This window comes from Streptomyces nogalater (assembly GCF_039532885.1).
GTDB lineage: Bacteria > Actinomycetota > Actinomycetes > Streptomycetales > Streptomycetaceae > Streptomyces > Streptomyces nogalater.
The window spans coordinates 420,432-477,267 of the sequence record NZ_BAAASM010000002.1 but is presented as its reverse complement, the minus strand read 5'-3'; the positions used below and the strand labels follow the sequence as shown (position 1 = coordinate 477,267).

49 protein-coding genes (1 of these 49 running past the window's edge) are annotated in these 56,836 nt (G+C 73.2%); 30 read left to right on the top strand and 19 right to left on the bottom strand.

Translation table 11 applies throughout. From position 1 onward, the window contains the following. Positions 1–371, top strand: partial view of a ScbA/BarX family gamma-butyrolactone biosynthesis protein gene (locus ABD350_RS04065; protein WP_344346284.1) — the 3' end only. The gene continues 643 nt to the left of window position 1, outside the view; the window shows 371 of its 1,014 coding nt (coding positions 644–1,014); the start codon falls outside the window, past its left edge; it ends in the stop codon at positions 369–371. Beyond that, complete coding sequence (locus tag ABD350_RS04060; protein ID WP_344346283.1) at positions 368–1,327, top strand: NAD-dependent epimerase/dehydratase family protein; 960 nt, start codon at positions 368–370, stop codon at positions 1,325–1,327. The genes ABD350_RS04065 and ABD350_RS04060 overlap by 4 nt, the downstream gene beginning before the upstream one ends. Positions 1,328–1,512: 185 nt before the next feature. On the opposite strand, the gene ABD350_RS04055 is transcribed toward ABD350_RS04060, so the two are convergent. Further along, positions 1,513–2,241: an aminoacyl-tRNA hydrolase gene (locus tag ABD350_RS04055; protein ID WP_344346282.1), complete on the bottom strand. Its 729-nt coding sequence runs from the start codon at positions 2,239–2,241 to the stop codon at positions 1,513–1,515. 400 nt (positions 2,242–2,641) lie between these two features. Here ABD350_RS04055 and ABD350_RS04050 point away from each other — a divergent pair, with 400 nt between their 5' ends. Continuing rightward, positions 2,642–2,842 (top strand): hypothetical protein, encoded by a 201-nt coding sequence (locus tag ABD350_RS04050; protein WP_344346281.1) that lies wholly within the window; start codon positions 2,642–2,644, stop codon positions 2,840–2,842. Here the strand turns inward: ABD350_RS04050 and ABD350_RS04045 are convergent. The 7 genes from ABD350_RS04045 to zapE all read right to left on the bottom strand — a co-directional run bounded on the left by ABD350_RS04045 (position 2,834) and on the right by zapE (position 10,464). Beyond that, positions 2,834–3,016 carry a hypothetical protein gene (locus ABD350_RS04045; RefSeq protein WP_344346280.1) on the bottom strand — a complete coding sequence of 61 codons (183 nt, stop codon included), beginning with the start codon at positions 3,014–3,016 and terminating at the stop codon, positions 2,834–2,836. The two genes, ABD350_RS04050 and ABD350_RS04045, sit on opposite strands and share 9 nt — an antisense overlap. Positions 3,017–3,051: 35 nt before the next feature. After that, positions 3,052–3,894: a polysaccharide deacetylase family protein gene (locus ABD350_RS04040; RefSeq protein ID WP_344346279.1), complete on the bottom strand. Its 843-nt coding sequence runs from the start codon at positions 3,892–3,894 to the stop codon at positions 3,052–3,054. Between the two features lie 91 nt (positions 3,895–3,985). Continuing rightward, a complete protein-coding gene (locus tag ABD350_RS04035; RefSeq protein ID WP_344346278.1) occupies positions 3,986–5,509 on the bottom strand; it encodes an FAD-dependent oxidoreductase in 1,524 nt (507 codons plus the stop codon). Between the two features lie 70 nt (positions 5,510–5,579). After that, positions 5,580–6,506 carry a slipin family protein gene (locus ABD350_RS04030; RefSeq protein WP_344346277.1) on the bottom strand — a complete coding sequence of 309 codons (927 nt, stop codon included), beginning with the start codon at positions 6,504–6,506 and terminating at the stop codon, positions 5,580–5,582. Positions 6,507–6,611: 105 nt separating this feature from the next. Then, positions 6,612–8,093 (bottom strand): SulP family inorganic anion transporter, encoded by a 1,482-nt coding sequence (locus ABD350_RS04025; RefSeq protein WP_344346276.1) that lies wholly within the window; start codon positions 8,091–8,093, stop codon positions 6,612–6,614. Between the two features lie 8 nt (positions 8,094–8,101). Then, the gene (locus ABD350_RS04020) at positions 8,102–8,680 is read right to left on the bottom strand and encodes a carbonic anhydrase (RefSeq protein ID WP_344346275.1); all 579 of its coding nucleotides are present in this window, start codon (positions 8,678–8,680) and stop codon (positions 8,102–8,104) included. Between the two features lie 680 nt (positions 8,681–9,360). Further along, positions 9,361–10,464: a cell division protein ZapE gene (gene zapE, locus ABD350_RS04015; protein WP_344346274.1), complete on the bottom strand. Its 1,104-nt coding sequence runs from the start codon at positions 10,462–10,464 to the stop codon at positions 9,361–9,363. Positions 10,465–10,500: 36 nt separating this feature from the next. Between zapE and ABD350_RS04010 the strand changes: the two genes are divergently transcribed. The 8 genes from ABD350_RS04010 (at position 10,501) to ABD350_RS03975 (ending at position 17,829) form a co-directional block, all read left to right on the top strand. Next, complete coding sequence (locus ABD350_RS04010; protein ID WP_344346273.1) at positions 10,501–11,334, top strand: pyrimidine reductase family protein; 834 nt, start codon at positions 10,501–10,503, stop codon at positions 11,332–11,334. Positions 11,335–11,463: 129 nt separating this feature from the next. Continuing rightward, positions 11,464–11,937: an indole-3-glycerol phosphate synthase gene (locus ABD350_RS04005; protein ID WP_344346272.1), complete on the top strand. Its 474-nt coding sequence runs from the start codon at positions 11,464–11,466 to the stop codon at positions 11,935–11,937. 282 nt (positions 11,938–12,219) lie between these two features. Continuing rightward, the gene (gene murC / locus ABD350_RS04000) at positions 12,220–13,611 is read left to right on the top strand and encodes a UDP-N-acetylmuramate--L-alanine ligase (protein ID WP_344346271.1); all 1,392 of its coding nucleotides are present in this window, start codon (positions 12,220–12,222) and stop codon (positions 13,609–13,611) included. Positions 13,612–13,627: 16 nt separating this feature from the next. After that, positions 13,628–14,035, top strand: coding sequence for a peptide-methionine (R)-S-oxide reductase MsrB (msrB, locus tag ABD350_RS03995; RefSeq protein ID WP_344346270.1), 408 nt, complete (start codon positions 13,628–13,630; stop codon positions 14,033–14,035). A 287-nt stretch (positions 14,036–14,322) separates the two neighbouring features. Further along, on the top strand, positions 14,323–15,456 hold the full coding sequence (locus ABD350_RS03990; protein ID WP_344346269.1) for an ABC transporter ATP-binding protein: 1,134 nt from the start codon (positions 14,323–14,325) through the stop codon (positions 15,454–15,456). Then, complete coding sequence (locus tag ABD350_RS03985; RefSeq protein WP_344346268.1) at positions 15,453–16,106, top strand: ABC transporter permease; 654 nt, start codon at positions 15,453–15,455, stop codon at positions 16,104–16,106. Before ABD350_RS03990 ends, ABD350_RS03985 begins: the two co-directional genes overlap by 4 nt. Beyond that, entirely contained in the window at positions 16,103–16,777 is a 675-nt protein-coding gene (locus ABD350_RS03980; protein ID WP_344346267.1) for an ABC transporter permease, read from the top strand. Before ABD350_RS03985 ends, ABD350_RS03980 begins: the two co-directional genes overlap by 4 nt. A gap of 98 nt (positions 16,778–16,875) precedes the next feature. After that, positions 16,876–17,829: an ABC transporter substrate-binding protein gene (locus ABD350_RS03975; RefSeq protein WP_344346266.1), complete on the top strand. Its 954-nt coding sequence runs from the start codon at positions 16,876–16,878 to the stop codon at positions 17,827–17,829. Positions 17,830–17,910: 81 nt separating this feature from the next. Here ABD350_RS03975 and ABD350_RS03970 read toward each other — a convergent pair whose 3' ends face one another. Continuing rightward, positions 17,911–18,366, bottom strand: coding sequence for a tellurite resistance TerB family protein (locus ABD350_RS03970; protein WP_344346265.1), 456 nt, complete (start codon positions 18,364–18,366; stop codon positions 17,911–17,913). Positions 18,367–18,495: 129 nt separating this feature from the next. Further along, a complete protein-coding gene (locus ABD350_RS03965; protein WP_344346264.1) occupies positions 18,496–19,470 on the bottom strand; it encodes a sporulation protein in 975 nt (324 codons plus the stop codon). A 509-nt stretch (positions 19,471–19,979) separates the two neighbouring features. Here ABD350_RS03965 and ABD350_RS03960 point away from each other — a divergent pair. Further along, complete coding sequence (locus ABD350_RS03960; protein ID WP_344346263.1) at positions 19,980–20,627, top strand: ScbR family autoregulator-binding transcription factor; 648 nt, start codon at positions 19,980–19,982, stop codon at positions 20,625–20,627. A 52-nt stretch (positions 20,628–20,679) separates the two neighbouring features. Here the strand turns inward: ABD350_RS03960 and ABD350_RS03955 are convergent, their stop codons facing one another. Together ABD350_RS03955 and ABD350_RS03950 are read right to left on the bottom strand one after the other, a co-directional pair. Continuing rightward, positions 20,680–21,945: a cytochrome P450 gene (locus ABD350_RS03955; RefSeq protein WP_344346262.1), complete on the bottom strand. Its 1,266-nt coding sequence runs from the start codon at positions 21,943–21,945 to the stop codon at positions 20,680–20,682. Continuing rightward, positions 21,942–22,751 carry an alpha/beta fold hydrolase gene (locus tag ABD350_RS03950; protein WP_344346261.1) on the bottom strand — a complete coding sequence of 270 codons (810 nt, stop codon included), beginning with the start codon at positions 22,749–22,751 and terminating at the stop codon, positions 21,942–21,944. Before ABD350_RS03950 ends, ABD350_RS03955 begins: the two co-directional genes overlap by 4 nt. 153 nt (positions 22,752–22,904) lie before the next feature. On the opposite strand from ABD350_RS03950, the gene cyc2 reads away from it, so the two are divergent. Then, positions 22,905–25,067 (top strand): germacradienol/geosmin synthase Cyc2, encoded by a 2,163-nt coding sequence (gene cyc2 / locus ABD350_RS03945; RefSeq protein ID WP_344346260.1) that lies wholly within the window; start codon positions 22,905–22,907, stop codon positions 25,065–25,067. 122 nt (positions 25,068–25,189) lie between these two features. Then, entirely contained in the window at positions 25,190–27,046 is a 1,857-nt protein-coding gene (phsA, locus tag ABD350_RS03940) for an O-aminophenol oxidase PhsA (protein ID WP_344346419.1), read from the top strand. A gap of 57 nt (positions 27,047–27,103) precedes the next feature. Here phsA and ABD350_RS03935 read toward each other — a convergent pair whose 3' ends face one another. Further along, a complete protein-coding gene (locus ABD350_RS03935) occupies positions 27,104–27,826 on the bottom strand; it encodes a CTP synthase C-terminal region-related (seleno)protein (protein ID WP_344346259.1) in 723 nt (240 codons plus the stop codon). 87 nt (positions 27,827–27,913) lie between these two features. Between ABD350_RS03935 and ABD350_RS03930 the strand changes: the two genes are divergently transcribed. The 4 genes from ABD350_RS03930 (at position 27,914) to ABD350_RS03915 (ending at position 31,756) form a co-directional block, all read left to right on the top strand. Then, complete coding sequence (locus tag ABD350_RS03930) at positions 27,914–28,780, top strand: LysR family transcriptional regulator (RefSeq protein ID WP_344346258.1); 867 nt, start codon at positions 27,914–27,916, stop codon at positions 28,778–28,780. Positions 28,781–28,873: 93 nt separating this feature from the next. Next, positions 28,874–29,425 (top strand): PDZ domain-containing protein, encoded by a 552-nt coding sequence (locus ABD350_RS03925; RefSeq protein ID WP_344346256.1) that lies wholly within the window; start codon positions 28,874–28,876, stop codon positions 29,423–29,425. A gap of 214 nt (positions 29,426–29,639) precedes the next feature. Next, positions 29,640–30,767 carry an aminopeptidase P family protein gene (locus ABD350_RS03920; protein ID WP_344346255.1) on the top strand — a complete coding sequence of 376 codons (1,128 nt, stop codon included), beginning with the start codon at positions 29,640–29,642 and terminating at the stop codon, positions 30,765–30,767. Positions 30,768–30,820: 53 nt separating this feature from the next. Further along, on the top strand, positions 30,821–31,756 hold the full coding sequence (locus ABD350_RS03915; protein ID WP_344346253.1) for an aminoglycoside phosphotransferase family protein: 936 nt from the start codon (positions 30,821–30,823) through the stop codon (positions 31,754–31,756). A 127-nt stretch (positions 31,757–31,883) separates the two neighbouring features. Here the strand turns inward: ABD350_RS03915 and treZ are convergent, their stop codons facing one another. Further along, complete coding sequence (treZ, locus tag ABD350_RS03910; RefSeq protein ID WP_344346252.1) at positions 31,884–33,629, bottom strand: malto-oligosyltrehalose trehalohydrolase; 1,746 nt, start codon at positions 33,627–33,629, stop codon at positions 31,884–31,886. Positions 33,630–33,939: 310 nt separating this feature from the next. On the opposite strand from treZ, the gene ABD350_RS03905 reads away from it, so the two are divergent. Beyond that, a complete protein-coding gene (locus tag ABD350_RS03905; protein ID WP_344346251.1) occupies positions 33,940–34,353 on the top strand; it encodes an SSI family serine proteinase inhibitor in 414 nt (137 codons plus the stop codon). An 88-nt stretch (positions 34,354–34,441) separates the two neighbouring features. Here the strand turns inward: ABD350_RS03905 and ABD350_RS03900 are convergent, their stop codons facing one another. Both ABD350_RS03900 and treY read right to left on the bottom strand, forming a co-directional pair. After that, a complete protein-coding gene (locus ABD350_RS03900) occupies positions 34,442–35,692 on the bottom strand; it encodes a M14 family zinc carboxypeptidase (RefSeq protein WP_344346250.1) in 1,251 nt (416 codons plus the stop codon). Between the two features lie 235 nt (positions 35,693–35,927). Then, entirely contained in the window at positions 35,928–38,297 is a 2,370-nt protein-coding gene (gene treY, locus ABD350_RS03895) for a malto-oligosyltrehalose synthase (RefSeq protein WP_344346248.1), read from the bottom strand. 80 nt (positions 38,298–38,377) lie between these two features. Between treY and ABD350_RS03890 the strand changes: the two genes are divergently transcribed. Further along, positions 38,378–39,706, top strand: a complete 1,329-nt coding sequence (locus tag ABD350_RS03890) for an MFS transporter (protein ID WP_344346247.1) — start codon at positions 38,378–38,380, stop codon at positions 39,704–39,706. A 56-nt stretch (positions 39,707–39,762) separates the two neighbouring features. On the opposite strand, the gene glgX is transcribed toward ABD350_RS03890, so the two are convergent. Continuing rightward, the gene (gene glgX / locus ABD350_RS03885) at positions 39,763–41,874 is read right to left on the bottom strand and encodes a glycogen debranching protein GlgX (RefSeq protein ID WP_344346246.1); all 2,112 of its coding nucleotides are present in this window, start codon (positions 41,872–41,874) and stop codon (positions 39,763–39,765) included. Between the two features lie 200 nt (positions 41,875–42,074). Here glgX and ABD350_RS03880 point away from each other — a divergent pair, with 200 nt between their 5' ends. From ABD350_RS03880 to ABD350_RS03865, 4 genes are all read left to right on the top strand, one after another. Next, a complete protein-coding gene (locus ABD350_RS03880) occupies positions 42,075–42,896 on the top strand; it encodes a Tat pathway signal sequence domain protein (RefSeq protein ID WP_344346245.1) in 822 nt (273 codons plus the stop codon). A gap of 52 nt (positions 42,897–42,948) precedes the next feature. Next, on the top strand, positions 42,949–44,355 hold the full coding sequence (locus tag ABD350_RS03875; protein ID WP_344346244.1) for a copper amine oxidase: 1,407 nt from the start codon (positions 42,949–42,951) through the stop codon (positions 44,353–44,355). Positions 44,356–44,468: 113 nt separating this feature from the next. Next, positions 44,469–45,707: an SAV2148 family HEPN domain-containing protein gene (locus ABD350_RS03870; RefSeq protein ID WP_344346243.1), complete on the top strand. Its 1,239-nt coding sequence runs from the start codon at positions 44,469–44,471 to the stop codon at positions 45,705–45,707. 101 nt (positions 45,708–45,808) lie between these two features. Beyond that, positions 45,809–46,531, top strand: coding sequence for a 3'-5' exonuclease (locus tag ABD350_RS03865; protein WP_344346242.1), 723 nt, complete (start codon positions 45,809–45,811; stop codon positions 46,529–46,531). Positions 46,532–46,619: 88 nt separating this feature from the next. Here ABD350_RS03865 and ABD350_RS03860 read toward each other — a convergent pair whose 3' ends face one another. Beyond that, positions 46,620–47,483, bottom strand: coding sequence for a phosphotransferase enzyme family protein (locus ABD350_RS03860; protein ID WP_344346241.1), 864 nt, complete (start codon positions 47,481–47,483; stop codon positions 46,620–46,622). A 166-nt stretch (positions 47,484–47,649) separates the two neighbouring features. Here ABD350_RS03860 and ABD350_RS03855 point away from each other — a divergent pair, with 166 nt between their 5' ends. From ABD350_RS03855 to ABD350_RS03835, 5 genes are all read left to right on the top strand, one after another. After that, on the top strand, positions 47,650–48,573 hold the full coding sequence (locus ABD350_RS03855) for a carbohydrate ABC transporter permease (RefSeq protein ID WP_382466770.1): 924 nt from the start codon (positions 47,650–47,652) through the stop codon (positions 48,571–48,573). Continuing rightward, positions 48,570–49,421 (top strand): carbohydrate ABC transporter permease, encoded by an 852-nt coding sequence (locus tag ABD350_RS03850; RefSeq protein WP_344346240.1) that lies wholly within the window; start codon positions 48,570–48,572, stop codon positions 49,419–49,421. Before ABD350_RS03855 ends, ABD350_RS03850 begins: the two co-directional genes overlap by 4 nt. Continuing rightward, positions 49,421–50,701 (top strand): ABC transporter substrate-binding protein, encoded by a 1,281-nt coding sequence (locus ABD350_RS03845; protein WP_344346238.1) that lies wholly within the window; start codon positions 49,421–49,423, stop codon positions 50,699–50,701. Before ABD350_RS03850 ends, ABD350_RS03845 begins: the two co-directional genes overlap by 1 nt. 84 nt (positions 50,702–50,785) lie before the next feature. Beyond that, entirely contained in the window at positions 50,786–52,033 is a 1,248-nt protein-coding gene (locus ABD350_RS03840) for a glycosyltransferase (protein WP_382466767.1), read from the top strand. 818 nt (positions 52,034–52,851) lie between these two features. Further along, a complete protein-coding gene (locus ABD350_RS03835) occupies positions 52,852–53,154 on the top strand; it encodes a hypothetical protein (RefSeq protein WP_249456872.1) in 303 nt (100 codons plus the stop codon). Positions 53,155–53,278: 124 nt separating this feature from the next. On the opposite strand, the gene ABD350_RS03830 is transcribed toward ABD350_RS03835, so the two are convergent. After that, the gene (locus ABD350_RS03830; protein WP_344346236.1) at positions 53,279–55,684 is read right to left on the bottom strand and encodes a M4 family metallopeptidase; all 2,406 of its coding nucleotides are present in this window, start codon (positions 55,682–55,684) and stop codon (positions 53,279–53,281) included. Positions 55,685–55,842: 158 nt separating this feature from the next. On the opposite strand from ABD350_RS03830, the gene ABD350_RS03825 reads away from it, so the two are divergent. Beyond that, the gene (locus ABD350_RS03825; RefSeq protein WP_344346235.1) at positions 55,843–56,802 is read left to right on the top strand and encodes a LysR family transcriptional regulator; all 960 of its coding nucleotides are present in this window, start codon (positions 55,843–55,845) and stop codon (positions 56,800–56,802) included. Positions 56,803–56,836 lie beyond the last annotated feature (34 nt).

The window sequence follows — 56,836 nt, the reverse complement described above, 5'->3', positions numbered from 1 at the left end:
ACGACGTCGTCCTCGCCGCGGCCGGCCGCCCGGGCCGCTGGCAACTGCGCGCGGACACCACACACCCGATCCTCTTCGACCATCCCGTGGACCACGTCCCCGGCATGGTCCTCCTGGAGGCCGCACGACAGGCCGCCCAGGCCCTGTGCTGCGCTTCCCACCGGCAGACCCCGATCGCGATGGACAGCGTCTTCACCAGATACGTCGAATTCGGCTCGCCCTGCTACATCGAGGCGGAACACATCCACTCCGCCGGGTCCGGTCCGCGCGTCCGCGTGCGGGGTGTCCAGGACGGTGACGAGACCTTCTCCGCGACGCTCACCCTCCGGTCCCCCGTCCGCACCCAGGACCGGCGCGGGGGCCTCTTATGACCACCATCCTGATCACCGGGGCGAGCGGCTTCATCGGCAGCCGGGTGACCCGCTGGGCCGCACGCGCCCACCCCGACGCGCGACTGCGCCTGCTGCGCCACCACAGCGTTCCGGCACCCGCCCCGGCGCATGCCACTGTCGTCACGGGCGATGTGACCGACCCGGCCACCCTCACCGGTGTCTGCGCGGACGTGGACGTCCTCGTGCACTGCTCCTCCTGCGTCGCGGGCCCGCCCGAGTCGTGTGCGGCCGTCAACGCCGCCGGGACCAAGGCCCTGGTCCGGGAAGCCGCCCGCGCGGGCGTGCGCCGCATCGTCTACGTCAGCACCGCCGCGGTCTACGGCCGCGGTCCGTTCCGCGACGCGACCGTGGAGGAGCTGCGCCGCGCCCCCGTCTCCGCCGCCTCCCGTAGCCGCGCCGAGGCGGAGGACGCCGTACTCGCCGCCGAGGGCACCGTGCTGCGCCCGCACCTGGTGCACGGGGCGGGCGACCGATGGGTCGGCCCGGGCATCACCCGGCTGGCCCGCGCACTGCCGTTCACCGTCGACGACTGGCGCAGCCTGCACTCCGTCATCACCGTCGACGACCTCGCACGCCTCACCGTGGCCGCGGCCACGGCTCCGTCACAGGCCCTGCGCGCTCGCGTCTACCACGCCAACCACCCGGTCCCCGTCTCCGCCCGCACCCTCCTGCGGCACTTCGCCCGCGAGGCCGGGCTGTCCCTGCCCCACCGGAACGTCGGCCTGGAGCAGGCCAGGACCCACCTGCGCGCACACGGGCACGGCACCCACGACCTCGACCTCCTGGCGACCGACCACTGGTTCCACAGCACGGGCATCTGGCAGGACACCGGCTGCACTCCCCACCCCGACCCGGCACTGTCCCCCGACGGCCCCGGCCGGGACGCCCACCACCGATGTCGGCGGGGACGGCGACTGCACGAGCAGGGGATCTGAAACGAGCCGGACGGAGCGCCCACACCCCTGAGGCCCGGTGCCGGCCCGCCGACGGGCGCGCGCCGTGGCAGTCCGGCCCCATCGTGGCAGTCCGGCCCCACCGTGGCAGTCCGGCCCCACCGTGGCCGCCCGGATTCGGCGTGGCCGAGCGTCGGCGTCCCGTCGGGCGCGCGGGCGACGATCACCTACGAAGCCGGCCGCCGCAGTGCCGGGTGGTCCGCCACCACCGTGCAGGAGCCCGGTGCGATCTCCGTGAAGCCGGCGTCGCGGACCAAGGGGAGTCCGGCGGTGGTCAGCCGGGCCCAGTCGGCGGGGTCGGCGGTGCGGACGGCCAGGGGGAAGCCCGCGTCCCGCCACACGGCGCGCTCCGCGTCGGACAGCGCCCACCAGGCCAGCTGGGCGCCGTGCCCGGCCTGGGCCATCGCCTTGCCCGCGGACATCTCCAGGTCCGGGTTGAGCCAGAGCACCGGCTGCGCCGGATCGGCGGCGACGGGCGGCTCCGGGTCGTCCAGCTCGGTGCCCGACACCTGGAGCTTCGCCAGGTCCTTGGGCCAGCCGTCCAGCGGGATCGGCGGGAATACCCGGACCTCCGCCGACTTGCCGGTCAGCGTGATCCCGGGCAGCGCCTCGGCACGCCGCCACTCGGCGCCCCGGGCCCGCCGGACCACCTTGCGGATCCGCGCGTCCTCCCAGTTCCGCACCGCCTCGGCCCACTCCCCGTCGCCGTGCGCCCGCTCGTCACCGAGCAGGACGAGCACGGCCCGGGCGGCCGTCTGGAGCGCGTCGGTGCGGGCGGGCGGGGCGCTCCGCTCGATGCGTACGACGAGCGGCAGCACGTACTGCGGCGTCTCGTCACGGGGATCGGACCCGGAGCTCGGAGGGCGGGCACTGGCGGGGGCGGGATCGTGGCTCACGGGAGCCCAGCCTACGAACCCGCCGACGCGCCGATCAACGCGCGGTCCCCGCCAAGGCGCGGGGGGGGGGCTTGCCCGAAGAGCCGAGACCGGAGCCGGGCGCGCCGCGCCGGACCGGTGAGCCGTCTGCGGCCCGGGCCCGCGTCGCCGCCGCGCGCGGTTTTGCCCGGCTGCGTCTCGCCTGCCTGCCGACCGCGCCGCTCACGGCCGTGCTGCCGGGCGTGACCGTCCTCGTGGCGGTGACCCTGATCAGCGATCCGGCGAGCACCGGTCACCGGGTGCGCGTGCCGTCGGCGCAGGCGCCACCGCCGGGCTGTCGGCCGCGCTCGTCCGCGCCCTGCTCGGCACGGCCGTCGGCGCGCCCACCGGCACGCCGGTGGTGCGCTGCACCGGGCGCGCGGTGCCCGCGAGGCTGCTCGGCGGGCTGCTCGCGGTGGTGGCGTCCGGCTCCCCGGCGCAGGCCGCCGTCAGCGGCCTGGTGGCCGGCTCGCACAGCGGGCGGGCGCCGGTGCCGCTGCCGCCGCCGGCGGGCGCGGCCCTGCCCACGGCCGGCCGCCCGCGCCGCCGCGGTCCGGCTCACCGGCAGTGCCGGTCACCCTGAGCAGGCGGTGCGCTGGGCCTCCTGCCACTCGCACACCGGGCACAGCGTGATGCCCTTGTACGACTCCGGGTACTCGGTCGGCTCCCGGCACAGCACACAGTCCGCGTACGGCGGGCCGTCCGCCTTGGGGGGCCGGGCCGCCTCGGCGATGCTGCAGTAGTCCTCGTCGCTCATGTCTTCAGCGTAGGACGGCGGCTGTCGAGCGTGGGTCAGCGGCCGGGGCCGGCCTCGCCGATCAGCTCGGAGACCTTCACGAAGCGGTAGCCGCGCTCGCGCAGCTCCGGTACGACCGTGCGCACCACCCGCTCGGTGGTCGGGGCGGCGCTGCGGGTGCAGTGCAGTACGACCACCGAGCCCGGCTTCACCCCGTCGAGCACCTGCCGGGCCACCGCGTCGGCGTCCGTGGCGAACGCGTCGCCGCCGACCACGTCCCACTGCACGGCGGTCACCCCGAGCCCGCTGAGCTCGCGCAGTGCCCGCTGGTCGTAACAGCCGCCGGGGAAACGGAAGTACGGCATCGGGTGCGGGACACCGGCCGCGCGCAGGGAGGCGTACGCCCGCTGGACGTCCGCCCGCATCCGGCCGGCGTCCACGGTCGGCAGGCCGTAGCAGTCGGCGGTGAACGCGTAGTGGCTCCAGGAGTGGTTGGCCACCTCGAAGCCCGGGTCGCGGCCGAGATCGCGGGCCTCGGCCGGGTACTGGTCGGCCCAGCTGCCGGTCATGAAGACCGTCGCCGGCACCTTCAGTTCGCGCAGCGCCCGGATCAGTCCCGGGTTGTCGAAGCGCTCACCCGAGGCCGCGCGGGGTCCCTGGTCGGCGGTCATGTCGGCGTCGAAGGTGAGCGCGACCGTCCTGCCCCGGCTGCGCGGGCCGTGTTCGAAGACCGGGGTCAGCCCGCCCGGGCCCGGCGCGAGCACCGGCGCCCGGGAGGGGGAGGGTGAGGGGGAGCGGGAGGCGGGGGAGGCGGGGCGCTCCTGTGGCGCGGTGCCGCAGGCGGTGAGCGCCGCGCCCAGGAGGCAGAGGGCCAGGAGACGACGTGCTGGTGGAATCACCCTACGAAAATAGGGCTGAATATCAGTTTATATGTCTATATGTGTCCGGTGTTGCGGTGTCCTCACCCGCCCGGAGGGTGGTTACCCGCCGTCATTCCACTTCGCGCCGCTCCAGCGGCTTGGTTGCCGGGCCCTGGAGCACCGAGCCGTCCACCGCGAACCGCGAGCCGTGGCAGGGGCACTCCCAGGCGCGCTCGGCGCGGTTGAACGAGACCAGACAGCCGAGGTGGGTGCAGCGCGCGGACACCGCGTGCAGGGCGCCCTCCTCGTCGCGGTGCACGGCGAGCCGCTCGCCGCCGGAGCGGACCAGCGTGCCGTCGCCGGGCGCCAGGTCCGCCACCGAGCCCGGCTGCTTCAGCCGGTCGCCGACGAAGTGCCGGGCCACCTCCGCCTGGGTCTTCAGCAGCGACGGCGCCTCGCGGACCACCGACTTCAGCCGGCGCGGGTCGTACAGCTCCCGCCAGAGACAGTCCCGGCCGGTGATCAGCGCGGTGAGCAGCAGCCCGGCCATGATCCCGTTGCTCAGGCCCCAGCCGCCGAAGCCGGTGGCGACATAGGTGTGCCGGGCGGCCGGATGGAAGGGGCCGACCAGCGGGACGGTGTCGGTGGACTCGTTGTCCTGGGTGGCCCAGGCGTGGTCCAGGGTCACCCCGGGGAAGTGCGTCTCCGCCCAGGCGGCCAGCCGGTCGAACCCGGCCCCCGGGTCGCCGGTGCCGGGGGTGAAGTGCTCCCCGGTGACCACCAGCAGCCGCCGCCCGTCCGGACCGTAGGGGGCGGTGCGCACCGAGCGGGTGTTCTCGTCCGGGGTGATGTACATGCCGTCCGGATCCGGGCCGTCGCCCAGCGGCCCGGCCACGACCAGTTCCCGGCGCGGGGAGAGCCGGGTGAACAGCAGCGCCCGGTCGAACACCGGATAGTGGGTGGCGATCACCACGTCCCGGGCGGTCACCACGGGGCCCGCCTCGGTCGTCAGCCGGCACCGCTCGTCCTCCGTCAGCCCGGTCACCCGCGTGTGCTCGTACACCCGGCCGCCGAGCCGCAGCAGGTCCTCGGTGACCGCCCGCAGGTACTTGACCGGGTGGAACTGCGCCTGCCCGGTCACCCGGACCGCGCCCGCCACCGGGAACGGCAGCCCGGTTTCCGTGGTGAACGACGCCGGCAGCCCCGCCTCCCGGGCGGCGTCCGCCTCCGCTTGGACCTCCGCCACCCGCGACCGGTTGCGGACATAGGTGTAGGCGTCCCGGGTCTCCCACTCGCAGTCGATGTCCAGCTCCGCCACCAGCTCCGCCGCGTGCTCGATCGCCTCCGACTGCGAACGGGCGTACAGCCGGGCGCCGTCCGGGCCCCGGGTGCGCCGCAGCCGGTCGTAGACCAGGGTGTGCTGGGCGGTCAGCTTGGCGGTGGTGTAGCCGGTGACCCCGGCCGCCGCCCGGCCGGCCTCCAGCACCGCCACCCGCCGCCCGGCCCGGGCCAGCGCGTGGGCGGTGCTCAGCCCGGCGATGCCCGCCCCGACGACGGCCACGTCCACGTCGAGATCCGCGTCCAGGGCGGGGTGGTCCGGCCCGGGAGCGGTGTGCAACCAGTACGAATCGGTGACCTTCCGCTGCTCACGCATGCCCGCCGGGTACCCAGGCCGCCCCGGCTCACAGCCGCGGCGCGTCGGGAACGCGTGGGCCGGGTGCCGGTCACGGCGCCTGGGGGGCGCCGCCGACGCCGGTCACCGGGAGCTGCGGTGTGCCGCCGGTGCGCCGCGGATCGCTGTCGGCGGGCAGCGGGCCGCTGTCGGTGTGCCGCTGGGGTCCGTCGCCGGTGTGCCGCGGTGCGGGGCCCTGGTCCTGGTCCGGGCCGGACGGCCGGGCGCCGCGCTCCAGGAAGTGCAGCAGTTCCACCGGGATCGGCAGCACCAGCGTGGAGTTCTTCTCGGCCGCCACCGCCATCACCGTCTGCAGCAGCCGCAGCTGGAGCGCGGTCGGCGTCTCGGACATCTGCTGGGCGGCCTCGGCGAGCTTCTTCGACGCCTGGAGCTCGGCGTCCGCGTTGATGATCCTGGCCCGGCGCTCCCGGTCCGCCTCGGCCTGGCGGGCCATCGACCGCTTCATGGTGTCCGGCAGGGACACGTCCTTGATCTCCACCCGGTCGACCTGGATGCCCCAGCCCACCGCCGGGCTGTCGATCATCAGCTCCAGCCCCTGGTTGAGCTTCTCGCGGTCGGAGAGCAGATCGTCCAGGTCGCTCTTGCCGATGATCGAACGCAGCGACGTCTGCGCCATCTGCGACACCGCGAACTTGTAGTCCTCGACCTTCACCAGGGCGCTCGCCGCGTCGACCACCCGGAAGTAGACCACCGCGTCCACCCGGACGGTGACGTTGTCCCGGGTGATGCCCTCCTGGGCCGGGACCGGCAGCGTCACGATCTGCATGTTGACCTTCTGCAGCCGGTCCACGAAGGGAATGATCAGGTTCAGGCCCGGCGGCCGTACGTCCCCGCTGACCCGGCCGAGCCGGAAGAGCACCCCGCGTTCGTACTGCTTGATCACCCGAACCGCCGACGCCAGATACACGACACCGGCGGAGCCCGCCGCCGCAATGGCCACCAGAAGGTCCTCGACCATGGTGACCTCCTCGCCCAGAGGTCGGTTTTGTCTGCTGTTGCCACGATAGGCCCGTGGGGCCGGGAAGCCGAGAGGTTCCGGCGTCCCGGCCCCACGGGAGGGCTCTCAGGCGGCTGTGACCAGCTTCACCGGATCGGTCCCGGCCGCGCTGTGCCGTTCGGCCCAGTTGTCCAGGGCCAGCCGGCAGGCGTGGTCCAGATGGTGCAGCCCGGACAGGTCGAGCCGGACCGGACGGTCCTGCGGCAGCGACTCCAGGCTGTCCAGGATCTTCGGCAGCCGCAGGAAGGTGGCGTTGCCCGTCAGACGCGCCTCGATCGGGCCCGCCCCCTCGTCCACCACGACGTCCAGCCTGACCTGCGAGGCCTCCCAGGCGGACTTCACCACCGCCAGCGCCAGACCGATGAGCACGCCCTCGAACATGCTGACCGCGACGATGGAGACGGCGGTGACGGCGAGGACCACCGCTTCCCCCCGGTGCTCGCGCCACAGCGAGCCCAGCGAGCGCACGGGGATCAGCTTGGCGCCCGCGTGGATCAGGATGCCCGCGAGGGCCGGGATCGGGATGTAGGCGAGCACGTCGGGCAGCAGCGCCGCGAACAGCAGCAGCCACGCGCCGTGCAGGACCCGGGACGCCTTCGTACGGGCGCCGGCCTGGACGTTGGCCGCGCTGCGCACGATCACCGCCGTCATCGGCAGCGCGCCGAGCGCCCCGCACACCATGTTGCCGGTGCCCTGGGCGATGAGCTCCTTGTTGTACTCGGTGCGCGGCCCGTTGTGCAGCCGGTCCACGGCCGCCGCGCTGAACAGGGACTCGGCGGACGCGATCAGGGTGAACGCGACGACCGTGCCCAGCAGCCCGATGCCGGCCAGTTCGCCGAAGGCGCTCAGCGGCGGCGGCTGGATGGAGCCGAGCAGGCCCTTGACCTCGACCGTGGCCACGGGCAGGTCCAGCGCGAACACGGCCAGCGTGGCGAGCCCCACCGCGGCGAGCGGGCCGGGCACCGTGCGCACCTTCTCCGGGGCGTGCTTCCACAACAGCAGCACCGCGATGGTGCCCGCGGCCACCGCCAGCGAGGACAGGGCGCCGGAGTCGCCGAAGGCGTCCACGAACGTGCCGGGCAGGTCGGCGATCTTGTCCAGACCGGAGTCGGGGGCCTTCGCGGCCATCGCCGGGTAGAGCTGCCCGGCGATGATCACCAGGCCGATGCCGGCCAGCATCCCCTCCACGACGGAGACGGAGATGGCACGGAAGTAACGGCCCAGCCGCAGCAGGCCCATGGCGACCTGGATGACACCGGAGGCGAGCACGATCACGCCGAGCACCGGCAGGCCGAACTCCTGCACCGCCTCGTAGACGAGCACGGTCATGCCGGCGGCCGGTCCCGACACCTGGAGGCTGCTGCCGCGCATCAGTCCGGTGACGAGGCCGCCCACGATGCCGGTCACCAGGCCGAGTTCGGCCGGTGCCCCGGAGGCGACGGACACGCCCACGCACAGCGGGACGGCGACCAGGAAGACGACGAGCGAGGCGGCGAAGTCCTCCTTCAGGTGCGGGAAACGGGATATCAGAGTGCGGTTGTCGGTCATCGGCGGACTCACAGGACCTCGAAACCGTCGGTCTGCGGGCGGTGCGTCCGTACCGTGCCGGTGTGCACTTCGTAGTACCAGGCGTGCAGGCTCAGTTCGCCCCCGGCCAGCTTCCGCTCGACGCAGGGGTACGAGCGCAGCCGCAGCAGCTGGGTGAGGACATGGCTCTGCACGCCCTCGGCGACCTCCGGGTCCTCGGGCTTGCCGGACGGACGCGGGGTGGCGGAGGCCAGCCAGTCGCGCACGGCCGGGACGGCGGTGAGGTCGTCGCCGCGCACCAGGGCGCCGACGGCGCCGCAGTGGGAGTGGCCGCAGACCACGATGTCGCGGACGCCGAGCACCTCCACGGCGTACTCGATGGTGGCCGCCTCGCTGGTGGGGTGCTCGGAGGCGTAGGGCGGGACGATGTTGCCCGCGGTGCGCAGCTCGAACAGCTCGCCGGGCCGGGCGCCTGTGATCAGGGCGGGGACGACCCGGGAGTCGGAGCAGGTGATGAACAGGACCTGCGGGGACTGGCCTTCGGCGAGCTTGGCGAACTCCTCAGGGCGTTGTCCGAAGGTACGGGCGTTGTCGATGAGGGGCTGCATGTGTGTGGGTTCCTCCTGGCGCGCCTTCCTGGCGCGTCGGACTCGAACGATGGTCGTGGGGGGCGGGTACGAGCGGCCCGGCCTCAGCAGCGGAAGACCTGAAGCGCTGCCGGGGTATGGGCTCTCAAAGCTCTGGTGGAGGGGCGATGCGGACCGTCGGGCGGTTCCGCCGGGCCCACTCCGGCCGCCCGGCCGGATACCGGGGCGTCTTCTTGGGACCCCCCGGCCCCCGGGCCGCGATGCCGGTCGCGCAGATGCGGCACGCCCATGGGGACGTCCGTGCGTCCCGGGGCCCGGACCGCGTCCGCCCCGGCGCGCGCCGAGCGCACGGAGGGAACAATTCCGGTCTCCGCTTTGGTCAGCGTCTGACCGAACGTATGCGCGGATGCGAAGGCTCCCGTGCTCGCGCGGAGCTGGAGTGCGAGCAATACCGCGGCGAGGGCGGCGAGCAGCCCGCGTACGGCTGTGCTGCGGAACATGAGCCCCCCCTCCGCCATGTTCATGTTTCTAGTCTAGACCAAGGCTTGGTCAATGGATGGTCAAGAAACACCTTAGCCGTGTAAAGACCTTTGCTGGGTTAACTGGAGGTTAACGGGCTGAGAGAGCGTAAAAAATGCGGGTCAAGTGGCCTGAACTGGCCCTTGACCCGCAGTAGTTGATTCGGTATTGGATGACGTCGGCTACGCGCCGATCAGACCCTTCGCGTCCCGGGCCAGCGCGGTGAGCCGGGATATGGCGCGGAAGTACTTCTTGCGGTAACCGCCGTTCAGCATCTCCTCGCTGAACAGCCGGTCGAACGGCAGCCCCGAGGCCAGCACCGGCACCTCGCGGTCGTAGAGCCTGTCGGCGAGGACCACCAGCCGCAGCGCCGTCGACTGGTCCGGCACGGGCCGCACACCGGTCAGGCACACCGCCCGCACCCCGTCGGTCAGCGCGCCGTACCGGCTCGGGTGCACCTTGGCCAGGTGCTCCAGCAGGCTCGGGAAGTCGTCCAGCGAGGCGCCCTCGGTGGCGAACGCCGTCTTCATGACCTCCTCGTCGGAGAAGGGCGCCGGTGCCTCGGGCAGGCCGCGGTGGCGGTAGTCCTCGCCGTCGATGCGCAGGGTGCGGAAGTGGGCCGACAGCCCCTGGATCTCGCGCAGGAAGTCGGCGGCGGCGAAGCGCCCCTCGCCCAGCTTGCCGGGCAGCGTGTTGGAGGTGGCGGCGAGCGCCACGCCCGCCTCGACCAGCTTGCCGAGCAGCGTCGACACCAGGACTGTGTCGCCGGGGTCGTCCAGCTCGAACTCGTCGATGCACAGCAGGCTGTGCCCGGACAGCGTGCGCACCGTCTGCTGGAAGCCGAGCGCGCCGACCAGGTTGGTCAGCTCCACGAAGGTGCCGAACGCCTTGCGGGACGGCTCCGCCGGGGCGGCGTGCCACAGGGAGGCCAGCAGATGGGTCTTGCCGACGCCGTAGCCGCCGTCCAGGTACACCCCGCGCGGGCCGGCCGGGGTCTTGGGCGCCTTCGCCCTGCCGAACCCGAACAGGCCGCGCCGGCCGGTGCCGGACGCCCGCGGCCCGCCCAGACCGGCGGCGAAGCCCTCCAGGACCTGGACGGCCTCCGTCTGGCTGGGCTGCTTGGGGTCCGGGATGTACGTGGCGAAGCGGACCGAGTCGAAGCGCGGCGGTGGCACCATCTCGGCGACCAGCCGGTCCGCGGGCACGTGCGGCTCGCGGGCGCACAGGGAGAGGGGGCCCGCGTCGGTCAGGGGGCCGGAACCGGGGGCGGTGCTGGAGGAGGACACGGTTATCCATGCTAAGCGCCGTGTCACACTGCACGAATGCGACGCCTCTTCCCTGTGACCGAAGAAACAGCAGCCCAGGCCCGCGCCGAGGGGGGAGCACCGGCCGCCGGGGGACCGGTCGTACCCGCCGCGGCCGTGGACCGGGAGTGGGACCTCGCCGAGCTGGCCGCCGCCTACGCCTACCCGGACCCCGCGCCGGGCGCCCCGCGGCCGTGGCTGCGGGCCAACATGGTCTCCTCCCTCGACGGCGCCGCCCACCACGACGGCCACTCCAAGCCCCTCTCCAGCGCCGCCGACATGCGGATCTTCGGCACGCTGCGGGCGCTCGCGGACGTCGTGCTCGTCGGTGCGGAAACGGTACGGCAGGAGGGCTACCGCCCCGCCCGGGTGCGCGCCGAGTTCGCCGGGGCGCGCGCGGCCGCCGGACAGGCCCCGGTGCCCGCGATCGCGATCGTCAGCGCGAGCCTGGACCTGGACTTCACGCTGCCCCTGTTCACCTCGCCCCCGGTCCCGACGCTGGTCCTCACCGGAGCCGCCGCCGCCCCCGACCGGGTCGCCGCCGCCGAGAAGGCCGGCGCCCGGGTGCTGGTCGCCGGGGAGGGCGCGGGCGTGGAGCCCGCCCGAGCGGTCGAGGTCCTCGCCGGTCTCGGGCACACCCGGCTGCTCACCGAGGGCGGCCCCCGGCTGCTCGGCCAGCTGATCGCCGCAGAGGTGCTGGACGAGCTGTGCCTGACGGTCTCGCCGACGCTGACGGCGGGCGACGCGCAGCGCATCGCCGGGGGGCCCGCGGTCGCCGTTCCGCACCGGTTCGACCTCGTGTCCCTGCTGGAGGAGGACGGATTCCTGTTCGGGCGCTACCGTCGGCCTTGAAATCAACGGAATCAGTCGTTCCGGTTAGCTTCCGCCGGGCAGACTGAATGCGGCAGTACCCGTGCGATCACGGGGAAGGATGGTTTCCGCAGGGGCCCTGCCGGGCCCTCTAAGGAGAAGAGGCGCCTGGTGTTCACAAGCGTTCTGATGATCGAGAAGGCCCTGACGTCCGCCGACGTGGAGTTCGTCACCACCTTGCACGGAGACGAGCCCGTCTCCTTCCACGTCCTGCTCCAGCCGCGCGGCGAGCAGGCGGACCGGCTGCTGCGGGCCATCGACGACATCGCGCTCGGCGAACTCGACGAGGCGGTGCGGGAGGGCGAGACCCCGGAGGGCCACGAGGCGCGGAGCGTGGGGCAGCAGGCCCTCGACGTGTCGCTCCAGGCGCTGCGCTCCGCGGGGAGCGAGGCGGCGGGGCGGCTGGTCGAGGACCACCCGCTCGACGCGCTGAAGGCGCTGGTCGCCGAGGTGGGCGCGGACGAGGTGATCGTGCTGACCGACCCGCACTACGTGGAGGAGTTCTTCCACCGCGACTGGGCTTCGCGGGCACGGCACAAGGTGGGGGTGCCGGTGCTCAAGCTGTTCTCGCACAGCAAGGCGTAGGCGCGGGTCCCGTCGGGGGTGGGGCGCGCACGCCGTGGCCGACCGCGCCCACGCCGCGGCCCGCGCCTTTCGAGCCGGCGGCTCCGCGTACGAGACGGCCCCGCGCCCTTCGAGCCGGCGGCTCCGCGTACGAGACGGCCCCGCGCCCCCGATCCGGCGACCCCGCCTACGACACGGCCCGGTGTCCCCGAGCCGGTGGCCCCGTGCCCCTTGCGGGGCGAGGGGTGCTCCAGCGCATAGGCTAGGCCTGCTCTAGCTCGTACCGTCTCTGGGGAGAAACGCATGGCACCCGGCCTTCCTACCGCCATGGACCGACCGCACTTCATCGGCATCGGCGGCGCCGGGATGTCGGGAATCGCGAAGATCCTGGCCCAGCGCGGGGCCGAGGTGGCCGGCAGCGACGCCAAGGAGTCCGCGACCGCCGAGGCGCTCCGGGCGCTGGGCGTCACCGTGCACATCGGACACGCGGCCGGGCACCTCGCCGACGACGCGAGCTGTGTCGTGGTGTCGTCGGCGATCCGCGAGGACAACCCGGAGCTGGTCCGCGCCGCCGGGCTGGGGATCCCGGTGGTGCACCGCTCCGACGCGCTCGCCGCGCTGATGACGGGGCTGCGGCCGATCGCCGTGGCCGGCACCCACGGCAAGACCACCACCACCTCGATGCTGGCGGTCTCCCTGACCGAGCTGGGCCTGAAGCCGTCGTACGCCATCGGCGGCGACCTGGACGCGCCCGGCTCCAACGCGCTGCACGGCGAGGGCGACATCTTCGTCGCGGAGGCGGACGAATCGGACCGCAGCTTCCACAAGTACGCGCCCGAGGTCGCCATCGTCCTCAACGTCGAGCTGGACCACCACGCCAACTACGCCTCCATCGACGAGATCCACGAGTCCTTCGAGACCTTCGTGGACCGGATCACCGAGGGCGGCACCCTGGTCGTCTCCGCCGACCACGAGGGCGCCCGGGAGCTGACCCGGCGGGTGCGCGACGGCGCGGTGCGGGTGGTGACCTACGGCGAGGCCGAGGACGCCGACGTGCGGGTGCTGTCGATCGTCCCGCAGGGGCTGAAGAGCCGGGTCACGGTGGTGCTGGACGGGCAGGAGCTGACCTTCGCCGTGTCCGTGCCGGGCCGCCACTACGCGCTCAACGCGGTCGCCGCGCTCACCGCCGGCGCCGCCCTCGGCATCCCGGCCGCCGAGCTGGCGCCCGCGCTCGCGGCCTACACCGGCGTCAAGCGGCGCCTCCAGCTCAAGGGCGAGGCGGCCGGCGTCCAGGTGATCGACTCCTACGCCCACCACCCGACCGAGATGACGGCCGACCTGGAGGCCATGCGCGGTGCCGCCGGCGACGCCCGTATCCTCGTCGTCTTCCAGCCGCACCTGTTCTCCCGCACCCAGGAGCTGGGCAAGGAGATGGGGCAGGCGCTGGCCCTCGCCGACGCCTCGGTGGTGCTGGACATCTACCCGGCCCGCGAGGACCCGATCCCGGGCGTGACCAGCGAGCTGATCATCGAGTCGGCGCGCGCGGCCGGCGCCGACGTGACCGCCGTCCACGACAAGGCGGACATCCCGGCGGTGATCGCGGGAATGGCGAAGCCCGGTGATCTCGTTCTCACCATGGGCGCGGGCGATGTGACCGACCTGGGCCCGCTGATCCTGGACCGTCTCGCGCAGTAAGAGGGGCTGAGAGCTGATGGCGTACGACGTCGAGAAGCCGGACGAGCAGTGGCGGGCGGAGCTGACCCAGGCCGAGTACGCCGTGCTGCGCCAGGCCGCCACCGAGCCGGCCTTCACCGGTGAGTACACCGACACCAAGACCAAGGGGGTGTACTCCTGCCGGGCCTGCGGCGCGGAACTGTTCACCTCCGACACCAAGTTCGAGTCGCACTGCGGCTGGCCGTCCTTCTACGACCCGAAGGACTCCGACGCCGTCGAACTGGTCGAGGACCGCTCCCATGGCATGGTCCGCACCGAGGTCCGGTGCGCCCGCTGCGGCTCGCACCTGGGGCACGTCTTCGCGGGTGAGGGCTATCCGACCCCCACCGACCAGCGGTACTGCATCAACTCGATCTCGCTGCGGCTGGCGCCCGCGGAGGGCTGAGGCGGCGCGGCCCGGTCCGGCCGGGCAGGGGGCGACGGCACCCTGCCCGGCCGGTCACCGGCTCGGGGACACCGGCGCCCCGCCGAGCGGACGGACCGGTGCCCGGGCCGGCCCGCCGGCACCGCCACCGCGTACGGCGCCGGGCCGCACGAGCCTTCCCGTACCACCGGCCGCCGCCCGCCCCCGGTCGCGACCCGCCCTTTTCCTTGCCAAGGTGTCGCAACACTCGCGGTCTAGACTCTCCCCGCATCAGCCCAGAGCGGTCGGACCGAAGGGTACGCGGCGTTTTGATACGGATAGATGCAGTCACCAAGCGATACCCGGACGGCACGGTCGCGGTCGACCGGCTGTCGCTGGACATACCGGATCGCGCGATCACCGTCCTCGTCGGGCCCTCCGGCTGCGGCAAGACGACGACCCTGCGGATGATCAACCGGATGGTGGAGCCCACCGAGGGCAGCATCCTCCTCGACGGCCAGGACATCCGGCGGCAGCCGGTCAACACCCTGCGCCGTTCGATGGGTTACGTCATCCAGAACGCCGGTCTCTTCCCGCACCGCACCATCCTCGACAACATCGCCACCGTGCCCCGGCTGCTCGGCCGGAGCAGGCGGCAGGCCCGGGCCCGGGCCGCCGAGCTGATGGAACGGGTCGGGCTCGACGCGACGCTCGCGGGGCGCTACCCGTACCAGCTCTCCGGCGGCCAGCAGCAGCGCGTCGGCGTGGCCCGCGCGCTCGCCGCCGACCCGCCGGTGTTGCTGATGGACGAGCCGTTCTCCGCCGTCGACCCGGTCGTCCGCAAGGGACTCCAGGACGAACTCCTGCGCATCCAGGAGGAGCTGGGCAAGACGATCGTCTTCGTCACGCACGACATCGACGAGGCGATCAAGCTCGGCACCAGGGTCGCCGTACTGCGCACCGGCGGCCGGCTCGCCCAGTTCGCGCCGCCCGCCGAACTGCTCAGCGCGCCCGCCGACTCCTTCGTGGAGGACTTCCTCGGCGCCGACCGCGGCATCCGCCGGCTGTCCTTCTTCCCGTCCAGCGGGCTGGAGTTGCAGACCGCGCCCCTGGTACCGGCCGACGCCGACGCCGGCACGCTCGCTGCCCGGGCCACCGCCGCCCCCTACCTCCTCGTCACCGACCCCGACGGCAGGCCGCTCGGCTGGAGCGAGCCCGGACGGCTCACCGCCGGCGCCGTCGACCGGGACCGGCTCCTCGACTACGGGCGGCCGTTCCTGCCCGGTACCGACTCGCTGCGGGCCGCGCTGGACGGGGCCGTGCTCTCGCCGACCGGATGGGCGGTCGCGGTGGACGGCGAGGGACGCGCCGTCGGTGTCGTGTCCCAGCAGGTCATCGGCGAGGCGATCCGGGCCGCCCACGGCCGGGTGGCGGAGCGGGCCGAGGAGGCGGCCGGGCGATGAGCGGCTTCTTCGACCTCCCGAGCGACCTCGGGCAGAGCTGGCTCGGTCTCGTCGGGCTGCATCTGCGCGAGGCCCTGCTGCCGGTGCTGGCCGGGCTGCTCGTCTCGCTGCCGGTGGCGCAGCTGTGCGTGCGCTTCCGCTGGATCTACCCGCCCGTCCTCGGCATCGCCACGATCCTGTACGCCATCCCGTCGCTCGCCTTCTTCGTCGTCCTCATCGACTACTTCGGCCAGAGCGAGACCACGGTGATGATCCCGCTCGCGCTCTACAGCCTGGTGGTGCTGGTCCCGGCGATCGTGGACGGCGTCCGCTCGGTGCCGCCGGAGACCCTGGCCGCCGCCCAGGCCATGGGCTTCGGTGCCGTACGCCGGTACTTCCAGGTCCAGTTGCCCCTCGCCGTGCCCGCCATCATCGCCGGCCTGCGGGTGGCGACCGTCTCCAGCATCTCCCTGGTCAGCGTCGGCATGCTCATCGGCAACCAGGGCGCCCTCGGCAACATGCTCTACTCCGCCCAGACCTACGGCCGCCCCGCCCTGGCCGTGAACGCGGTCCTGACCATCGGGGTGCTGGGCATGCTCGCCGACGCCGCGCTGGTCCTCCTCCGCTTCCTGCTCACGCCCTGGATGCCGCGGAAGGGGGCCGGCCGGTGAACGTCCTGGACTTCGCGCGCGCCTTCTTCAGCGACAGCGCCCACTGGTACGGCTACGACGGCATTCCCGCCCGGTTCGCCGAGCACGTCGGGTACTGCCTGGAAGCCCTGGCGATCGCCGCCGCGATCGGTCTGCCCGTCGGTCTGCTCACCGGTCACACCGGCCGGGGCGGCAACGCCCTGGCGTTCCTCGCCACCGCCGGGCGGGCCCTGCCCAGCTTCGGCCTGCTGGTGCTGATGTTCATCTGGATCGGTCTCGGACTGCTGCCGGTGATGATCCCGCTGGTCGTGCTCGCCGTCCCGCCGATCCTGGTCACCACCTACGAGGCGGTCCGCTCCGTCGACCCCTCCCCGGTGGACGCCGCCCGGGGCATGGGGATGCCCGAGGCGCGGGTGCTGTTCCAGGTGGAGGTGCCGGTCGCGCTCCCGCTGATCCTCAGCGGCCTGCGCACGGCGGCCGTCCAGATCGTCTCCACCGCCACCATCGCCGCCTACGTCAGCCTGGGCGGACTCGGCCGGTACATCATCGACGGCCTCTACCAGAAGGATTACGAGAAGGTCGTCGGCGGTGCCGCCCTGGTCGCCGGACTCGCCCTCGTCACCCTGGCCGTGTTCTGGGCGGTGTCCCGCATCGCCGTGTCACCGGGAGTGCGCCGCAGCGGCGGCGGTTGACGGCCGCCGCTCCGGCGCGCATCGGACGCGGACCGACGCCGATTGCCTGCCGAGGGCACTTGACTGACCGAGAGGCGGCTGGCTTGGATCGACGGGTGATGTCAAAGACCCATAGCAGCAGGTCCATCCGGGGGAGCAGAGGCGCGGCGGTGGTCGCCCTGGCGGCGACGGCTCTGCTGGCGGGCTGTTCCTCCAGCGACGACCCGGCCGACAACCCCCTCACCGGCGGCAAGACGGACGGCGACAGCGTGGTCGTCGGTTCCAACAACTTTCCCGAGAGCACCCTGCTCGCCGACATCTACGGCGAGGCCCTCAAGGCCAAGGGGATCAAGGTCACGTACAAGCCGAACATCGGCAGCCGCGAGACCACCTACGGGCTGATCAAGAACGGCTCCCTCACGGTGATGCCCGAGTTCAACGGCGCCCTGCTGGCCCACCTGGACAAGAAGGCCACCCCGAAGACCCTTGAGGAGACCGGGGAGGCCATCAACGCCAAGCTGGACTCCCGGCTCACCCTGCTCGACCCGGCGCCGGCGCAGTCCAAGGACTCCGTCACGGTCAACGCGGCCACCGCGGCGAAGTACCACCTCACGGACAAGTCCTCCATCGCCGATCTGAAGGACATCGCGGGGGACCTGGTCATCGGCGGCTCGCCGGAGTTCCAGACCCGGCAGCAGGGTCTGGAGGGCCTGAAGTCCGTCTACGGCCTGGAGTTCAAGTCCTTCAAGGCGCTGGACTCCGGAGGCCCGCTGACGCTGGCGGCGCTGAAGAAGAACGCCGTCCAGGTCGCGGACATCTTCACCACGGACCCGAATATCACCAAGGAGAGGTTCGTCGTCCTGAAGGACCCGAAGAACCTCTTCGGCTTCCAGAACGTCCAGCCGCTCGTCCGCAAGGGCGCGCTGCCGCAGAAGGGCGTCGACGCGCTCAACGCGGTTTCCGCGAAGCTCGACACCAAGACCCTGCTGGAGCTGGACACCCAGGTGCAGGCGGAGAAGAAGGACCCGCTGGACGTCGCCCGGGCCTGGCTGAAGTCCGCCGGACTCGTCTGACGGTCATCGGCGGGCGGGTGCGCGGCCCGCCGCGGGTGTTCCCGGGCCCGGGAACACCCGCGGCGGGTTGCCGGCCCCTGCTCAGAGGTCGAACTCGTGCGGCGGCAGGTCCAGCGCGTAGCACGCCTCACGCACCACGGCCTGTTCGCTCTTGTCGAAGTCGCCGTCCGCGCCGCCGATGACGATGCCGATCTGCACGACGGCCCGCGCCTCCGCGGGCTTCTTCTTCGCCTTGGCGATCTCCTGGAGCACGCTCACCTTGCCGAAGGCGAAGTCGGTCGTCAGCTTGTCCAGGTTGTCCTCGAAACGGCGCCTCAGGTCGTCCGCCGGGAAGTTCTGCAACACCTCGTTCGTGGCGATGAGCTGGGCCACCCGCTGCCGCTCCGCGGGATCCACCGTCCCGTCGGCGGCGGCCACCAGCGCGCACATCGCCATGCTCGCATCGCGGAACGCGCCGCTCTTGAGGTCGTTCTTCTTCGCCACCAACTGGGTCTGCATCTGCGACGCCGACTCCTTGATGCGGTCCCACAGGGCCATGTCCACTCCTCGTAACGGCCGTGGGATGCCTTCGCGGCACCCACGGAATTTCTACAGCACTGTAGAAACTAGCGGATCGGCCGGGAGTCGTGTTCCGCAACGCCGTACGGGCGGCACCGCCGGCCGAGGTCAGGCCTCGTCCGCGTCGTCCTCCTCCCCTTCGAGGAAGTCCCCGATCTCGTCCACGGCCTCCGCGGCCACCATGCCGCCGACCACGCCCACGGCGAGGCCCGCCGCGCCCGCCGCCACGGCCGTACCCAGGCCCGGGCCGGAGTGGTGGCCCATCCCGGGCGCGCCGTCGTGGCCGTACGCCGCGTGGCTGCCGTAGGCGTCGTGGTGCTCGGTCATCCGGCGGATCCAGCCGTCCACCTCGGCCTGCCAGTCCAGGGCCGGCGCGTCCTCGTGGCGCACCGTGAACCGGGTCAGGGCGTCGTGCCCCGCGGAGAACATCCCACCGCGCTTGTCCGCCTCCAGGACGACCTCCACGCCGGCGGGAGCGGCGAGGAAGGTCAGTTCCAGCTCGTTCATCGCGTGCGCGTACTGCGGGGCCGGGGTCAGCTCGATCTCCTGGTAAAACGGCAACTGCTGGCCCGTCCCACCGATGCGGCCGTACTCCAGGTCGGCCGACCGGAAGCCGAAGCCCAGGCGGCCGAAGGCCTCCAGCACCGCCTCCTGCACGGGCAGCGGACGGACGGCCAGCGGGTCCAGGTCGCCCTTGTCCCGGGCGCCGGCCACCGCGACCTCCGTGCGCACGCCCAGCGCGATGCCGAGCGGCTGCCCGTGCAGCTCGGTCACCGGGGTCTCCCAGGGCAGCGGCACGCTGAACGGCAGCGCGCGCTCCTCCTCCTCGCCGAGCCGGAAGCCGCCGCCGACGGTGAACCGCTCGAAGACGACCGCTCCCTCGCTCTCGCCCTCCGCGTGCTCCGCCTCCACGTGGGCGATCAGCTCCAGGCCGATGTGCTCGATGTCCACGGCCGATCCGCCGCCCCGCAGCAGCACCCGGCCGGTCAAGGCGCCGCCGGGCAGCGCGGCGCCGCCGTCCAGCACCGTGTCCACCGAGGGGCCGCCGACCCCGATCGCACCCAGCAGCCTCTTGAACACCATGCCGTAACTCCCTTGCGCATCGCCTCGTCCGGACGGCGCTCCTCGGTCCGCCCGGCTGCCCGGTGAACTCCCGGCGACGGCAGAGAAGTTCCCAGGTCACCCGTTCGAAGGACCGTCGGCGTGACGGCGTGACGAGAGGGCGGGACGACGGCGCGGTGGCTCGACGGCCGCGTGGGGCGGCGTCCGGCTCGGCCTTCTCGGTGCCGTGCCGTCACCTCAGGCGCCGCACCCCTTCCGTCGTCCCAAGGGGGCGCGAAAGCACCGACCGGTCCTGCTGTTTCGCGTCCGCTCCGGGTCCGTCCGAGACCGGGCGTCCGCCTCGTGCCGCGACGATCACGGGTACCGAGCCCGCCGCCCGGAGCCGCCCGGCGCTGTCGGGCCGCCGGCACATGTCGTATCGCGCGCGCGGACCTCTGGACTCCCATTCCCGTGCGGTGAGTTATCGTATGCAGGGGGTTGAAAACAAACCGCATGTCCTGTTCTTTTGAGGTGCGAGGAGGGGTCCCGGGATGGCGAGGCAATTACGCGCTGAACAGACCCGCGCAACCATCATTACGGCCGCCGCCGACCTGTTCGACCGGCACGGCTACGAATCCACCAGCCTGAGCGATATCGTCGCACATGCGAAGGTCACCAAGGGTGCCCTGTACTTCCACTTCGCGGCCAAGGAGGACCTCGCCCAAGCGATCCTGGAACTCCAGGCCAAGGCGGCCCGGCAGCTCGTGGCCGACGTCGAGAGCCGCGGCTGCTCGTCGCTGGAGGCGCTGATGCGCACCACGTTCGGGATCGCCCGGCTCGCCGTGGAGGACCCCGTGCCGCGTGCCGGGCTCCGCCTCGCGACCGCGGACATCGCCGTACGGCCGCCGCTGCGGCACCCGTTCACGGAGTGGCTGGAGTTCGCCACCCGCAAATTCGGCGGGGCCGTCAGGGAGGCCGACCTGCACGGGGACGTGGACGTCGGGGTGGTCGCGCACTCCCTGGTGTGCTTCTTCATCGGCACGCGGGTCGCGGGGCGTTCGCTCGAACCCGTCGGACGGCTGCCGCGCAGGGTCGCCGAGATGTGGCACCTGGTGATCCGCGGCCTCGTCCCGGTGCACCGGCGCCCCCGGTACGTCACCCTCGCCACCCAGCTGGAACGGGAGGTCCGCGCCGCCTGACGCCCACGGTGACGACGGACATGCCCGGCACCCCCTGCGCACCAGTGGTCCGTCAGACGAGTCGCAACGGCAGTGACTTGACGCCGTTGATGAAGTTCGACACCAGCCGCCCGGCCGGTCCCGCGAGCACCGGCGGGCCCGGCAGGACGCGCGGCAGCTCCTCGTGCAGCAGCCGCAGCTGCAGCCGGGCGAAGTGGGCGCCCAGACAGACATGGGGGCCGTCCCCGAACGAGACATGCGGGTTCGGGGAGCGCGCCGGATCGAGCCGGTCCGGGTCGGTGAACACGCGCTCGTCCCGGTTGGCCGAGGCGTGGAACACCACGACCTTGTCGCCCGCCCGGATCCGGCGGCCCGCCAGCTCGGTGTCCCGCACGGCCGTGCGGCGGAAGGTCAGCACCGGCGGATGCCAGCGCAGCAGCTCGTCGACGGCGGACGTCACCCCGGCCGGTCCGGCGCGCAGCCTCTCGTACACCCCGGGATGCTCCGCCAGCGCCAGCAGCCCGCCCGGAGCCGCGGCGCGCACCGTGTCGTTGCCCGCCACGGTGAGCAGGAAGAAGAACATCTCCAGTTCCGCACCGGCGAGTTCGGCGTCGTGCGCCAGCGTCGTCATGATGTCGTCGGCGGGATGCCGGCGCTTGTGCGCCGCGAGCTGTCCGGCGTAGTCGAACATGTCCCGCAGCATCGCCGGCGACCGGGGGTCGACCGGCCTGCCCGCCCGGTCCAGCACCGGCGGGGCGGCCTCGTCCGGATCCTGGTAGCCGATGACCCGCCGGGTCCAGTCCAGCAGGAGTCCGCGGTCGCTCTCCGGGACGCCCAGCAGATCCGTCAGGTTCAGCAGGGCGTACTCGTCGGTGACGGCGGCCACCAGGTCGACCGTGCCGTCCCCCTCCCGCGCCCGCGCGAGGGCGCCCGCGAGCAGCGCCCGCGCCCGCTCCCGGGCGACGGCCGCGAACCGCTCCACGCGCCCCGGCGTGAAGGCGCGGCTCACCAGCCTGCGCAGCCGCCCGTGCGCCGGCGGATCCTGGTTGAGCATCATCCGCCGGATGAACGGCAGATCCTCCGGATCGGGGTCGCGGATCTGGGTCGCGCCCGCGTACGAGGAGTACGTGCCCGCGTCCTTCAGCACGCGCACCACGTCCGCGTGCCTCGTCACCGCCCAGAACCCGGGCCCGGCCGGCCAGCCCAGCACCTCCGGCTCCTCCTGCCAGGCCACCGGATGGTGGTCGCGCAGCACGCGGTAGTCGTCGTAGGGCACCCCGGCGGCGTACCGGCGCGGATCGAACACGTCCGGCACCGGCGGGGCCTCGCGCCCGCTCACTTCCGCCCGCCCCGGCCCGCGTCCTCCGTCTCCCCGGTCCCGTCCGCCCGCAGGAAGTCCTCGGCCACGCGGACCAGTTCCAGCGGGGTCTCGTCCATGGCGTAGTGGCCGGCGCCGGACAGCACCGCCAGCCGCGCGCGCGGGTACCAGGACAGCCAGGTCTGCCGCATGACCTCCGGTGACAGCGCCGGGTCGAGCGCCCCGGCCACGGCCAGCGCGGGCACCTCGCTGCCGGCGACCTCGGCGCTGAAGTCGTCGCCCGACCACGAGTCCAGCCAGGCCCGGAACGCCTTGGCGTCGCTGCGCTCCAGCGAGCGGGCGACCATCCGGTCCAGCCAGGCGGCCGGCCGGCGGCCCCCGGTGGTGAAGTCGATGATCGCGCGCCGGCTCTCCGCGCGGTGCGCCGCCTCGGCGAACAGCACCGCCTGGTCCCCGGCCAGGGGCAGGCCCGAGGCGGGCACGGGCGAGACGCCCACGATCCGGCGCAGCCGGTCCGGGGCCACCGCGAGCAGCCGTTGGGCCACCGCGCCGCCCATCGAGTGCCCGAGCACCGAGAACCGCCGCCAGCCGAGCCGGTCCGCCAGCCCCACCAGGTCCACGGCGGCCTCGGCGGTGGTGTACGCGCCCGGGGCGTCCCGGGCCTCGCCGTAACCGCGCAGGTCGACCAGCGCGTAGGAGAAGGAGGCGCGGTCGAGGTCCGGCAGCACGGGTGTGTACGCGGACCGGTCGGCGAACCAGCCGTGCACGGCGAACACCTTGTGGGCGCCGTCGCCGTGCACCTCATGGGGCAGCGCGAAGGAGGTCATGCGCCTACCGTGGCCCCCGCGCGCGGGCACGGCAAGACGACCAACGCCACAACCCCCCGCCCGAGTTCCCGGTTTCGCGCACGGTTCACGCGATGGTGTGATCATGTGCCTTGGGGCGGATGGGGGTTTCGAGGCACGGGTAGGGCCCCGGCCATGACGCAGCCGTTCGAACTCCCGCACTTCTACATGCCGTATCCCGCGCGGCTCAACCCGCACCTGGACGAGGCCCGCGCCCACTCCACCCGGTGGGCACGCGAGATGGGCATGCTGGAGGGCTCCGGGATCTGGGACCAGGCCGACCTGGAAGCGCACGACTACGGACTCCTGTGCGCCTACACCCACCCCGACTGCGACGGACCCGCCCTCTCGCTGATCACCGACTGGTACGTGTGGGTGTTCTTCTTCGACGACCACTTCCTCGACATGTTCAAGCGCACCCAGGACCGCGCCGCCGGCAAGGCACACCTGGACCGCCTGCCGCTGTTCATGCCGCTCGACCCCGCCGCGCCCGTGCCCGAGCCGGAGAACCCGGTGGAGGCGGGCCTGAAGGACCTGTGGGCGCGCACGGTGCCGGCGATGTCCGTCGACTGGCGGCGCCGCTTCTCCGTTGCCACCGAACACCTGCTCAACGAGTCGATGTGGGAGCTGTCCAACATCAACGAGGGGCGGATCGCCAACCCGGTCGAGTACATCGAGATGCGCCGCAAGGTGGGCGGCGCCCCCTGGTCGGCCGGGCTCGTGGAGTACGCGACCGCCGAGGTGCCCGCCGCCGTCGCCGGCACCCGGCCGCTGCGTGTCCTCATGGAGACGTTCTCCGACGCCGTCCACCTGCGCAACGACCTGTTCTCCTACCAGCGCGAGGTCGAGGAGGAGGGCGAGAACAGCAACGGCGTGCTGGTCCTCGAGACGTTCTTCCAGTGCACCACCCAGGAGGCCGCCGACATCGTCAACGACGTCCTCACCTCCCGGCTGCACCAGTTCGAGCACACCGCGCTCACCGAGGTGCCCGCCGTCGCCCTGGAGAAGGGCCTGACCCCCGCCGAGGTCGCCGCCGTCGCCGCCTACACCAAGGGACTCCAGGACTGGCAGTCCGGCGGCCACGAATGGCACCTGCGCTCCAGCCGCTACATGAACAAGGGCGCGCGGACCGGCTCACCGTGGCAGGTGCCGAGCGGCCTCGGCACCTCGGCCGCCGACATCGGCGCCCTGCTCGCCTCGGCCGCCCAGGACCGGCTGCGCTCCTCCTCCCACGTGCCCTTCCAGAAGGTCGGCCCGTCCCGCATCCCCGACCTGTACATGCCCTTCGAACTCCAGCTCAGCCCCCACCTGGACCAGGCCCGCGGCCACCTCGTCGACTGGTGCCATCGCATGGGCATCCTCCAGGAGGGTGTCTGGGACGAGGACAAGCTGGCCGCCTACGACCTCGCGCTGTGCTCCGCCGGCCTGGACCCGGACGCCACCCCCGAGGCCCTCGACCTCAGCGCGCACTGGCTCGCCTGGGGAACCTACGGCGACGACTACTACCCCCTGGTGTACGGCCACCGCAGGGACCTGGCCGCCGCCCGCCTGACCACGGCCCGGCTCTCGCAGTGCATGCCGGTCGAGGGCGAACCGGCCGTCGTCCCCGGCAACGCCATGGAACGCGCGCTGATCGACCTGTGGACGCGCACCACGGCCACCATGACCACCGACCAGCGGCGCACCCTGAAGTCGGCCGTGGACACGATGACCGAGAGCTGGGTGTGGGAACTGTCCAACCAGCTCCAGAACCGCATCCCGGACCCGGTCGACTACCTGGAGATGCGGCGCGCCACCTTCGGCTCGGACCTCACCCTGAGCCTGTGCCGGATGGGACAGGGCCCCGCCATCCCGGCCGAGGTGTACGCCAGCGGCCCGGTGCGCTCCCTGGAGAACGCCGCCATCGACTACGCCTGCCTCCTCAACGACGTCTTCTCCTACCAGAAGGAGATCGAGTACGAGGGCGAGATTCACAACGCCGTCCTGGTGGTCCAGAACTTCTTCGGTGTGGACTACCCGGCCGCGCTGAACGTCGTCCAGGACCTGATCAACCAGCGCATGCGGCAGTTCGAGCACGTGGTCGCGCACGAACTCCCGGTCCTGTACGACGACTTCGCGCTGTCCGAGGAGGCCAGGGCCGCCATGGGCGCCTATGTGCTGGACCTGCGGAACTGGCTGGCGGGGATCCTGAACTGGCACCGCTCCGTCGACCGGTACAAGGCCGAGTGGCTGGGCCGACGCGCCCACGGCTTCCTGCCCGACCGGCCGCCCGCCGTGCCCGCCCTGTCGCTCGGCTGACGATCGCCGAATCTCCTCGTACGGAGTGGGGCATTCAGGGAACTTCGGTGACCCCTCGGGAGTCTTCAGGAGCAAGGGGAACAACAAGTCGCCAACACGGGGGGTGTGCGGCCTTGACCGAGATGATCGAGAGGCTCACCGCGGACACCGGGCGCGAGCCCGCACCGACCACCAGGGAACTGACGCCGTATCTGGCGCCGCTGACCGTACCGCCGGTCCTGCGGCCCGTCACGGACGACGTCCTGCGCGAAACCGAGATAGCGCTGCGCCCCACCTGGGTGCGGCTCCACCCGCAGCTGCCGCCGACCCTGATGTGGGGCTACGACGGACAGGTGCCGGGCCCCACCATCGAAGTGCGGCGCGGCCGGCGCGTCCGCATCGCCTGGACCAACCGCATCCCGAAGGAGAGCGAGTACCCGGTCACGGCGGTGGAGGTGAAGCGGCGCGAAAAGGGACCGCAGCCCACCACCGAGCCCGGCCGCGGGGGCGTCGAGCCCGACAAGAATGTCGCCGCCCTGCCCGCCTGGACGGTGACCCACCTGCACGGTGCGCAGACCGGCGGCGGCAACGACGGCTGGACGGACAACGCCGTAGGCCCCGGCGACGCCCAGCTGTCGGAGTACCCGAACGACCACCAGGCGGTCCAGTGGTGGTACCACGACCACGCCATGAACATCACCCGCTGGAACGTGATGGCGGGCCTGTACGGCACCTACCTCGTCCGCGACGACGAGGAGGACGCCCTCCACCTGCCCTCCGGCGAGCGGGAGATACCGCTGCTCATCGCCGACCGCAACATCGACACCGACGAGGACGGCCGGCTCAACGGGCGGCTGCTGCACAAGACGCTGATCGTCCAGAACCGCAACCCGGAGACCGGCAAGCCGGTCACCATCCCGTTCACCGGCCCGTACACCACCGTCAACGGCCGCATCTGGCCGTACGCCGAAGTGGACCCGGCCTGGTACCGCTTCCGGCTGGTCAACGCCTCCAACGCGCGCATCTTCCACCTGGTCCTGATCGACGAGGACGGCGAGCCGGTGCCGGGCATCGTGCACCAGATCGGCAGCGACGGCGGTCTGCTGCCGCGCCCGGTGCCGGTCGGCTTCGACGCGGAGCTGCCCGACCTGACCGCCGCGCCGGCCGAGCGGTTCGACCTGCTGATCGACTTCCGCGCCCTGGCCGGCCGGACCCTGCGCCTGGTGAACAAGGGCCCCAACCGGCCCGCCGGGGAGGCCGACCCGGAGGGGGACGTGCCGTACCCGGACGTGCTCCAGTTCCGGGTCCGGGACAGCTGCGAGGAGGACACCTTCGAACTGCCCGAGGTGCTCTCCGGCTCCTTCCGCCGCCTCACCCACGACATACCGCACGGCCACCGCCTGATCCTGCTCACCCCGCCCGCCACCAAGGGCGGCGGCGGTCACCCGGAGATCTGGGAGATGACCGAGATCGAGCGTCCGGCGGGCCTCAGGCTTCCGGCCGACGGCATCGTGCAGGTCACCGGGCCCGACGGCACCACGAAGACCTACCGGCGCACCGCGCGCACGTTCAACGACGCCCTCGGCTTCACCATCGGCGAGGGCAGCCACGAGCAGTGGAGCTTCCTCAACCTCGCTCCCATCGAGCACCCGATGCACATCCACCTGGCCGACTTCCAGCTGCTGGGCCGGGACGCCTACGACGTCACCGGCTTCGACCCGGCGGCCGGCGGCACCCGCACCCCGATCCGGTACGACGCGGGGACGGCGATACCGCTCGCGCCCAACGAGCGCGGCTACAAGGACGTCTTCCGGGTGCCGGGCAACCAGATGCTGCGGATCATGGGCCGCTTCGACGGCGCGTACGGCCGGTTCATGTACCACTGCCATCTGCTGGAGCACGAGGACATGGGCATGATGCGGCCCTTCGTCGTCATGCCGCCCGAGGCCCTGAAGTTCTCCCACGACGGGGCGCACGACGGCCACGGGCACACGGGCTGAGAAGACGGCGGCCCCGCGGACCGGGAGAGGATGACACCGGCCGCGGGGCGGCGGCGGTCAGGCGGTGCGGGCAGGCCGGACGGCCGCGTGCTCGACCGCCGCGCGGGCCAGCGCCCGGATCATCGGGTGCGGGTCCGTGCCGTCGCCGGCCAGCTCCGGCTGGAACAGCGACGCCAGGAAGAACGGATGGCCGGGCAGCTCGGCCATCCGGACCCGGCCGTCCTCGTCGTGCCCGGAGAACCGCAGCCCGTGGGCGGCGAGCGCGTCGATGCGGCGCGTGGGACCGTAGGCGCAGAAGTACCGCTCGACCGTGCGCGTCGCGCCGAACACCGACGCGGCCAGCGAGCCCGGCGCTATCGTCACCGCGGCCGAGTGCCCCACCAGCGAACAGGCCAGCGGCCCGATGAGCGGGTCCACGGCGTCCGGGTCGTTCTCGGCGTGCGCGGCGCCGGTCAGCCCGCACACGTTCCGGGCGTACTCCAGCAGCGCGTGCTGGAAGCCGCCGCACGTGCCCAGGAACGGAATGCCCTCCTCCCGGGCGGTCCGCACCGCCGCGAGGACACCCGCCTCGCTGCGGTACGGGCTGCCCGGCAGCACCCATACGGCGTCGAACCCGCGCACCGCGCCCTCGTCCTCGGCGTCCTCGGAGGAGATCCAGTACGCGTCCAGGACCAGCCGGTCGCGTGCGGCCAGGGCGTCCAGCAGGAGCGGTACGCGGGTGTGCGAGGCGACATGAGGGGAGTGGTCGCCGACGAGGGCGAGCGTGGCGGTGTGCGTCATGGCCACCATCCTCCGCACCACCGGGCGTTCACGTCCAACGATGGTTTGCGCACACTCGATAAGAAACACTGATGCGATGCTGTGCGCATGGATCCGCATCTGCTGCGCACGTACATCACCGTGGCGCGTCTCGCCTCCTTCTCGCAGGCCGCGCGCGAACTGGGCTACACCCAGTCCGCGGTCTCCCAGCACATAGCCGCCCTCGAACAGGATCTGGGCGCGCCCCTGCTGACGCGCCGTCCGGTCGTGCCCACGCCGGCCGGGGAACGGCTGCTGGAGCACGCGGAACCCCTGCTGCTGCGCCTGGACGCGGCCCGCGCCGACGTCGTCCGCATCGCCGCCGCGCCCCGGTACGGCCTGACCCTCGCCACCACCCCGACCGCGGTCACGCCCGCCGTCCTCACGGCCCTTCCGCCGGCCGGTGTCACCCTGCGCGTCCTCACCCGCGCGGAGATCCCCGCCGCCGTCGCCACCGGCACCGCCGACCTCGGCCTCGTCGACGGGCTGGCCGCGCCGAGCGATCCGCTCCGGCTGCCCGACGTGGCACCGCTGACCACGCATGGGATCGCCGAGGAACCGGTCAGCGTGCTGCTGCCCGCCGGACACCCGCTCGCCGGACGGCCCGGTCTGCGCCTCGGCGATCTGCGCGACGCCCGCTGGCTGGACGCCCCCGACACCGCCCTGCCGCTCGCCGAGGCGCGCGCCGCGAGTGCGGGCGGCGCCTTCCGGCCCGCCCTGCGCTACGAGGGCACCGACCTGCACACCCTCACCGCGCTCGTGGCCGCCGGGCACGGCCTCGCCCTGCTGCCCCGCTCGGCGGCCACGGGAGCCGCCGGCACGGTCGCCGTCCCCCTCACCGCCCCCCGGGTCGCGCACCGCACGGAACTCCTCCACGGCGGCGCCTCGGCGGGAGCGGCGGGCGAGGTGGTGCGCGGGCTGCTGAGCGGGCCATGACCACCCTCCGCCACCCTCCGGCCAGTCTCACTCTTTCGTGTCTCGTCGCGGCCCGCCGTCCCGGGTAGGGCATCAGCCGGAGGCGAGCGAACCATGGAACAGACAGCGTTGCGTCCCAAGCCGATGCCCGGACAGAACCGGCGGGAAGAGGGCGGCCAGGGACCCGTCCGCCGCCCGCATGCCGCGCCCCGGCGCGATCGGCGGCCGCGGGCCCTGCTGCTCGGCCTGGGCGCCGGCACGGTGGTGCTGCTCTGCGGCATCGGCCTCGGCATCGTCGCCGCCGTGACGACCGGCGTCGGCGGACCGGCCGGACCGTCCCGGCAGACCGCGCCGCCCGTCCCCGCGGCCCACGCCACCGCCCCGGCCGCACCCGCCCCGCCCGGCGCGACCCTCGGCGTGGAGGTGGCCGACGGGGAGAAGGCGGGCGCGGTGGTGGTGGCCGTCCACGTGCCCGGCCCCGGCTACACGGCCGGCCTGGTCCGCGGTGACATCGTGCTCCAGTTCGGCGCGGCCCGCGTCGACACCGCCGCCGACCTCGCCCGCGCCGTCACCCGGTCCCGCCCCGGCAAGGCGGTGCTCCTCACCGTGCGCCACGGCAGCGGGGCGTACCAGCAGCTGACGGTGACCCCCGGGCTGGTCACCTGAACCCCGGCGGAACCGGCGCGGTGCCCCGCCACACCTCCGCGAAACCGCTGGTCACCATCCGTCCCACGCGTCATCATGGGCCCATGCCCAGCCCCTTCGCCGCGCACCGCCCCACGCCCGTTCCGGGGATCGGGTCGCGTGGCTACGGCCGGGCGGGCAGGATGCTGCCCGAGACGTCAGCGCCCCCTTTTCCCAGCAGCGCCCGGAGGCCCGGATGACCGGTACCACGCCCGCGCCCTTCACCGCCGCCGACTACCGGGCCCGCATGGACCGCGCGGTGCGCTCCGCCGCCGACGCCGGCCTGGCCGGACTGCTCGTGGCCCCGGGCCCGGACCTGGTGTGGCTCACCGGCTACACCCCCACCGCGATCACCGAACGGCTGACCGTGCTCGTCCTCGCCCCCGGGCGCGACCCCGTCCTCGTCGTGCCCACCCTGGAGGCCCCGGACGCCGAGCAGGCACCCGGCGCCCCCGCGCTGACCCTGCGCGACTGGACCGACGGCACGGACCCCTACGCCGTCACCGCCGGCCTTCTCGACGACCGCGGCCGGTTCGGCATCAGCGACAACGCCTGGGCGATGCACCTGCTGGGCCTCCAGCGGACCCTGCCCGGCACCTCCTACGCCGCCCTCACCGACGCCCTGCCCATGCTGCGCGCGGTGAAGGACCGGGCCGAGCTGGACCTGCTGGCCGCCGCGGGGGCCGCCGCCGACCAGGCGTTCGAGGAGATCCGGAAGCTTCCCTTCGCCGGCCGCCGCGAGTCCGACGTCGGCCGGGACCTCGCGGGGCTGCTGCGCCGCTTCGGCCATGAACAGGTCGACTTCACCATCGTCGGCTCCGGCCCCAACGGCGCCAACCCGCACCACGAGGTCGGCGACCGGGTCATCCGGCCCGGCGACATGGTCGTCCTCGACTTCGGCGGCCTGAAGGACGGCTACGGCTCCGACACCACCCGCACGGTCCACGTCGGCGAACCCACCGAGGAGGAGCGCCGGGTGCACGACGTCGTACGCGCCGCCCAGGAGGCCGGCTACCAGGCCGTACGCCCCGGCGCGGCCTGCCAGGACGTCGACCGCGCCGCCCGCGCGGTGATCGCCGACGCCGGGTACGGCGCGTACTTCATCCACCGCACCGGGCACGGCATCGGCGTCACCACGCACGAACCGCCGTACATGATCGAGGGCGAGGAGCAGCCGCTCGTGCCCGGCATGTGCTTCTCCGTGGAGCCCGGTATCTATCTGCCCGGCCGCTTCGGGGTGCGCATCGAGGACATCGTCACGGTCACCGAGGACGGCGGCCGGCGCCTGAACAACACCACCCGCGAGCTGGTCACAGTGGACTGAGGCAGCCCGCGAGACCCCACCCCGACGACACCGGAACGGCGACGCGCGCACCCATGACCCAGGCACCGACACCCACCGCGGACACCGTCCGCCGACTGGTCCGTTCGCTGCTCAAGGAGGGCCGCGACGGCGCCGGGGGACCCGACGTGCGGCCCGTGACGCAGGAGGGCGAGTACACCTGGTGGGTCGGCGACCGGCATGTGCTGCGCCTCGCGCCCGACCGGGAGGCGTCCACGCGCCGCCGCCGGGAGCTGCGGCTGCGCGACCTGGTCCGCCCGCAGGTGCCGGTCGCCGTCCCGGTCAGCGTCGCGCACGGCGACTGGGCACCCGGTCTCGCCTACACCCTGGACACCCGGCTGCCCGGCGGCACGGCCGACGAGCACGACGTCTCCGCCGTCGGCGAGGCCGACCTGGCCGGGCTGCTCGGCGGGCTGCGAGCGGTGCCCGTACGCCAGGCCGAGGCGCTCGGCGTGCCCCGCACCGCACCGCGCTCACTGGAGGCGCTGCGCCGGATGGCCGTGCACGCGGCCGAACGGCTCGCCGACGCCGACGAGTTCGACGCCGCCCGGCTGCTCCAGCTCTCTGCGGCGAACGCGGCCCGGCTCAGCGCGCAGCCCGGTGCCGCCGTCCTCACCCACCACGGGCTGACCGGCGCGCGCGTGGTGGTCAGCGCCGACGGCCGGGTGCGGGGCGTGCTGGACTGGACGCGGGTGGCCGTCGGCGACCCCGCCGAGGACATCGCCGGGCTCGCCGTCGCCGTCGGCTCCCCGGCGGCCGTCCGCGCCGCCACCCTCGCCGGCTACGGCGCCCGCCCCTGCCTGCGCGGCCTGTGGCTGGCCCGCTGCGACACCGTCATCCGGTTCGCCGACCACCTGGAGGGCCGCGCGGCCGGCTCCCCGCCCCTGCTGCGGACCCGGCTGCGGCGCGCCTGGGAGCCGATCCTGCTGGAGCGGGTCACCGACTTCCCGGAGAACGAGCCGGAACCCTGACGGCGGGCGGGGCCCTTACGGGCCGCAGCCCCGGCGAGCCCCTACGGCGCGGGCCTTACGGGCCGTAGCCCCGAGGAGATCAGGGGGCCGCGAGACCGCCCCCCCCGGGGGGGAGTGGCCGGCGGTTTCAGGACTGGGTCAGGATCACGCAGGACTCGCCGGGGACGTGGAGCAGACCGTCCGGGCCCGGCTCCGGGACCGGCTCCCAGGCCGCCAGGACCTCCACCCGGCCGGTGCCCAGCGGAATCGCGGCCGTCTCCTTGCCGAGGTTCACCGCCACCCGTACGTCCCCGCGCCGGAAGGCCAGCCAGCGGGCCTCCTCGTCGTAGGCCACCCGGGTGGCGGCGAGGTCGGGGCCGGTGAGGTCGGGCTCGGCGTGGCGTAGCGCGATCAGCCGCCGGTACCAGGCCAGCACGCGCGCGTGCGGCTCGCGTTCCGGCTCCGACCAGTCCAGGCAGGACCGCTCCCGGGTCGCCGGGTCCTGCGGATCCGGTACGTCTTCCTCGGCCCAGCCGTGCGCCGCGAACTCCCGCCGCCTGCCCCGCCGTACCGCCTCGGCCAGCTCGGGATCGGTGTGGTCGGTGAAGAACTGCCAGGGCGTGCCCGCCGCCCACTCCTCGCCCATGAACAGCATCGGCGTGAACGGCGCGGTCAGCGTCAGCGCCGCCGCGCACGCCAGCAGGCCGGGGGAGAGCAGCGCGGCGAGCCGGTCGCCCTGGGCACGGTTGCCGACCTGGTCGTGGGTCTGGCTGTAGCCGAGCAGCCGGTGCCCGGCGACCCGCGTGCGGTCCAGCGGGCGGCCGTGGTGGCGGCCCCGGAACGACGAGTACGTGCCGTCGTGGAAGTAGCCGCCGGTGAGCGTCTTGGCGAGCGCGGCGAACGGCTCCCGCGCGAAGTCGGCGTAGTAGCCCTGGGCCTCGCCGGTCAGCGCGGTGTGCAGGGCGTGATGGAAGTCGTCGTTCCACTGCGCGTGCAGCCCGAGCCCGTTCTCCGCGCGCCGGGTGATGAACCGCGGGTTGTTCAGGTCCGACTCGGCGATCAGGAACAGCGGCCTGCCCACCTCCCCGGCCAGACCGTCCACGGCCGCCGACAGCTCCTCCAGGAAGTGGCATGCGCGCGTGTCGTACAGCGCGTGCACCGCGTCCAGCCGGAGCCCGTCGATCCGGTAGTCCCGCAGCCACGCCAGCGTGCTGCCGACGAGGAACGCCCGCACCTCGTCCGAGCCGGGCGCGTCCAGGTTCACCGCCGAGCCCCACGGAGTGGTGTGCGTGTCCGTGAAGTACGGCCCGAACCGCGGCAGGTAGTTGCCCGACGGGCCCAGATGGTTGTGGACGACGTCGAGGACGACACCCAGCCCGAGTTCGTGCGCCCGGTCCACGAACCGCTTCAGCGCCTCGGGCCCGCCGTACGGCTCGTGCACCGCCCACAGCGACACACCCTCGTAACCCCAGCCGTGCCGCCCCGGGAAGGGGCAGACCGGCATCAACTCGACGTGCGTGACGCCCAGTTCCACCAGGTGGTCCAGCCGGGCCGCGGCAGCGTCCAGGGTGCCCTCGCGGGTGTACGTGCCCACGTGCAGCTCGTACAGCACCGCGCCCGGCAGCCCGCGCCCCGCCCACCGCGCGCGCCACTCGTGGCGGCCGTGGTCCACGACCGCGCTCAGCCCGTCCGGTCCGTCCGGCTGGCGGCGCGAGCGCGGGTCGGGCAGCACCGGCCCGTCGTCCAGCGCGAACCCGTACCGCGTGCCGTCCGCCCCCTCCGCCTCACCCGTCCACCACCCCTCGCGCGCGGGATCGCGCGCCAACGCGCGCGTGGCGCCCTCGCAATGGAGCGTCACTCGGTCTGCCTGCGGTGCCCACACCTCGAACTGCACGGACGGTTCCCCTTCGTCTGCTCACCGTGATGTTCCGCGGCCCCCATCGTGCCGTCCCGGACGATCGATCCGCTCACCAATTCGCCCCCGGCGGGCTGGTGTCGCGTAAGTACCGGCGAAGCGGCACCGGTTCCGCGTGCTCCGGACACCCCGAGTCCACCGCCCGACGCTCCGTCGCGCCCGGCAGACCGAGCGGCTGCCCAAGCCGCCGGCCGGATCTTTTCGAACGAGCGAGCGGGTACGCGCGCGTGCCGTCCCGATCGGGTGAGCGGCCCTCGGGAAGACGGGCCGCCGTGCCGATGCAACCGGCATGACTCACTTCACCAGAGCGACAGCGGTGGCCGGTGCCCTGCTGGCCGTCGCGGCCCTTCTCACCGCCGGGCCGGCTCGGGCCTCCACCCGGGAAGCCCGCGCGGACACCTGGCTCTACCTGACGGTCACCAAGGGGAGCGCCCGGGCCGGTGCGGAGCGCGGGGCGCTGCTGCGCTGCGACCCGCCCCGTTGGCACGCGCGCGCGAGCGAGGCCTGCGCCGAACTCGCCGCCGCCGACGGCGACATCGGACGCATCCCGGCCGAGAACGTCTTCTGCCCGATGATCCACGCCCCGGTGACCACCCGGGCGCTCGGGCGGTGGAACGGGCGGACGGTCGACTTCCGGGAGACGTACACCAGCGCGTGCGTCATGAAGGCGCGCACCCGTCACGTCTTCGCCTTCGACGGCTGATGGCAGAGGGTGACGACTGACGGCTGATGGCTGGCGGCGAGCGGCCGGGCGGCGGGCCCCGGCCGGGCGGCGCGCCGCCCGCGCCGGCTCACGCCACCCGCTCCCGGGCCTGCTGCGCCGCCACCAGCACCGTCCGCGACTGGTGCTCCACCTGGTGCTCCAGCGGCACCCAGCGGGCCCGGAACCGCTCCGCGAAGGCGTCGCACCAGGCGGCCACGAGCCGCTCCAGGCGCGGCGCCGCCCGGTCGTCCGCCTCCCGCAGCACCCGCAGCAGCATCGCCGCGGCCCGCAGCGGCAGCCGCCGCCCGAAGGCGTCCACACTCCCGACGTACGCCATCGTGGTGCCCGCCGGAGAGGTGTGCGCCCAGTCCTCGGCCAGGCCCGGGATCAGCTCCAGCGCCCACCGCGCGGCCCGCAGCAGCGGTCCGTCCACGCCCTCCAGCCGGGGCAGCGCCTCGGCGAGGACCCGCTCCACCTGCCGCGCGTCCCGCAGCAGCCGGGCGGCCAGGCCGCGCAGCGCCGCCGCGGGCTCCGGGTGCGGGGCCGGGTCGTCCACCAGGTCGCTGGCCCACATCGGCACCTCCACCACGGCCGTCAGCCCGCCGTAGCGGTGCGCGTGGTACCAGGTGCTGTGCCGGGCGTCGTCCGGCATGCTCGGATAGGGCACGCCCGTCTCCGGGCCGGGCATCACATGCACCCCGGGACCGGAGGCCGGCCAGCCCGCCGCGTCCGAGGCCCCCGTCTCCACCGGTATGTGCAGCTCCGCCGCGGACTTGGCGAACGGCTCGGCGAGACCCGGCACGTCCTTGGTCAGCTGCACCCAGCTGCCGCCCAGGTCGGTGCCGTGCAACGTCACTTGAAGGTACGGCCGCACCTCGTCTATCACCCCGGTCAGCGCCCGGGTCTCGGGCGGCAGCCGGTCCGGCGGCAGCACCGACGGCGACCACTCCGGCTGCTCCGCGCCCGTCGGCCGGTAGAAGCCGAGGTGGTAGTCGAGCAGGCTGCGCGGCGCCGGGGTCACATGCAGACTCGCGCCGTCCGGGTCCGCGCACAGCAGGAAGTGCCAGGAGGTTCCGCGCCGCAACTCCCGGTCGGACAGCACCCGTTCGGCGAGCACCAGCAGGGTGGAACCGCCCGTCGGCTCATTGGCGTGGGCTCCGGCGACGACTAGCACCGCGCGGCGGGCGTGTCCCACCGACAGCAGGTGCAGGGGTCTTCCCGCGCGCGAGACGCCCACCTGGCGCAGCGCGCACAGCCCGGGTTCCAGGGCCGCCAACGCCCGGGCACGGGCGACCAGTTCGGGAACGCTGGGATAGCGCAGCTCCGGCAGAGGACTCACCCCCGACTTGTCCGCCCGGCTTCGCCCTCCCAGTCCCGCACGCGACGGGGGAACTGTCAAGCAGTCGGCGGGGGAGGCGCCCGGGGGCGTGCGGGGGCGTGCGGTGGCGCGGAACCGACGGGAGTCGGGCCACTGTGTGCCACGAGCGCACTACCGGTACGACAGGCGTCCCGTGAGCGCGCCCGCAGTCCCCACCCTCAGCTCACCATGTCCGGCCCGCCGCCCTCCCGCGTCCTCAGACCTCCGCGACGCGTTCCAGCAGGGCCACCGGGAACCGGTCCAGCAGGTCCGCCACGCGCGCGTGGCCGCTGAACTCCCGGCCCGGGACCAGCACGTCGGCCCAGCGGCCGGGCGGGAGCGGCAGCAGGGTCTCCCGCCAGCCGCCCGCCTCCGCGAGCCGCAGCGACAGCCGGGTCACCGCCGTGACCACCTCGCCGGAGCGCGCGAACGCCAGGCAGTGGCCGGCCGCCGGGCCCTCGGCGTCCAGCGGCTCGTACGACGCGTCCGCGCCGAACGCGTGCGGGCGCCGGGCGCGCAGCCGCAGCGCCGCCGCCGTCAGCGCGTCCTTCTCGCCGGGCGCCTCGGGCGGGAACGCCACCGGCCGCCGGTTGTCCGGGTCCACCAGTGCCCGGTACTCGCCCTCCGTGCCCTGGTACACGTCCGGCACCCCCGGCATCGTCAGATGCACCAGCGCGGTGCCCAGGACATTGGCCCGCACATGCGGCTCCAGCGCCTTGCGGAACGCGGCCACCCGTTCGCCGGGCGGACCGCACGGCCCGGCGGCGACGAAGGCCGCCATCGCCTCCTCGTAGGGCGGCTCCCGCTCCGTCCAGCTGGTGTACATGCCCGCCTCGCGCGCGTGCTTCAGCAGCGCCCGCTGGATCCGGTCCTCCTCGGCGGGGCCCAGCCCGAACACCGTCTGCCAGGCCGCCCAGGCCAGCTGCCCGTCCGGCGCCCCCTCCTCGGCCAGGCTCACCTCGGCGAGCAGCTCCGCCCAGCGGTCCGGGCACTCGGTGAGCACGGCCAGCGCGGCGCGCACGTCCGCGCTGCGCTTGGTGTCGTGCGTGGAGACGACCGTGCCGGTGAGCGGCCGGTCGCGCTGCACGCGCGCGCAGTACGCGTGGAACTCCTCCGGGGACACGCCCGGGCTGCCCGGGTCGCCGCCCACCTCGGCCGCCGACAGCAGCGGCACATAGCGGTAGAAGGCGGTGTCCTCCACCGACTTGGCGCGCAGCGCCGACGCGGTCTGCGCGAACCGGGTGCGGAACTCCACCCGGCCGGCGTGGTCCGGCGCCGACGGATCGCCGGGCGGCTCGACCAGCAGCCGGCGCACCACGGAGACGGCCTCGGCCTCCTCCGGCACCACGAACGCCAGCCGGGCCTCCTCGGCGGCCTCCTCGGTGATCACGGCGGAGGCGTCACCGGAGGCGTACGGCCGGTAGACCCGCATCCGCACCAGCAGCTCCTCCACGGCCGTGCGCAGTGCCCAGGGGGCGCGGTCGCGCAGCGAGAGGTCGGGCGAGACGGCACACAGCCGGGCGGCCACCCGGGTGAGCCGGTCCGTCTCCGTGGCCAGCTCGTGGGTGAGCACCTTGTACGCGGCCCGCCGGACCGTGGCCTCCCAGTTGCCGCCCCGGTCCGTCTGGGGCGCCGCGAACGCCCGGTAGCGGCCCAGCAGTTCGTACGCCCCGGTGCGGTCCGTGAACAGGCCGTCGACGTGCCGCAGGGCGTCGTAGCCGGTGGTGCCCGCGACGGGCCAGGAGGCCGGCAGCCGCTCACCGTCGGCCAGGATCTTCTCCACGACCGTCCAGCGCCCGCCGGTCGCCTCGTGCAGCCGTGCGACATAGCCGTCGGGGTCGGCGAGACCGTCGGGGTGGTCGACCCGCAGCCCGTCGAACACGCCCTCGTGCAGCAGCCGCAGGATCGTGGCGTGGGTGGCGTCGAACACCTCCGGGTCCTCCACCCGCAGGCCGATCAGCTCCGAGATGCTGAAGAACCGCCGGTAGTTCAGCTCGGTACGGGCCAGCCGCCACCACACCGGGCGGTACCACTGGGCGTCCAGCAGCTCGGGCAGCGGCAGCCCCTCGGTGCCCGGACGGAGCGGGAAGGCGTGGTCGTGGTAGCGCAGCACGTCGCCGTCCACCCGCAGCCGCTCCAGCTCCGAGCCGACCGGGCCGCCGAGCACCGGCAGCAGCACCCGGCCGTCCTGCGCCGCCCAGTCGATGTCGAACCAGCGCGCGTACGGCGAGTCGGGCCCGTCGCGCAGCACCTCCCACAGGGCGCGGTTGTACCGGGGCACCATCGCCATGTGGTTGGGCACGATGTCCACCACCAGGCCGAGACCGTGCTCCCGCGCGGTACGGGCCAGCGCGCGCAGGCCCTCCTCGCCGCCCAGTTCCTCGCGCACGCGCGCGTGGTCCACCACGTCGTAGCCGTGCGCGGAGCCCGGGACGGCCTCCAGGACCGGGGACAGGTGCAGATGCGAGACGCCGAGTGACGCCAGGTACGGTACGGCCGCTTCGGCGGCGGCGAACGGGAACGCGGGCTGGAGCTGCAGCCGGTAGGTGGCCGTGGGCACCCCCGGTCCGGGACGCGCAGAAGTCATGGGAACCTACGTACCCCGCTGGCCGTCTTTCGTGTCATCGGCCGGTGCCCGGATCACGCCCGCGTGTCTAGGTTCGAGTGATGGGGACGACGGGAAAGCCGGGGCGGGCCCGTGCGGGGGGCGCCTACCGGCGGGTGATCGGGTTGACGGGGCCGCTGCTGCCGTGTGTGTCCTTCCTGGGGCGGCTGCCGACGGCCACCATCCAGTTCGGCAGCCTGCTGCTCGTCACCCGCACGCACGGCTCCCTCGCCACGGCCGGTCTGACCGGGGGCGCGCTCGCGCTCGGCCAGGTGGTCTGCGGACCGCTGGTGGGGCGGCTCGCGGACCGGCACGGGCAGCGGCCGGTGGTGCTCGCGTTCTCGCTTCTCAACGCCGTCGCCGTGGTCGCGCTGGTCGCCGGGGCGCTCGCCGGGCTGCCGGCGCCCGCGCTGGTCCTCCTGGGGGCGGCCGCGGGCGTCACCGTGCCGCTCGTGGGCCCGTTGGCCCGCGCCCGCCTGATAGCGCTCGCCCGCCGCTCGGGCGTCTCCGAGTCGACGGTCGGCGCCGCGCTGTCCTTGGAGAGCACCCTGGACGAACTGTCCTTCGTCCTCGGCCCGGCGCTCGTCGGCCTGGCCGCGGTACTCGCCCATCCGGCCTACGCGATGGCCGCAGCGGCGCTCCTCGTGGCCGCCTGCGGCACCGCCTTCGCCCTCCACCCGACGTCCCGTGTGACGTCCCCTGCCGACGAAAACGCCGACCGCCCCGGTGGCGCCCCCACCCCCGAAGCCCCGCGTCCCGGCCCTTCCCGGGCCCGCTCCGCCCGCCCGCCGATGCCTGCCGGCGTGCCCGGTCTGTTCGCCGCGTTGGCGCTTCAGGGGGCCATGTTCGGGGCCTGCCAGGCGGGGATCACGGCGCTCACCGGGCGGCTCGGGCAGGCGGACCAGGCGGGGCTGGTGTACGCGGCCATGGGGGTGATGAGCGCGGTGGCGGGGCTCGCGACGGCCGCCGTACCGGAGCGCGTCGGCGCCCGCACGCGCTGGCGGCTGGCCACGGGCGCCGCGCTCGCGCTGTCCCTGCCGCTGCTCGGGACGAGGAGCCTGCCCGGCCTGTACGCCGTCGTCACCGTCCTGGGCGTCGCCTACGCCCCGCACCTGATCACCGTCTTCGGCCTCCTGGAACGCGCCGTCGCGCCGTCCCGGCTGGCCGAGACCATGGGCGTGGCCACCAGCGCCCTCGTCGGCGGCCAGGCCCTGGCGATCGCCGGCACCGGACGCCTCGCGGAGTCCCACGGCCCCACGGCCGCCTTCGCGGTGGCGAGCGCGGCGGCCGGGCTCACCTTCGTCCTCGCCCTGACGGTGCGCCCGGCCACGCACGCGGGCGGGCCCGGTGACGCGCTCCACGCGCGCGTGGCGGACCCGCGACCCCGCTAGGGGGCCGCGCGCCTCACTCGGCGCCCCTCACGCCGCGGGCCTCGCTCCGCGCGGCCCTACTCCGCGGGCCGTCGCAGCACCGTCAGGCTGCGGTCCGGCAGGGTGACGCGGTCCCCGGCCGCGACCTTCTCGCCCGTCCCCGGCTCCACCCCGTCCGGGCGGGCCGTGTCCACGACCACCTGCCACTGCCGGCCGTGGTCGACCGGCACCACGAAGTCCAGCGGTCCGGGCGAGGCGTTGAACATCAGCAGGAAGGAGTCGTCGGTGATGCGCTCCCCGCGCGGGCCGGGCTCGGAGATGGCGTTGCCGTTGAGGAACACCGTCAGCGCGGAGGCCTGCGCCGAGTCCCAGTCCCGCTGGGTCATCTCGGCGCCCTCGGGAGTGAACCAGGCGATGTCGGACAGCTCGTCGTGGGTGCCCTCCACCGGACGGCCGTGGAAGAAGCGCCGCCGCCGCAGGACGGGATGGTCCCGGCGCAGCCACACCATCGCGCGCGTGAACTCCAGCAGCTCGCCGTCCTCCGCCGGCCAGTCGATCCACGACAGCTCGTTGTCCTGGCAGTAGGCGTTGTTGTTGCCGCGCTGGGTGCGCGCGAACTCGTCACCGTGGCTGATCATCGGCACGCCCTGGGACAGCATCAGCGTGGCGATGAAGTTCCGCATCTGCCGGGCGCGCAGCCGCAGTACCCCGGGGTCGTCGGTGTCGCCCTCCACCCCGCAGTTCCAGGACCGGTTGTGGCTCTCGCCGTCCCGGTTGTCCTCGCCGTTGGCGTCGTTGTGCTTGTCGTTGTAGGCCACCAGGTCGTGCAGGGTGAAACCGTCGTGGCAGGTGACGAAGTTGATGGACGCCAGCGGGCGGCGGCCGTCGTCCTGGTAGAGGTCGGAGGAACCGGTCAGCCGGGAGGCGAACTCGGCCAGCGCGCGCGGCTCGCCCCGCCACAGGTCCCGGACGGTGTCCCGGTACTTGCCGTTCCACTCGGTCCACAGGGGCGGGAAGTTGCCCACCTGGTAGCCGCCCTCGCCCACGTCCCACGGCTCGGCGATCAGCTTCACCTGGGAGACCACCGGGTCCTGCTGCACCAGGTCGAAGAACGACGACAGCCGGTCCACCTCGTGGAACTGCCGGGCGAGGGTGGCCGCGAGGTCGAAGCGGAAGCCGTCGACGTGCATCTCGGTGACCCAGTACCGCAGCGAGTCCATGATCAGCTGGAGCACGTGCGGGGACCGCATCAGCAGCGAGTTCCCGGTGCCCGTGGTGTCCATGTAGTAGCGCGGATCATCGGCGAGCCGGTAGTACGAGGGGTTGTCGATGCCCTTGAAGGACAGCGTCGGGCCCAGGTGGTTGCCCTCGGCGGTGTGGTTGTAGACCACGTCCAGGATGACCTCGATCCCGGCCTCGTGCAGCGCCCGGACCGCCGACTTGAACTCCAGCACCTGCTGGCCGCGGTCGCCCCAGGAGGCGTACGCGTTGTGCGGGGCGAAGAAGCCGATGGTGTTGTAGCCCCAGTAGTTGTTCAGGCCCATGTCGACCAGCCGGTGGTCGTTCACGAACTGGTGGACGGGCATCAGTTCGAGCGCCGTCACCCCGAGCTTGGTCAGGTGTTCGATGACGGCCGGGTGGGCGAGGCCCGCGTAGGTGCCGCGCAGCTCCTCGGGCAGCTCCGGGTGACGCATGGTCAGCCCCTTGACGTGGGCCTCGTAGATCACCGTGTGGTGGTACTCGGTGCGCGGCGGGCGGTCGTCGCCCCAGTCGAAGTACGGGTTGATCACCACCGACGTCATGGTGTGCGGCGCCGAGTCCAGGTCGTTGCGCCGCTCCGGCGCGCCGAAGTGGTAGCCGTACACCTCCTCGCCCCACCGGACCGACCCGCTGACCGCCTTCGCGTACGGGTCGAGCAGCAGCTTCGCCGAGTTGCAGCGCAGCCCCCGCCCGGGGTCGTACGGGCCGTGCACCCGGAACCCGTACCGCTGCCCCGGCATCACCCCCGGCACGTACGCGTGCCGCACGAACGCGTCGCTCTCGCGCAGTTCCACCGCCGTCTCCGAGCCGTCGTCGTGCAGCAGACACAGCTCTACTCGGTCCGCGGCCTCCGTGAAGACCGCGAAGTTGGTTCCGGCGCCGTCATAGGTGGCGCCGAGCGGATACGCCTCTCCAGGCCAGACCTGCATGGATACGACTCTCCCAGGTGTGCCGTCCGCCCGGGGCCGCCTCGGCCCCGAGTCCTGTCCGAAAGTGAGGCAACCTCCCCCGGCCCACCCGCCCTCTTGTCGTGTGACCAGTGCGTGCGGCGGTTCTGGTACCCGCCGTGCGCCGAACCAGTGGGGCCGAAACGTACTCCCGGGGACCACAGGGGGAGTAGGGGGAAGATGTGCGCGAGGAAGTGCACCGCCATCTGGGCAAAGTACTGACCGGAGCGGCCCTCGCGGCGGCGGGGACCGCCGCCATGGTCGCGATCACCCTGCCGGGCACGGCGGGCGCCGACGACTCCGGAGGGGCCGGCGGAGGAACGCGGGCCGCGGGGCAGGCCGGGCAGGCCGGGCAGGGCCCGGACGCCGCACCGCCCGGCGTCGTGGAGCGGGCGCCCGCCGAGGCGAGGCAGGGCACGGGCCGCGACCCGCTCACCGACGACGAGATCGGCCGGGTGGAGAAGGTCGCGCTGGCCGGGCGGCTGTCCGCCCTGGGCGAGAACGCCGCCGGACACCGCGGTCCGCAGCGGCTGAGCGTCGACCTCGCCGAGCCCGAGGCCGGCGAGACGGACGACCCGGGCGCGCCGCGCCGGGCCGACGTGGCCTTCTACGACTACAGGAGCGACACACTCGTCACCAAGACCGTCAACCTGCGGTCCGGGAAGGTCGAGCGGACGGACACCCAGCGCGGCGTGCAGCCGCCGCCGAGCCGCGCCGAGAACGCGGAGGCGGCCCGCGTCCTGATCGCGAGCCCGCTCGGCACGGGCCTCAAGGCCGACTACAAGGACGCCACCGGCAAGGAGCTCACCTCCCCGGACCAACTGGAGCTGAGCGGCGGCATCTACCGGGCCGCGCCCGGCGCCCAGCCCGCCGTCCTCGACGCCTGCGGGACGCACCGGTGCGTACGGCTGTTCTCCAAGGTCAGGAACGGGCCGTGGATCGACACCAGGGACCTGGTGATCGACCTGAGCGCCCGCACGACCGCCGCCCTCGACCGCGGCTGACCGCCCACCGCCCGCCCGCACCTCCACGACCTCGGCAAGGAGTCGTCCCTTCATGCCCGAACAGCGTCCGTCCGAACAGCGTCCGTCCGAACAGCACTCGCGCGAACAGCACTCGCCCGCACGGCATTGGCCCGGCGGCGCCCGGCCGCGCGCCCTCGTCCGTGCCGCCAGGAAGAGCGCGGCCGTCGGCGTGTCCCTGGCCGCGCTGGCCGCCGTCGCGACGGCCGGCGCGGGCCCCGCCGCGGCCCGGCCGCGCACCGCCCCCGCCGCGACCCCCGGCTGCAGCGCCGCCTACACGATCGAACAGAAGCTCACCACCGGCACGACCTGGCGGATGTGCTGGCGCTACGACAGCAAGGCCGGCCTCGTCCTGGAGAACGTCTCCTACCAGCCCAAGGGCGAGACCAAGCCGATCAAGGTCCTCAACAGCGCCAGACTCGCCCAGATCCACGTCCCCTACGACGACGGGAAGCACGAGTACTACGACCTGACGGGCCAGGGCTTCGCCCAGGAACTGATGCCCCTGTCGCCCGGCGAGTGTCCCGGTGGCACCATCAAGACCGTCAAGGTCCCGGACGGCGACCCCAGGCACCCGAACGTCAAGGGACTGTGCACGACCACCCGTTCGCGTGGTCACGCCTACCGGATGCACGACATCGCCCAGTCGGACAAGACCTACCACCAGCAGGGCAAGGACCTGCTGGTGTACACGGTCAACCAGGTCGGCTGGTACGAGTACATCACCGAGTGGCGCTTCCAGGACGACGGCACGGTCAACATGAACGTCGGTGCGACCGGCAGCCTCTCCTGGGAGGACTACAACGCCCAGGACGGGCGCGGCTGGCCCATCGGCAAGAACGCCAAGGACTACGCGACCAGCCACAGCCACAACGTCTTCTGGCGGCTCGACTTCGGCCTCGACGGCTCCTCCGGCACGAAGGTCGAGCAGTACGACTCCACCGTCAGCGCGCCCGCCGGGCGGCAGGAGGGCCCGACCGCCAAGACCACCCGCACCAAACCCGCCAAGGAGTTCGCGGGCGACTACAAGAACTACCGCTGGTGGCGGATGGTCAGCGCGACCGGCAAGAACAAGGACGGGCACGCCCGTTCGTACGAACTGGTCCCCGGACCCACCACCAAGTACCCGGGCCGCCCCTTCACCCGGCACGACCTGTACGTCACCCAGTACGACAAGTGCGAGCTGTTCGCCAACGACAACCCCAAGTGCGCCACGGGCCACCCGAAGTCCGTCGACAAGTGGGTGAACGGCCAGACCCTCACCCACCCCGTGGTCTGGATGAACGTCGGCTTCCACCACATCGCCCGGGACGAGGACCAGCAGCCCATGCCCGTGCACTGGCAGGGCTTCTCCATCGCACCGCGGGACGTCACGGCTATGAATCCGCTCACTCCCAAGGAGCTGGCATGGCAGAACGGTCACTGGGAATGGCGTAGTTGAGCGAAGCGGCCGGGAAACCGACCTGTCCATCCGGCTGCACCGCCGACCGCTCGCGGAGTAGGCTTCCTTGATCGTTGAGATGGGAAGCCCCGGGAGCGGAAGGCGGTGCACGGGTGGGCTCGGGAGGGCTGGAGCTGCCTCCTGGTGACGAGGGTCACGAGGGGAACTCCACAGACGTCCCGCCCGGCGCGGTGTCCCTGGCCCGGCCGATGGACGTGGGGTCCATCGGCCCGGAGCTGGACTGGGACGCCGACGCCTGGCGCGAGGTGCGCACCCGCGCCCAGCGGGCCGGCCGGGCCTACATCTGGCTCAATCTCGTCGAACAGCGGCTGCGCGCGGTCGTGGCCGCCGTGCTGCGGCCCGTCTACGAACCCGTCCACGGCGACGAGTGGGTGGTGGCCGCGGCCGGCCCGGCCGGGCAGGAGTGGGTGCAGCGCGCGGTCGCCGTCCGCGAGGTCAGCCGCCGCAAGGGCTACCTGCTCGACCCGGCCGACGACAACGTCCTCAGCTTCCTCACCCTGCCCCAGCTGCGCGAGCTGGTGGTGCAGCACTGGCCGTGCTTCGAGCCGTACTTCGACGAGCGCCGGGACCTCGAACTCGCCCTGGACGAGCTGGAGGTGACCCGCAACGTCGTCTCCCGCAACCGGGCCCTGTCCGAGGCGGTGCTCGGCCAGGCCGAGCGGGCCTCGGCCCGGCTGCTGGAGATGCTCGGCGCGGGCGGGGACGTGCCCTCGGCGCGCCGGCTGCCCGTGGACGCGGTCGAGGACCTGGTCGGCGACCGGTACGCGGATGTCGTCGCGGTCCACCCCGACCGGGTGCGGCTGCTGCGCCAGTTCCCGGCCGAGGACATCTTCGGCGGCGCCCGCCGGCTCGACGCCATCGGCATCGGCCTCAACCTGCTGGTGCAGAACTTCTCCGGGCGCCGCCTGCTCCGGCTCGCCGAGTCCGGCTGCCGGGTGCGGCTGCTCTTCCTCAACCCGGCCTCCAGCTCGGTCAAGCGCCGCGAGCGCGAACTGGGGATGAAACGGGGCGAACTGAGCCGCTCGGTGGAGATGAACATCCTCCACATGCGCCGGGTGCGGTCCCGGCTGCGCGACCCGGGCGCGTTCGAGATCCAGGTGTACGACGAGACGCCCCGCTTCACCGCCTACCTGGTGGACGGCGACGGCGCGGACGGCGTCGCGGTGGTGCAGTCCTATCTGCGCGGGGCGCGCGGGATGGAGTCGCCGGTCCTGGTGCTGCGCAACGGCAGTCGGCTGGTCACGTCCGGCGATGTCGGAGATTCCGGGCTTTTCCCGACATACCGCGAGGAATTCGAGCTGGCTTGGGCGGATTCGCGCCCGGTGTCCTGACCCGTCGGCGCCGGGCGGCACAAGGCCGGCGGTGGATTGTCAGTGCCGCGTGCGATGGTGGAGGCACTGGGGGAAAGCACCACCGAGAAGGGGGGCCGCCCATGGGCTGGCACCAGGAGCTGCTGATCGGCTTCGACCTGGAGACGACCGGGACCGATCCGCGCGAGGCGCGCATCGTCACGGGTGCCGTGATCGAGGTCAGGGCCGGTGAGCCCATGGGCCGCCGGGAGTGGCTGGCCGATCCGGGCGTGGAGATCCCGGCCGACGCGGTCGCGGTCCACGGCATCAGCACCGCGCGCGCGGCGGCCGAGGGCCGCCCGGCCGACCAGGTGGCCGACGCCATCGCGGACGTCCTGGTCTCGTACTGGAAGACGGGCGTCCCGGTCGTCGCCTACAACGCGGCCTTCGACCTCACCCTGCTCTCCGCCGAACTGCGCCGGTACGGCCTGCCGTCCCTGACCGAGCGGCTCGGCGCCGCCCCCGCCCCGGTCGTCGACCCGTACACCATCGACCGCTGGGCCGACCGCTACCGCCGCGGCAAACGGAACCTGGAGGCGGTCTGCGCGGAGTACGGCATAGTCCTGGGCGCGGCCCACGACGCCACCGCCGACGCCCTCGCCGCGGCGCGGCTCGCCTCCGCGATAGCCGACCGCCACCCGAAGATCGCGGCCCTCGGCCCGGCCGAACTGCACCGGCGTCAGGTCCAGTGGTACGCGGAATGGGCGGCGGACTTCCAGGCGTTCCTGCGGCGCAAGGGCGAGGCGGACGCGGTGGTCGACGGGGCGTGGCCGCTGCGCGAGCTGACCGAGGACCAGCCCGCGTAGCGGTTCCGCCGAGCGGGCCGGGGTCCGGTCCGCGAGCGTGGAGCGTTTCGGCCGGGCGCACCCGCCCGGCGTGCTCGCCCGCGGACGGTCAGAACGGATACCACCGCACCGTCTCGTCCCCGTCCCGCAACGACGCCACCCGGCGCCGGAACTCGGCCAGGGCCTTCGGGTTGGACGGGGCGTGCTGGGCCACCCACGCGCAGCTTGCCGTCTCCCGGGCGCCGCGCAGCACCCCGCAGCCGTCCCACTCGCGCACGTCCCAGCCGTAGGTCCCGGTGAAGGACTCGTACGCCTCGGCGGGCAGCCCGTAGCGGTCGCGGGAGAGGGCCATGACCACCAGGTCGTGCTCGCGCAGGTCGGCGGAGAAGGTCTCCAGGTCGACCAGGACCGGCCCGTCCGGCCCCACGTGCACATTGCGGGGCAGCGCGTCGCCGTGGATCGGCCCCGGCGGCAGACGGGGCGTCAGCGCCGCCGCCCGCGCCGCGAAGCCGTCGCGGCGCGCGCGGAGATAGGCCGCGTCCTCCGGGTCGATCGCGTCGCCCGCGAGCCGCAGCCAGCGTTCCACACCGCCCAGCAGATCGCGCGGCGGCAGCGCGAACGAGGGAGAGGGGAGGGCGTGCACGATGCGCAGCAGCGCGGCCAGGTCCCGTGGCCCGGCGGGCCGTACGGCGTCCGGCAGCCGGTGCCACACGGTCACCGGGTGGCCGTCCACCAGCAGCGGTTTCGGTTCGGCCGCCCGCACCGCCGGCACACCCGCCTCGGCCAGCCACTCGGCGACGGCCAGTTCCCGCTCGGCCCGCGGCAGCAGCTCGGCGTCCCGGCCGACCTTCGCCACCAGGCCGCCGGCGGCGAACACCGCGTTCTCGCCGAGGGCCATCAGCCGCGCGTCCCGGGCCGGACCCGGCAGTACCCCCGCCGCGGCCAGTACGTCCCGCGCGCGTGCCTCGTCCATCGTCCCGCCTCCGTGCCGTCTTCCCGTGCCGTGTCCGTCCGCTGCCCGGCCAGTCTCGCATCCGTACAGGTCGGCGACGGTGCGCGGGCCCTTGACGGGGTACCGGCCCTTCACGACCATGAACACGCCAACCGGAGCAGGCAAAGGGGCTGATTCCGTGACAGAGGTGGCCGAAGCGCGGACACCAGTGGCGGGGTCGCGGCCTCGCGCCGGACTCGTCACCGCCGGCCGCGGTGCCTGGTGGCTGGTCCTGCCCGCGCTCATCCCGATCCTGCTGCTCAGTGTCGGCCCGCTGCTCTACGGCATCCTGCTGGCCTTCACCGACGCCCAGTCCGGCCGGACGGCCGCCACCCGGTGGATCGGCGCCCTCAACTTCCGGGACCTGCTGCACGACACCCTGTTCTGGGAGTCGTTCCGCATCGGCCTGGTCTGGGCGGCCGGCGTGACGGTGCCCCAGTTCCTGCTGGCGCTCGGCCTGGCCCTGCTGCTGAACCAGGACTTACGGCTGCGTGGCCTGGCCCGCGCCCTCGCGATCGTGCCCTGGGCGATGCCCGAGGTCGTCGTCGGCATCATGTGGCGGCTGGTCTACAACCCCGACGCGGGCGTCCTGAACGAGACCCTGCGCGGCCTCGGCCTCGGGGGCGGCCGGGACTGGCTGAGCGGCCTGGCCACCGCGCTGCCCGCGGTGATCGTCGTCGGCGTCTGGGCGGGCCTGCCGCAGACCACGGTCGCCCTGCTCGCCGGAGTGCAGAACGTTCCCCGCGAACTCCACGAGGCGGCGGCGGTCGACGGCGCGGGCGCCTGGCGCCGCTTCCGCATGGTCACCTGGCCCGCGCTCAGACCCGTGGCCCTCGCCATCACCGCGCTCAACCTGATCTGGAACCTCAACTCCTTCGCCCTGGTCTACGTCCTCACCGGCGGCGGGCCCGGCGGCAAGACCCGGCTGCCCATGCTCTTCGCCTACGAGGAGGCCTTCCGGTACGGCCAGTTCGGCTACGCGGCGGCCATGGGCTGTGTGCTCGTCGCCGTGGTCTCCGTGCTGCTCGCGGTGTTCCTGGCCGGCCGACTGCGCGGGGGTGAGGACGCGTGAGGGCCGCGCGCACCCCGAGGACCCGCCGCGCCGCCCGCGCCGGCCAGTACGCGGCGCTGCTCGCCTACCTGCTGTTCCTCGCCTTCCCGCTGTTGTGGCTGCTGTCCACCGCGCTGAAGTCCCCGCGCGAGCTGGGCAGCCCGCACCCCACCTGGATCCCGCGCCACCCCACCCTGGCCAACGTCCGGCAGGCCTTCGCCGAACAGCCGTTGGCGCACGCCGCCCTCAACTCCCTGCTGGTGGCGCTCGCCACCGCCGCCGTCGCCGTACTGATCGCCACCCCGATGGCCTACGTCATGGCCCGGCACCGCACCCGCGCGGCCCGCGCCGCCACGGGCTGGGTGGTGGCCAGCCAGGCGTTCCCCTTCGTGCTGGTGATCATCCCGCTGTTCCTGGTGCTGAAGCGGCTGCGGCTGATCGACTCCCTGACCGGGCTGGTGCTGGTGTACGTGGTGTGGGCGCTGCCCTTCGCGCTGTGGATGCTCGCCGGCCATGTCCGCGCCGTCCCCGCCGAACTGGAGGAGGCGGCGGCCGTCGACGGGGCCGGTCGGCTGAGGATACTGACGTCGGTGACGACTCCGCTGCTCGCGCCGGGCATCGCGGCGACGGCCCTGTTCGCGTTCGTCACCGCGTGGAACGAGTTCTTCTTCGCGCTGGTGCTGCTCAAGAGCCCGCGGCGGCAGACGCTCCCGGTCGTCCTCAGCCACTTCATCGGAGCGGAGGGCGTCGCCGACCTCGGCCCGCTGGCCGCCGCCGCGTTCCTCGCCACCCTGCCCTCCCTGGCCTTCTTCGCACTGCTCCAGCGACGGATCACCAGCGGCCTGCTCGCCGGGGCGGTGAAGAGCTGATGCGGACCCGGATCACCCTGGCGCTCGCCGTGCTCCTGCTCCTCCTCGCGGGCTGCTCCCGGGGCGGCCCCGCCGACGGCGGCCCGGTCACCCTGCGCTTCCAGTCCCTGGCCTGGCAGCCGGACTCCGTCGCCGTCACCAAGGAGCTGGTGCGGGAGTGGAACGCCACCCACCCCGACGTCAAGGTCGAGTATGTCCAGGGCAGTTGGGACAGCGTGCACGACCAGCTGCTCACCTCCTTCGAGGGCGGCGAGGCCCCGGACGTCATCCACGACGCCTCCGACGACCTCGCCGACTTCGCCTACGGCGGCCACCTCGCCGACCTGACCGGCCTGCTGCCCGCCCGGCTCGCCTCCGACATCCCGCGCGACACCTGGCGGACGGCCGCCTTCGGCCGCGGCGTCTACGGCGTGCCGTTCCTCCAGGAGCCCCGGGTGCTGATCGCCGACGCCGACCGGCTGCGCGCGGCCGGGGTACGCATACCGACACCCGATCACCCCTGGAGCTGGCAGGAGTTCCGGCAGGTCGCGAAGAAGCTGACCGGGCCCGGACGGTACGGCGTGGCCTGGCCGCTGAAGGAGCCCGTGTCCGCCACCCTCAACCTCTCCCTGTCCGCGGGCGGACGCCTCTTCCACCGGGGTGCGGACGGCAAGGTCACCGTGCGGTTCGAGGCCGGGGACGAGGTGGTGGCCCGCACCGTCCACGACCAGGTCGCCGTCGACCGCAGCGCCCCCGCGTCGACGCTCGGCAGCGGCGGTTCGGACACCCTGCCCGGCCTGTTCGGCGGCCGGTACGCCATGGTTCCGCTGGGCTTCTCCTACCGCCAGCAGATCGTGCGGCAGGCCCCCGAGGGCTTCCGCTGGCAGGTGCTGCCCGCCCCGGCCGGCGCCGACGGGCTCACCCAGGGCGTCAGCCCCCAGACGCTGTCCGTGTCCGCCGACTGCCCGCACAAGAAGGAGGCCGTCGCCTTCATCGACTTCCTGCTGCGGCCCGGGAACATGGTGCGCCTCGCCCTCGGCGACTGGATGCTGCCCACCGGCACCCGGGCCCTGGAGGACCCGGCCCTGCGCACCGCGCGGCACGGCTGGGCCACCGGCACCGCCCTCGCCGCCCACCTCCGCCCGGCGCCCGCCCAGTCCGTGCGCGGCTACCCCGAATGGAAGGACAAGGTCGCCACCCCGGCCTACCAGGAGTACTACAGCGGCGCGATCACCCTCGCCGGGCTGCGCCACCGCCTGGAGCGGGACGGAAACCTGGTCCTGGCCCGCTACCAGCGCTGACCGTCCGCCCTTGGAGCGCAGCCCAGCACCCCGCGCTCGGAAAATGATTAGACGAGACGTATCGTCTCGCTTAGCGTCGACGCCATGACCACGCACACCACCCCCGCCCACATCGCCATGTTCTCCATCGCCGCCCACGGCCATGTGAACCCCAGCCTGGAGGTGATCCGTGAACTCGTCGCCCGCGGCCACCGGGTCACGTACGCCATTCCGCCCGTCTTCGCCGACAAGGTGGCCGCCACCGGCGCCCGGCCCGTCCCGTACCACTCCACCCTGCCCGGCCCCGACGCCGACCCGGAGGCGTGGGGGAGCACCCTGCTGGACAACGTCGAGCCGTTCCTGAACGACGCGATCCAGGCGCTCCCGCAGCTCGCCGAGGCCTACGCCGGCGACACACCCGACCTGGTCCTGCACGACATCACCTCCTACCCGGCCCGCGTCCTCGCCCGTCGCTGGGGCGTCCCGGCGATCTCCCTCTCCCCGAACCTCGTCGCCTGGCAGGGCTACGAGGAGGAGGTCGCCGAGCCGATGTGGCGCGAGCCCCGGCAGACCGAACGCGGACAGGCCTACTACGCCCGGTTCGAGGCATGGCTGAGGGAGAACGGGATCACCGAGCACCCGGACGCGTTCGCCGGCCACCCGCCGCGCTCCCTGGTGCTCATCCCGAAGGCGCTCCAGCCGCACGCCGACCGGGTGGACGAACGCGTGTACACCTTCGTCGGCGCCTGCCAGGGCGACCGCGCCGAGGAGGGCGACTGGCAGCGGCCCGCCGGCGCGGAGAAGGTGGTGCTGGTGTCGCTCGGCTCGGCGTTCACCAAGCAGCCCGCCTTCTACCGGGAGTGCGTGCGCGCCTTCGGGAACCTGCCCGGCTGGCACCTCGTCCTCCAGGTCGGCCGGAAGGTGACCCCCGCCGAACTGGGGGAGCTGCCGGACAACGTGGAGGTGCACGACTGGGTGCCGCAGCTCGCGATCCTGCGCCAGGCCGATCTGTTCGTCACCCACGCGGGGGCCGGCGGCAGCCAGGAGGGGCTGGCCACCGCGACGCCCATGATCGCCGTGCCGCAGGCCGTCGACCAGTTCGGCAACGCCGACATGCTCCAAGGGCTCGGCGTCGCCCGGAAGCTGGCGACCGAGGAGGCCACCGCCGACCTGCTCCGCGAGACCGCCCTCGCCCTGGTGGACGACCCGGAGGTCGCGCGCCGGCTCCGGCGGATCCAGGCGGAGATGGCCCAGGAGGGCGGCACCCGGCGGGCGGCCGACCTCATCGAGGCCGAACTGTCCGCGCGCCACGAGCGGCAGGAGCCGGTGGGCGACCGACCCAACGGTGGGTGACCGGCCGGCCGGTGTCCGTTCCGACCGGCAGAGATCCGCTTTGTGATTACGAAACCTTGTTGAACCAGTAACAGCTGCGTGAAGAGGTTGATCCGGCGCCCGCTCTCGGCCAGAGTTTCGCGCAGCCCGCCTCGGCGCGGACACGGCCGTCGTGCCCACCCCCACGGGGCACGGCGGCCGTACGCATACGCCCACCTCCGGCAAGGCGCAGCGCCCGTTGGACAGTTGGCTGAAAACCGTCCGTTCGCGCGCCTGCCGGTGACACCGGAGCCGCGGCCGACGCAGAACCAGACGCCGCCGCGGTCCGACGTCACAGGGGAACGCCGGACCGCGGCCGCCGATACCACACACCCGCCCCCCGTTGGTCCGGCTCACCGAAGCGCGCGACAAACCCGTCAGGCTGTTCCTAGGGTGAAGCCCACGGAAGGCCGGAAGGGGCGGAATCAGGGTGAGGGGCAGACCATGACCGGCGTCGCCGCGCCACCGCGAGGCACCGTGACCCGGCGCCCGGTCGTACGCCCCCTTCCGCGCCGGATCCGGTGCGGAAGGTCAACGGGTACCGCTCACTCGGACGGGTGGCGATTTCCGGCCCTCGCGGGCCCATGGCCCCGTCCGGGGCGGACGGCGTCCGCCGCCGGAATCCGCGGTCCGGGCCGCACCGTACCGTCGAAATCAGGCCAACGTTCAAGCCGTCGGCCCGCCTTGGCACCGTTCCTACGGCGCGGCCGTACCGGCCGGCGGCACGCACCCACGACATCGGCGACGTCTGCGGCCCCGGCCGCCCGACGGCTCCTCCGGCCCGCGAGCGAGGACAGGACATGAGCACTTACAACTTCGGCAACGTCAACGGACCGGTCCGCTTCGGCGACCGCACCACCCCGGACCTGGAGACCCTGATGGAGGCCGCCGACCGGCTCACCGAGGCGCTGCGCGCCGAGTACCCGGGGCTGGTGAGCAGCGGCGAGACCATCCAGGAGCAGCTGGCGGAGTCAGCCGAGGACGGCCTGCCGCCCAACCGGGGCCGGATCCGCTCCGCACTGGAGACGATCGCCATCGCCGCCTCGGCCGGCACCGCCAGCCTCGACTACACCCGGCACCTCCTGCACGCCCTCGACCTCTGACCGTCCACGGGCTCCGACCGTCCACGCCGAGTCACTGCGCAACCGGGTACGGGCGGTCGGGGCGAGGCGTTGCACGGTTCCGCACCCCGGGAGGGGGTGCGGCACCAGGACGGTTCGTGCCTGCTCAGCCGGTCGTCAGGGCGGTGTCGTCCACGACGAAGTCGGTGGCGAGGTAGGCGTCCTCGACGCCGGTGAACCTCAGGGTCACCGTCTGGCCCGCCAGCGAGGACAGATCGAAGGACTTCTGGGCGTAGCCGGAGGCCGCGTTGGCGTTCGAGTACGTCGCGAGGGTCTTCGAACCGGCGGTCACCGTCAGCTTGTCATAGGCGGTGCTGCCCACCTCCGCGGTGTCGACGTGCAGGTAGAAGGTCAGGGTCGTCTTGCAGCCCGCGGGGATCGTCACCGACTGGGACAGTGTGTCGGTGTGCGCGGAGCCCCAGCCGTTGAGCCAGGCCGTCCAGGAGCCGCTGCGGGCCGGCTCACGGGTGTCGTTGTTGATGATTCCGCTGTTGGTCCAGCCGGTGTCACCGGACTCGAAGCCCGGGTTGGCCAGGAGCTGGGTCGAGGTGCAGCCACCGCCACCACCGTTGGTACTGACAGTCCAGGTGAAGGTCGTGGTGCCGGTGGCGCCGGTGGAGTCCTTCACCGTGACGGTGGTGCTGTAGGTCCCGGCCGTGGTGGGCGTACCGGAGATCACGCCGGTGGAGGCGCTGATCGTCAGGCCGGTCGGCAGGCCGGAGGCGCTGTAGGCCAGGGAGCCGCTGCTGGTGCTGCTCGCCTGGACCTGGAGGCTGACGGCGGTGCCGACGGTGGCGGACTGACTGCCCGGGTTGGTGACCGTCACACCGCCGCTCGGCGGGGTGATGTGGCTGCCGACGTTGATGCCGGCGAAGGCGTTGCCGACCGCCGCGTACTGGGCGGAGCCGGCGCCGTAGAGAGCGGAGGCCGCGTTGAGGGCTGCGGTGCGGGCGCCGGCGTAGTTGGTGCTGGACGTCATGTACGTCGTCAGCGCCTTGTACCAGATCTTCAGCGCGGCGTCGCGGCCGATGCCGGTGACGGCGACGCCGTCGGAGGTCGGGCTGTTGTAGGTCACGCCGTTGACAGTCTTGCTGCCGCTGCCCTCGGACAGCAGGTAGAACATGTGGTTCGCCGGGCCCGAGGAGTAGTGCACGTCGAGGTTGCCGAGCGAGGAGGACCAGCTGTCCGCCGAGTTGCCGTCCTTGCTGGGCTTGTCCATGTACCGCAACGGGGTGCCGTTGCCGTTGAGGTCGACCTTCTCGCCGATGAGGTAGTCACCGGGGTCGGAGCTGTTGTTGGCGTAGAACTCCACACCGGTGCCGAAGATGTCGGAGGTCGCCTCGTTCAGGCCGCCGGACTCGCCGCTGTAGTTCAGGCCCGCGGTGTTGGAGGTGACACCATGGCTCATCTCGTGACCGGCGATGTCCAGCGAGGTCAGCGGGGCGCTGTTCCCGGCGCCGTCGCCGTAGGTCATGCAGAAGCAGCTGTCGTCCCAGTACGCGTTGACGTACGCGTTGCCGTAGTGGACGCGGGAGTAGGCGGCGACACCGTCGTTCTTGATACCGCTGCGGCCGAAGACGTCCTTGTAGAAGTCCCAGGTCTCCTGGGCGCCGTAGGCGGCGTCCGCGGCGGCGGTGGTGGCGGTGGAGTTGGTGCCGTCGCCCCAGGTGTCGCTGGACTGGCTGAACAGGGTGCCGGTGCCGGAGGTGGCGTGGTTGAGGTTGTACGTCTTGTGGCCGCCGCGCGTGGCGTCGGTCAGGGTGTACGACGAGCCGGACTTGGTCGAGGTCAGCGAGACCTGACCGCTGTAACGGGTGTTGCCGACGCCGGTCTCGATGTCCTGGTACCGGTACAGCTCCTTGCCGGTGGTGGCATCGGTGATGACGTGCAGCTCGCTGGGCGTGCCGTCGTCCTGGAAGCCGCCGATCACGGTCTCCCAGGCCAGCTTCGGGGAGCCTCCGCCGGCCCAGATCACCTTGCGTGCGCTGTTCACCGAGGGCTTGGCGGCGTCCAGGGCCTTGGCGGCCGTCAGAGCCCTGCCCTCCGCGGCGGCCTTGGTGAAGGTCGCGGTGGTGGAGGACACCGCGATCTCGCGCTTGTTGTTGTACGTGGTGCTCACGGTCCCCTTGGCCCGCGAGGCGGGCGGGGTGTGCACGACGAGGTCGCCGCCCAGGACGGGCAAACCGTCGTAGGTACGCTCATAGCGCGCGTGCAGCGTCCCGTCGGCGTCCTTGACGACGTCCCTGACGACCAGCTTCTCCTTGGCGCCGAGGCCGAGGGTGCGCGCGGTGCTGGTCGTCCTGTCCTGGGCGCCCTGGATCAGGGCCTTGCGCTGGGCCGGGCCGAGCTCGGCCTCCAGGGCGCCGGCGCGCAGGGGGCTGAGGTGGTGCGCGGCGGCAGGGGCGGAACTGTTGCCCTCGTCGGCCGCGGCGGCGGTGCTCGCGAGAGTGCCCGCGAGGCCCGCCGTCAGTGCGAGCGCCGCAAGGGCCGCCGTGAGTCTGGTGGGGTGCACGTCTGCGCCACTTCCGTAACGGGGAGTCAGTGGGGATGCGCCCGAGTATGAGCGTGGGCATGGCAAAAAGGGGACCTCCCATCGGACATAAGACCGGTGTTATGACCGGACGGCCCGGACCCCTACAGGCCGTCCGCCGCCCTGCATATGCTGGTGAAATGCAGCTGGAGTTGAGGCATCTGGAAGCCGTCCGCGCGATAGCGGAAGCGGGCAGCCTGGGGCGTGCGGCGGTTCGGCTCGGGGTGTCCCAGCCCGCCCTCTCGACACAGCTACGGCGCATCGAACAGGCCACGGGCGGCGAGCTGTTCGTCCGCGGCAGACGCGGCGTCGAGCCCACCCCGCTCGGCGAGTTCGTGCTGTCCGCGGCACGCCGGGTGCTCGGCGAGATGGACGCCCTGACCGCGGGAACGCGAGCCGCGGCACCGCATCCGGCGCTGCGGCTCGGCTGCATCATGCTCGTCCTGGTGGACCGGCTGTTCGAATACCTGGAGGAGGAACTGCCCGGCCACGAGATCGACCTCACCACCGAGCACTCGGCGACCACGCTCACCCGCATGCTCGGTGCCGGGAAGTACGACGCGATCCTGTACGGAGAGGTCGGCGACCACGAAGTGCCGCTCCCCGACGGCGTGGCTGCCCGCACCCTCATACCGAAGGAACCCGCCTGCGTGCGCCTGTCGGCCACCCACCCCCTGGCCGGGCAGGAGGAGATCGAACTCGCCGACCTGGCGGGTGAGACCTGGACGGCGCTGACCGATGACGACGACGGTGGCCCGGAGGCCATGACCGACGTCTGCCTCCAGGCCGGCTTCACGCCGCAACTGCGCTACCGGATCGCCGACCGCAAGATGCGTTGGAAACTGATCGCCGCCGGGCGGGCCATCTCCATGTGCCAGCCCACCTCTCCGCATGTCGAGGGAACGGTCCTGCGCCCGCTGGCCGGCGACCCGCTCACCGAACGCATCCGGATCGCCTGGAACCGGGCCGCGGTCACGGAGCAGCGTGCCGCCCTGCTGTACCGGGCCGCAGGACGCGCTTATCTCGCCAGCATCCCCGACAACACCTTCTACCGGACATGGTGGGAAGCCCGTCCTGAACTCCACCCGGTCCTCGGCTGAGCGCCTCCCTGCAGTGGCGGGCCTTCACCGGACG

Excerpts from the sequence above, each read along its gene's own strand:
- ABD350_RS04025 (WP_344346276.1), bottom strand. The coding sequence starts at position 8,093 with ATGACCGACAACCGCACTCTGATATCCCGTTTCCCGCACCTGAAGGAG.
- ABD350_RS03950 (WP_344346261.1), bottom strand. The coding sequence starts at position 22,751 with ATGACCTCCTTCGCGCTGCCCCATGAGGTGCACGGCGACGGCGCCCAC.
- ABD350_RS04010 (WP_344346273.1), top strand. The coding sequence starts at position 10,501 with ATGCGACGCCTCTTCCCTGTGACCGAAGAAACAGCAGCCCAGGCCCGC.
- ABD350_RS03925 (WP_344346256.1), top strand. The coding sequence starts at position 28,874 with ATGGAACAGACAGCGTTGCGTCCCAAGCCGATGCCCGGACAGAACCGG.
- ABD350_RS04045 (WP_344346280.1), bottom strand. The coding sequence starts at position 3,016 with ATGAGCGACGAGGACTACTGCAGCATCGCCGAGGCGGCCCGGCCCCCC.
- ABD350_RS03860 (WP_344346241.1), bottom strand. The coding sequence starts at position 47,483 with ATGGACGAGGCACGCGCGCGGGACGTACTGGCCGCGGCGGGGGTACTG.
- ABD350_RS03840 (WP_382466767.1), top strand. The coding sequence starts at position 50,786 with ATGACCACGCACACCACCCCCGCCCACATCGCCATGTTCTCCATCGCC.
- ABD350_RS03835 (WP_249456872.1), top strand. The coding sequence starts at position 52,852 with ATGAGCACTTACAACTTCGGCAACGTCAACGGACCGGTCCGCTTCGGC.
- ABD350_RS03920 (WP_344346255.1), top strand. The coding sequence starts at position 29,640 with ATGACCGGTACCACGCCCGCGCCCTTCACCGCCGCCGACTACCGGGCC.
- ABD350_RS03865 (WP_344346242.1), top strand. The coding sequence starts at position 45,809 with ATGGGCTGGCACCAGGAGCTGCTGATCGGCTTCGACCTGGAGACGACC.
- ABD350_RS03915 (WP_344346253.1), top strand. The coding sequence starts at position 30,821 with ATGACCCAGGCACCGACACCCACCGCGGACACCGTCCGCCGACTGGTC.
- ABD350_RS03965 (WP_344346264.1), bottom strand. The coding sequence starts at position 19,470 with ATGGTGTTCAAGAGGCTGCTGGGTGCGATCGGGGTCGGCGGCCCCTCG.
- ABD350_RS03960 (WP_344346263.1), top strand. The coding sequence starts at position 19,980 with ATGGCGAGGCAATTACGCGCTGAACAGACCCGCGCAACCATCATTACG.
- ABD350_RS04035 (WP_344346278.1), bottom strand. The coding sequence starts at position 5,509 with ATGCGTGAGCAGCGGAAGGTCACCGATTCGTACTGGTTGCACACCGCT.
- ABD350_RS04020 (WP_344346275.1), bottom strand. The coding sequence starts at position 8,680 with ATGCAGCCCCTCATCGACAACGCCCGTACCTTCGGACAACGCCCTGAG.
- ABD350_RS03875 (WP_344346244.1), top strand. The coding sequence starts at position 42,949 with ATGCCCGAACAGCGTCCGTCCGAACAGCGTCCGTCCGAACAGCACTCG.
- cyc2 (WP_344346260.1), top strand. The coding sequence starts at position 22,905 with ATGACGCAGCCGTTCGAACTCCCGCACTTCTACATGCCGTATCCCGCG.
- ABD350_RS03845 (WP_344346238.1), top strand. The coding sequence starts at position 49,421 with ATGCGGACCCGGATCACCCTGGCGCTCGCCGTGCTCCTGCTCCTCCTC.
- ABD350_RS03970 (WP_344346265.1), bottom strand. The coding sequence starts at position 18,366 with ATGGCCCTGTGGGACCGCATCAAGGAGTCGGCGTCGCAGATGCAGACC.
- ABD350_RS03975 (WP_344346266.1), top strand. The coding sequence starts at position 16,876 with ATGTCAAAGACCCATAGCAGCAGGTCCATCCGGGGGAGCAGAGGCGCG.
- ABD350_RS04060 (WP_344346283.1), top strand. The coding sequence starts at position 368 with ATGACCACCATCCTGATCACCGGGGCGAGCGGCTTCATCGGCAGCCGG.
- ABD350_RS03825 (WP_344346235.1), top strand. The coding sequence starts at position 55,843 with ATGCAGCTGGAGTTGAGGCATCTGGAAGCCGTCCGCGCGATAGCGGAA.
- ABD350_RS04030 (WP_344346277.1), bottom strand. The coding sequence starts at position 6,506 with ATGGTCGAGGACCTTCTGGTGGCCATTGCGGCGGCGGGCTCCGCCGGT.
- murC (WP_344346271.1), top strand. The coding sequence starts at position 12,220 with ATGGCACCCGGCCTTCCTACCGCCATGGACCGACCGCACTTCATCGGC.
- ABD350_RS03905 (WP_344346251.1), top strand. The coding sequence starts at position 33,940 with ATGACTCACTTCACCAGAGCGACAGCGGTGGCCGGTGCCCTGCTGGCC.
- ABD350_RS03935 (WP_344346259.1), bottom strand. The coding sequence starts at position 27,826 with ATGACGCACACCGCCACGCTCGCCCTCGTCGGCGACCACTCCCCTCAT.
- treY (WP_344346248.1), bottom strand. The coding sequence starts at position 38,297 with ATGACTTCTGCGCGTCCCGGACCGGGGGTGCCCACGGCCACCTACCGG.
- glgX (WP_344346246.1), bottom strand. The coding sequence starts at position 41,874 with ATGCAGGTCTGGCCTGGAGAGGCGTATCCGCTCGGCGCCACCTATGAC.
- ABD350_RS03930 (WP_344346258.1), top strand. The coding sequence starts at position 27,914 with ATGGATCCGCATCTGCTGCGCACGTACATCACCGTGGCGCGTCTCGCC.
- ABD350_RS03985 (WP_344346268.1), top strand. The coding sequence starts at position 15,453 with ATGAGCGGCTTCTTCGACCTCCCGAGCGACCTCGGGCAGAGCTGGCTC.
- phsA (WP_344346419.1), top strand. The coding sequence starts at position 25,190 with ATGATCGAGAGGCTCACCGCGGACACCGGGCGCGAGCCCGCACCGACC.
- msrB (WP_344346270.1), top strand. The coding sequence starts at position 13,628 with ATGGCGTACGACGTCGAGAAGCCGGACGAGCAGTGGCGGGCGGAGCTG.
- ABD350_RS03890 (WP_344346247.1), top strand. The coding sequence starts at position 38,378 with ATGGGGACGACGGGAAAGCCGGGGCGGGCCCGTGCGGGGGGCGCCTAC.